Genomic DNA, 57671 nt, shown 5'->3' with positions numbered 1-57671 from the left:
GTCCGAGGACCGCACCGATGCGCAGGAGGAGGAGCGATGAGCACTGCACCTCACGTCGTCGCCGACGACTCGCCGGTGGAGAAGGCATTCACCGACGTCCGCCCCACGAGCTGGTGGCACCTTCCAGCCACCACCACCGTGATGGGCCTGCTCGCTCTGGTCGTCTTCGGCCTGCGCGGGATCCCGGGTGTGGATTCCGCGTACGTCGTGGTCCATGAGAGCGATCTGAACCCCTTCGGCCTCATCCCCGAGCGCATCGTCGTCTCGTCGATGGGCGGCGCTATCGCGCTGTCGGTGATCGCGCTGCTCGCCTCGGCCGCGCTCTGGGTGCTCCATGCCCGCAGCGCCCGGCCGTCGGCCCGCGCGCGCCTCACGCTGATCGCCGTGTTCGCGGTGGCCTGGATCCTGGCGTTCATGACCTGGGTGATCTCCCAGCGCACGCTGGATGTGACCACCCTGCTGCAAGGCACCATCGTGCTGGCCGTCCCGCTGGCCTTCGGCGCCCTGTCCGGGGTGCTCTCAGAGCGCTCGGGCGTCATCAACATCGCGATCGAGGGGCAGCTGCTGTTCGGCGCCTTCGGTGCCACCCTGGTCGGCTCGATCACCGGCAGCGTCTGGATCGGCCTGGTGGCCGCACCGATCGTCGCCATGTTCATGGGCGCGCTGCTGGCCATGTTCGCGGTCGGCTATCACGTCCAGCAGATCATCGTCGGTGTGGTGCTGAACGTGCTCGCGATCGGGCTCACCTCGTTCTTCTTCGGGTCCGTGATGAGCGACAACCCCGGGCTGTTCAACGCTCCGATGCGACTGCCCACGCTGCGGATCCCGGTGCTGGCAGACATCCCGCTGGTCGGCGCCGCGCTGTTCGAGCAGAACATCCTCGTCTACCTGATGTGGATCATCGTCGCGGGACTGACCGTCGCGCTGTTCCGCACCCGCTGGGGGCTGCGCGTGCGCGCCGTCGGCGAGCATCCGAAAGCCGCCGACACCGTCGGCATCGCCGTGAACCTCACCCGCTGGAAGAACGTGCTGCTGGGCTCCGCGGTCGCGGGCCTCGGCGGGGCGACCCTCACCATCGGCACCGGAGTCGCCTTCGGCGAGGAGATGTCCGCCGGCAAGGGCTACATCGCGCTCGCCGCGATGATCCTGGGCCGCTACCATCCGGTCGGCGCGCTCCTCGCGGCGCTCACCTTTGCCTTCGCGGACTCGCTCCAGCTGCGTCTGGGCACGATGTCCGCCGCCGAAGGCGGAGTCTCCATCCCCGGCGACTTCCTGCTGATGCTCCCGTACATCGTCGCGCTGTTCGCCGTGGCAGGTGTCGTGGGCAGAGTGCGGGTGCCAGCGGCCGACGGCCAGCCGTACATCAAGCAGTGAGAGCATCGGCAGCATGAGCAGCAGCGAGCCCGCCGAGCGCGGGATCCCCGGTGACGACAACGCCACTCCCCACGACACCGAGTTCGACGACCTGCTCGCCGTGGCTCGGGAGATCGCCGAGCGCGCCTACACCCCGTACTCCCACTTCCGAGTGGGGGCGGCCGGCCTCACCGAGGACGGCCGCCTGGTGCGTGGCTGCAACGTCGAGAACGCCGGCTACGGCGTCACCCTGTGCGCGGAGTGCGGGATGATCAGCGAGCTGATCGCCGGAGGCGGGGGACGGCTGCGCCGTTTCGTCTGCGTCGGCGGCGACGAGCAGCTCCGCCGCGAGGAGCGCGGCGTGGTCATGCCCTGCGGCCGGTGCCGGCAGCTGCTCTCGGAGCACGCGGCACCCGACCTCGTGATCCTCACGCCTGAGGGAACGCGCGGGATGGACGCCGTGCTGCCTCAGGCTTTCGGGCCCGCTGATCTCCAGCCCTGATCCGACCCAGGACGCCCGGCCCCGACCACAGCGCGGCGGGACAGAGGGCGCACCGACCCAACCCGAGGAGCACCGCATGAACGACGCCCCAGCATCTCTCGCCGTCGAACCCTTCGACGTCGTCGACGTGATCCACACCAAGCGCGACGGCGGTCGCCTCGAGGACGGCCAGATCGACTGGGTGGTCGACGCGTACACCCGCGGAGTGGTCGCCGAGGAGCAGATGGCGGCGCTCGCGATGGCGATCTTCCTGCGCGGCATGGAGCGTGCCGAGATCGCCCGCTGGACGCACGCGATGATCGCCAGCGGCGAGCGGATGGATTTTGCTGCGCTGTCGAAGCCCACCACCGATAAGCACTCCACCGGCGGGGTGGGGGACAAGATCACCCTGCCGCTGGCACCCCTGGTCGCCTCCTACGGGGTCGCGGTGCCGCAGCTGTCCGGGCGCGGGCTCGGCCACACCGGCGGCACCCTCGACAAGCTCGAGGCGATCCCGGGCTGGCGCGCGGACCTCAGCAACGAGCAGATGATGCGCCAGCTCGAGGAGGTGGGCGCCGTGATCTGCGCGGCCGGCTCCGGCCTCGCCCCGGCGGACAAGAAGCTCTACGCCCTGCGTGATGTCACCGGTACCGTCGAGGCGATCCCGCTGATCGCCTCCTCGATCATGTCCAAGAAGATCGCCGAGGGCACGGCGGCGCTCACCCTCGACGTGAAGACCGGCGCCGGTGCCTTCATGAAGGACGAGGCCGACGCCCGCGAGCTCGCCCGCACCATGGTCGAGCTCGGCACCGACGCGGGCGTGCGCACGGTCGCCCTGCTGACGGACATGTCCGCGCCGCTGGGTCGCACCGCCGGCAACGGTCTCGAGGTGCGCGAGTCCCTCGAGGTGCTCGCCGGCGGAGGACCCGCCGATGTGGTCGAGCTGACCTGCGCCCTCGCCCGCGAGATGCTCGAGGCCGCCGGGGTGCGCGATCCCGACGTCGAGGCCGCGCTCGCCGATGGCCGCGCCATGGACTCCTGGCGCGCGATGATCTCCGCCCAGGGCGGCGACGTCGATGCGCCGCTGCCTGTCGCGAAGCACGTCGAGGAGTTTCGCGCCACCGAGGACGGCGTGGTCACCGGGCTCGATGCGATGGGCGTGGGCGTCGCCGCGTGGCGGCTCGGCGCGGGTCGTTCCCGTCCGGGCGAGGCGGTGCAGGCCGCGGCCGGGGTCGAGATCGAGGCGCATATCGGTGATGCGGTGAGGGCAGGGGATGTCCTGGCCCGTCTGCACACCGATACCGCCGAGCGGATGCCGCGCGCGATCGAGTCGATCACCGGATCCTGGACCCTCGCCGCCCCCGGGACGGCTGTCCCGGCGCGGAAGATCGTGAAGGACCGCATCGCCTGAGCGATCGCCGCGATGTCTGACCGGCGCCGGTGCTTCCAGGGAGCATCGGCGCCGACACTCTTCCGGGGCCGGGGCCGGGGCCGGGGCCGCTGTGGCCAGCGTGATCAGCGTGATCAGCGTGATCAGCGTGATCAGCGTGGACGGCCGTGGCTGCTCCCGCTGCCGCTGTCGCGGGCTCAGCCGCGGCGCGCACCATAGAGCATGCGCAGAGCTGGCAGGATGTGCTGGACCATCAGCGGGGCCAGGCGTGCCCCGGTCCCCGGCTTCTCGATGTCCACCCAGCGGTGATCGGCGAGCTCGGCGCGCACCGCGAGCGGCTCCGGGAGGGGCGCACGGGTGGTCCAGACGGTGGAGTGCACCATCGTGTTCGGCTCGTTGGCTGCGGCTGCTTCGAAGTCGCCCAGGAGCGTCAGATCGGTCATTGCGAGCTGCACGCCCAGCTCTTCATCGACCTCCCGCACCGCAGCCTGGAGTGCGGACTCGCCTCCCTCGAGCTTGCCGCCGACCTGCATGTACGAGCCGGTGCCTCGTTTGCGCACCGCGAGCACCTCCAGGCCCTCCGTGCCCTCGCGCAGGAAGCAGACCGAGGTGATCCGCAGGATCTCGGTGCGCGGGTCGCTGGCGTGCAGATGCTGCTCCGCCTCGGCGCTGGCGGTGAGGCGGCGGAGCCAGCGGGTGCCGCGGTGGAGCCCTTCGGGGCGCATTCCCGCAGCTTTCCAGCGCGCGATATCGGTGCGCTGCTCACGGGCCAGCGACCAGCCGCGCCGCAGCAGCGTGTGCGGAGGCTTGCGCCGCTCCCGCAGGTCTCGTGCCAGGCGCAGCATGAACACCACCGGGGTGGGCCGCTGCAGCACCAGCGCATCGGCCAGCAGCCCTGCCGCCGACAGCGGCTCGATGAGCTGTGCGGCGAAGATGCCCTCCGCGATGAGCAGCGGTGCATCCCCGGCATCGAGCCGGCGGGTGTCCAGGCGGCGCGAGGCGGCGATCGAGTAGACGGGCACCTCGGTGCTGCCTTCGTGGGCGAGGGCAGTGAGCGCCTCGAGCGCAGCCCCGCCGTTCCACGACGCCGGATCGTCCCAGTCCACGATGCCGTAGCGGCGCGGCAGACCAGGCTCATCGAGGTCGTGGTAGAACTCGTCCAGCGCGAGCACCGGCAGCCCGGAGCGACGCGAGAGCTCACCCTTCCCGCTGCCCGAGGGGCCGGCGAGCAGGACGATGCGCCGGGGCGGGCGGGGACGAGATCCAGGAGCAGTCACAGCGCGCCAGTCTAGAGGCCGCGTGGAATGCACAGCTCATGGGACGTGCCTCATCGTGACCAGGTTCCACCGCGTCGGATCCCTGTTCGACCTCGCGAAGGATCTCCCCGAGCAAGGATCTCCTCGAGCAGGGCCCATCGTGACCGGATCGTCGCTGTCGCGGATGCGGTGGGCAGGGGTGTTCTGCCAAGATCAGCGCATGACCAACATCGACAGCTCGACCCTCGCCGGTCTCATCGACCACACCCTGCTCAAGCCCGAGGCCACTGCCGCTGACGTCGCCGCGCTGCTGCGCGAGGCGGAGGAGCTGGGCACCTACTCCCTCTGCGTCTCTCCCTCGATGCTCCCGCTCGAGACCACGGTCAAGGTCGCCACCGTGTGCGGATTCCCCTCGGGGCAGCACGCCCCCTCCATCAAGGCCGCCGAGGCCGCCGACTCCGCGGCGAAGGGCGCCGACGAGGTCGACATGGTGATCAACGTCGGACTCGCCCGGGCGGGCGACTTCGCTGCCGTCGAGCAGGAGATCCGCGCCGTGCGCGAGGCTGCTCCGGCACCGGTGGTGCTCAAGGTGATCATCGAGTCCGCCGCCCTCACCGACGAGCAGATCGTCGCGGTCTGCGAGGCCGCCGAGCGCGCCGGCGCCGACTTCGTGAAGACCTCCACCGGCTTCCATCCCGCCGGGGGTGCCACCGAGCACGCCGTGCAGCTCATGCGCAGCACCGTCGGCGATCGGCTGGGCGTCAAGGCCTCTGGCGGGATCCGCACCCGCGAGGCCGCCGAGGCGATGGTCGCCGCCGGCGCCAGCCGGCTGGGGCTGTCCTCCTCGAGGACGATCCTCGAGGGCGGCATCGGCTCGGGGTACTGAGAGATGGGCTCGGCGCTCGCGACCGACCGGACCTTCCGTCGCTGGTTCTGCGGTCTGCTCGCGGGCGCCCTGCTCATGGCGCAGCTGGTCCTCGGGGCTGCGTCGCCGGCCGCGGCGTGCGCCTGCGGCGGCTTTGTCGATCCGGCGGACCGGCCCGACGGCGCCAACGTCATGAAGGAGACCGCGGTGCTCTCCCTGCGCGATGGCGTGGAGACGATCGTGATGGGCCTCGCGCTCGATGCCGAACGCGTCGGCTCGACCTTGCTGATGCCCACCCCGGCGGTGCCGGAGGTCAGCGCCGCCCAGTCCGGGACCCTGCGGGAGATGACGGCTGCGACCGCACCCCGTGAGGTGATCGAGTACGACTTCTGGGGCGAGAGCCCGTTCGGCGCGGGGGCAGGCGGTGGTGCACCTGGCACCGGCGTGACCGAAGGTGCACAGCCCACCGTCCATTCCCAGGAGCGGATCGGCGACTACGAGGTGGCGGTGCTCGGCGGAGAGCCCGACGGGGTGCGCAACTGGCTCACGGACAACGGCTACGCCCTGTCCGAGGACCTCTCGGCCCTGATCGATCCCTACTCTGCGGACGGATGGACCTTCACCGCGGTCCGCTATGCGGCCGACGCCGTGCTCAGCGGGGACGTCGAGCCGCTGAGGTTCGACTTCGAGACCGACGAGCTGATCTACCCGATGCGCTTCTCCCAGGCGGCCGAGACCGCCCAGACGGTGCACCTCTTCGTGCTCGGCGAGACGGCCGTGCACCGCACCGACCCGTCCGCGGCGCAGCAGGAGGTGAACCGGCCCTGGATCGGCTCACCCACGAGCAATGACTGGACCTGGTCCGATGCGACTCTGCGGGAACTGGCGGGGGAGGACCTCGGCGACGCGGCGCAGAGCCAAGAGCGCCCGGCGGCATACCGCATGGTGACCGAGTTCGAGGTGCGCGGGGCACCGGACTCCTTCACCACCGACTTCACCTTCGTCCCCGATCCCGAGGCGGAGGACGTGATCCCCACCTACACCACCACGAAGGTCGTCGCCGTGATGGGCATCCCCGTCGGCTGGCTGCTGGTGCTCGCGGGGGTGATCACCGCCGGCTCGCTGCTGATCGCGGTGCTCGCCACCGTCGTCGCCGGCTCGCGTCGCAGAGCCCGGGCCTGAATGCGGAGCCCGCGCCTGAGTGCGGAGTCCCGGCGCGAGTTCCGAGCCCGCGCCGGCGCCGACTCAGGCGGCCCCGAGCACCAGGCGCAGCTCGTCCTTCAACAGCTCCAGCCGCTCCTCGGCCCGGCGTCGGATCCGTCCGATCTCCGCGCCGGAGGCGCCGGCGGGCAACGTCGTGACCAGCTCGAGATAGCACTTGAGCTTCGGTTCGGTCCCGGAGGGCCGCACCACCACTCGGGTGTCATCCTCGCTGAGCAGCAGCACGCCCTCCGTCGGCGGGAGCCCGGTGGTCTCCGAGGACCCTTCGGAGAGGTCCTGAGTCGTCAGCACCGGTGAATCCAGCAGCGCCGTGGGCGGAGCCGCCCGCAGGCGCTCCATCATCACGCCGATCAGCGACAGGTCCTCGACCCGGATCGACAGCTGCGCGGTCGAGTACAGGCCGTGCCCCGCGGCGAGCTGGTCGAGCCGCCCGACCAGCGTGGTGCCCTCCGCCTTCGCGAGCGCCGCGATCTCCGCGACCATCAGCGCCGCCGAGAGCCCGTCCTTGTCCCGCACCACCTCCGGCAGCACGCAGTACCCGATCGCCTCCTCATAGCCGAAGGCGATCCCCGGCGCGCGGGTGATCCACTTGAACCCGGTCAGCGTGGTCGCGGCCTCCAGGCCCGCGTCCTCAGCGACCCGGTTCAGCCACCGGCTGGAGACGATCGAGCGGGCCAGCACTCCGCGGTAGCCGTGCCGACGCACCAGGTGGTCTCCCAGCAGCACACCCAGCTCATCGCCGGTGAGCATCCGCCAGTTGGCCAGGTGGGGATCGAGCACCGCGGCGGCGCAGCGGTCGGCGTCGGGGTCATTGGCGATCACCACATCGGCCTCGAGAGTGCGGGCCAGCTCGAGCGCGAGATCGATCGCGCCGGGCTCCTCGGGGTTCGGGAAGGCGACGGTGGGGAAGTCGGGGTCGGGATCGGCCTGCTTCGCGACCGGATGCACGTCCGTGAACCCGGTGCGATGCAGGGCCGCCAGTGCGATCTCAGTGCCCACCCCATGCATCGCCGTGTGCACGATCCGCACCTCGCGGGGCCCGTCTTCCGCGGGCAGCGCGCAGATCGCTGCGAGATAGTCCTCGCGCAGCTGCTCGCCCAGCAGCTCCCAGCCGGAGTCGGCGACCGGGATCCCCTGCACAGGGCCGACCGCGGCGATGCGGGCGGCGATCTGCGCATCCGAGGGCGGCACGATCTGCACACCACGACCGTCGGGGTCGGCGGCGCGCCCACCGAGATAGACCTTGTAGCCGTTGTCCGCCGGGGGATTGTGGGAGGCGGTGACCACGATGCCGGCGTCGGCCTCCAGCTGCCGCACCCCGAAGGCGACCAGCGGGGTGGGGCCGAAGCGCTCCAGCAGCTGCACCCGGCAGCCGGCGGCGACCATGATCGCGGCGGAGCGCCGGGCGAAGGCCTCGGAGTTGTGGCGGGCATCGAAGCCGATGACCACCAGCGGCTCCGTCAGCTCGAGATCCTCGAGCAGGTGGTCGGCGAGCCCGCGCGCAGCCCGGGAGACCACGGCGAGATTCATCCGGTTCGGACCCGGTGCCATCCGTCCCCGCAGCCCGGCGGTGCCGAACTGCAGATCGGCGGAGAAGGCGTCGGCGAGCTCGACCTGCGCAACCTCGCTTCCGGCCTCCGCCTGCTCCAGCAGGCTCGCGAGCGCCGCACGCGTCGCGGGATCGGGATCATCCTGGAGCCACTCCTGGATGCGCAGGCCCGAGCCGCCCTCGAAGCTCATGCCACGCCGCCGGACCCGCTCGCGCCGGACCCGCTCGCGGCCCCGGAATCGCCCGCCACGCCGGTGATCCGGCGCACGGTCTCGGCCAGCAGCCGCGAGATGCGCGGGCCCGCGTCGCGGCCCGCCTCGAGCACCTCCTGGTGGCTCAGGGCTTCACCGCTGATCCCGGCGGCGAGATTGGTGACCAGAGAGATCCCCAGCAGATCCATCCCCGCCTCACGCACGGCGATCGCCTCGAGCGCGGTCGACATCCCGACCAGGTTCGCGCCCACGGCCTTGGCCATCTGCACCTCCGCCGGGGTCTCGTAGCTGGGGCCGGAGAACTGCATGTACACGCCCTCGGCGAGGCTCTCATCGACCTCGCGGGCGATTTTCCGCAGGGCAGGGGTGTACAGATCGGTGAGGTCCACGAAGTTGGCGCCCACCAGGGGAGTGGCCCCGGTGAAGTTGATCTGGTCACGGATCAGCACCGGGGTGCCAGGGATCCAGGACGGATCGATGCCGCCGCAGCCGTTGGTCAGCACCATGGTGCGGGCCCCGGTCGCGGCCGCGGTGCGGACCCCATGGACCACGGCATCCACCCCCGCGCCCTCGTAGAAATGTGTGCGCGCTCCGAGCACCAGCGCGCGGGCGCCGGTGCCCTCCACGCGGACCGAGCGCAGGGTGCCGATGTGGCCGGCGACCGCGGGCGGCCGGAATCCGGGGATGGTGGTGGCGTCGCCCTGCCAGACGGTCTCGCCGAGCAGATCGGCGGCCTCGGCCCAGCCGGAACCGAGCACCAGGGCGAGATCGTGGGCGGGGACCCCGCTGGCCTCGGCGATGGCGGCGGCGGCGTCGCGGGCGAGCTGATACGGATCGGATGCGGAAGCAGTCATGGACCGAAGGTAGCGCAGAGAAGCCCCTTGCGGGGCACCGCAGCCGGTCCCGGGGGCGAGACGCGGTTGCGCTCTGCCGTGATCCGGTGGTGAGATGCTCAGTTGCCCCCGAACCAGCCCCTGACCGGCCGGGGCTTTGCCACAATGGCGGGGTGAGTGATCCCAGCACAGCCCTGCCTTCCGACCCCCGACGTCTCCCGCACACCGGTGGGCGGCCCCGGGTGGTGATCATCGGCGGCGGCCCCGGCGGCTATGAGGCCGCCCTCACCGCCGCCCGGCACGGCGCCGAGACACTCCTGGTCGAGGAGCGCGGCATCGGTGGTGCCGCTGTCCTCACCGACGTGGTGCCGTCCAAGACGCTCATCGCCACCGCCGAGGTCCTGGACCAGGTCGCCGGCTCCCAGCAGCTGGGCATCCGCGATGCCGACACCGGCGCCGCCCCGACCGCCCACACCTTGAACGTCGACCTCGCGGCTGTCAACCAGCGAGTGCGCGAGCTCGCCGCGGCGCAGTCCGTCGACATCCGCACGAGCCTGCAGGAAGCCGGGGTGCAGATCCTCGAGGGGCGCGGCCGCTTGGACGGACCGGACCGGATCGAGGTGCTGGACCCCACCGGGATGCGGATCGCTCAGCACGAGGCCGAGGTGATCCTGCTGGCCGTCGGTGCCCGCCCGCGAGAGCTGGACAGTGCCCCGTGCGATGGGCAGCGGATTCTGAACTGGACCCAGCTGTATGCGCTGGACTGCCTGCCCGAGCACCTGATCGTGGTCGGCTCGGGGGTCACCGGCGCTGAGTTCGCCAGCGCCTACCGGGCGCTCGGCAGCGAGGTCACCCTGGTCTCCTCCCGCGAGAAGGTGCTGCCCGGCAGCGATGCGGACGCCGCGGACGTGCTCGAGGATGCCTTCGCACGGCGCGGCGTCACCGTGCGCCCCCGCTCGCGCGCCGCCACCGCCCGGCGCAGCGAGGAGGGCGTGGTGGTGACCCTCACGTCCTGCGAGGAGATCGCCGGCAGCCATGTGCTGATGGCCCTCGGCGGGATCCCGTGGACCGAGGACCTCGGGCTGTGGACCGCCGGCGTGCGGGTGAAGGACTCAGGCCACATCGAGACCGACCGCGTCTCACGCACCTCGGTGCGCGGGATCTACGCCGCCGGGGACTGCACCGGGGTGTACCCGCTCGCCTCCGTCGCCGCCATGCAGGGCCGGATCGCGATGCACCACGCCCTGGGCGACGCGGTCTCCCCCCTGATCTCCACGCAGGTCTCCTCCGCGATCTTCACCAGCCCCGAGATCGCGGTGGTCGGCGTCAGCGAGCAGGACGTCCTCGACGGCGTGGTCGGCGGCGACGTGATGGTGCTGGGCCTGGACACCAACCCCCGCGCGAAGATGCAGGGCATCACCGAGGGGTTCGTGAAGCTGATCGTGCGTCCCGGCTCCCACACCGTGATCGGTGCGGTCGTCGTCGCGCCCCGCGCGAGCGAGCTCATCCTGCCGTACACCCTCGCCGTCGCCCACCGGCTCACCGCCGAACAGGTGGCCGGCACCTTCACCGTCTATCCCTCGCTCACCGGCTCGCTGGCCGAGGTGGCCAGGCAACGGGTGCTCGACTCGGAGAGCTGAGCGGCACGGCCGGAGATGCTGTGCACCTCGACGTCGGGCCAGAGGGGTCGAGCCAGAGAGGTGCGAGATAGACGTTCAGACTGGTATGGGTTCCGCAGAATGGTCTGAACGTCGAAGTCGGCGCTGTCAGATGACGTCAGCGCTGCCAGATGACGTCAGCGCTGCCAGATGACGTCGGCCTGAGCAGCCGCGCCGAGGCGGCGTCGAGAGTCGGGGTTCAGTCCTCGATCTGGCAGAGCACGGCACCGGCCGAGACGGTCGCGCCGATCTCCGCGCTCAGGCCCTTGACGACACCGGAGCGGTGCGCGGTGATGGGCTGCTCCATCTTCATCGCCTCGAGCACCACGAGCAGGTCGCCGTCGGAGACGGACTGCCCTTCCTCGGCGACGACCTTCACGATCGTGCCCTGCATCGGAGCGGAGACGCTGTTCCCGCCGGCGGCGGTGCCGTCGCCGGAAGCACGGTGCTGACGCTTGCGACGCTGGCGCACCGCCGCCTGCGGCGCGCGCAACGAGGCGGGCAGGCTGATCTCGACCCGGCGGCCGTCGACCTCGACCACCACGGCCTCGCGATCCTCCGCCTCCTCGGGCTGAGTGGGCAGCGGTGCGGCCGGCAGGTCGTTGTCGAAAGCGGACTCGATCCAGGTGGTGTGCACGGAGAAGGCCTGCTCGGGATCCTCCGGTGCGAACGCCGGGTCCTCGACCACCTTGCGGTGGAAGGGGAGCACCGTCGGGATCCCCTCGATCGTGAACTCCGCGAGCGCCCTGCGGGAGCGCTCGAGCGCCTCCTGGCGGGTGGCGCCGGTGACGATGAGCTTGGCCAGCATCGAGTCGAAGGCCCCGGAGACCTCGTCCCCGGTGCGGACCCCGGTCTCGACCCGGACACCCGGGCCGGAGGGGGCATCGAAGCGCTGGATCCGGCCAGGGGCGGGCATGAAGCCGCGGCCCGGGTCCTCGCCGTTGATCCGGAACTCGAAAGAATGTCCCCGCACGACCGGGTCCTGGTCGCTGATGCGCTCGCCCGCGGCGATGCGCAGCTGCTCGCGCACCAGATCCACCCCTGCGACCTCCTCGGTCACCGGGTGCTCGACCTGGAGCCGGGTGTTGACCTCGAGGAAGGAGATGGTGCCGTCCTTGCCGACCAGGAACTCACAGGTGCCGGCGCCGACATAGCCCGCCTCCCGCATGATCGCCTTCGACGAGGAGATCAGCTGCGCGTTCTGCTGCGGGGTGAGGAACGGTGCAGGGGCTTCCTCGACCAGCTTCTGGTGGCGGCGCTGCAGCGAGCAGTCACGGGTGGAGACCACCTGGACGTTGCCGTGGATGTCCGCCAGGCACTGGGTCTCGACGTGGCGGGGGGAGTCGAGGAAGCGCTCGACGAAGCACTCGCCGCGGCCGAAGGCGGCGACGGCCTCACGCACCGCGGAGTCGAACAGCTCCCGCACCTCGGACTCCTCGCGAGCCACCTTCAGGCCGCGACCGCCGCCGCCGAAGGCGGCCTTGATCGCGATCGGCAGGCCGTGCTCGCGGGCGAAGTCGACGACCTCGTCGGAGTTCTGCACCGGGTCCTTGGTGCCGGCGACCAGGGGAGCGCCGGCCTTCTGCGCGATGTGCCGGGCGGAGACCTTGTCGCCGAGCTTCTCGATGGCGGAGGGGGGCGGGCCGATCCAGGTCAGTCCGGCGTCGATGACCGCCTGGGCGAAATCGGCGCGCTCGGAGAGGAAGCCGTAGCCGGGATGCACTGCGTCGGCGCCGGAGCGCTTGGCGATGTCCAGGATCTTGTCGACGACCAGGTAGGAGCTGGCGGCGGTGCTGCCGCCCAGCGCATAGGCCTCGTCGGCGATCTGTGTGTGCAGGGCGTCGCGGTCGGGGTCGGCGTAGACGGCGACGGAGCGGAGCCCGGCGTCCCGGCAGGCCCGTGCGACCCGCACCGCGATCTCTCCACGGTTGGCGATGAGCACCGTGGACAGGGGGCGGGGCTTGGAGGAGCGTGCGGGCATTGGCGGGGTTCCTTCCGGGAGTCAGCAGTGGCCGAGTCTAGTACCGCGGGCGTTCAGGCGGTGTCGGGGCCCGCAGGGCTGCTGGTGGGTATCTCGCCCCACAGCTGGTGGATGCCCAGACCGATCTCGGCGAGCATCGTGCGCAGCAGCGGCAGGGAGAGGCCGACGACGGCATGCGGGTCGCCGTCGACGCTCTCGATGAAGGGACCTCCCATGCTGTCGATGGTGAAACCGCCCGCCACACCGAGCGGTTCGCCGGTGGCGACATAGGCGTCGATCTCCTCGTCGCTGAGTGCGGCGAAGCTGATCTGGCAGCTCGCCGTCGCGCCGAAGGTCGCCCCGGTGCCGCCGTCCTCCTCGTCGCGGTCGTCCACCAACCAGTGCCCGGAGTGGAGCACCGCGGTGCGCCCGCGCATGGCCTGCCAGCGCTCCCGGGCGCGCTCGGCGGTCAGCGGCTTGCCGATCACCTCGCCGTCCAGCTCGAGCATCGAGTCGCAGCCGAGCACCACATAGCCGCCCTCGCTGCGGGCGGTCGCCGTGAGGGCCTTCTCCCGAGCCAGCAGCAGCACCTCCTCCTCTGCGGTGAGCAGGTCCTCGGGATCCCCGGATTCGGAGGCTCGTTCGCGGGCGGCGGCGAGGATCGCGTCCTCGTCGAGATCGACCGGCATCGCGGAATGCTCGATGCGGGCCGCACGGAGGGTGGCGCGACGTCCCGGCGAGGCGGAGGCGAGAAGCAGCAGCGGGTCATGGTCGGGATCAGTCACGAGATCGATCAAGGGATCGATCACGGCATCGGCATCGGCATCGGCAACGGCATCGGTCGTGTCGCGGGGGTGGGTCATCGCAGGGCCTCCTCGAGGACGGACAGGGGCAGGCTGCCCAGCTGCAGGGCGCGTCGGTGGAAGTCTCGGGCCGGCTCGGTGGACGCCGCTCGCAGCTGCTCCCAGACCCGCTGGCCCACCTTGTAGGAGGGCGCCTGGCCGGGCCATCCCAGGTAGCGGTTCAGCTCGAAGCGCTGCTCCGCCTCGGTCACGCCCCAATGGGCGCTCATGAAGTCCCAGGCGCTCTCGTAGCTCCAGGCACCACCCGCAGAGCCGGCGAGGCCTTCCGGCATCGGCAGGCCGCAGTGCAGGCCGATGTCCAGCACCACCCGGCCCGCGCGCAGGCGCTGCGCATCGAGCATCCCGAGCCGGTCGCCGTCGTCGGAGAGATGACCGAGCTGATCCATCAGCCGTTCGGCGTAGAGGGCCCAGCCCTCCCCGTGGCCGGAGACCCAGCACATCAGGGCGCGCCAGCGGTTCAGCGTGCTCGCCTGCAGGGTCTGGATGCCCACCTGGAGGTGATGGCCGGGCACTCCCTCGTGGTAGACGGTGGTGGTCTCCAGCCAGGTGTGGAACTCGGTGGTCCCGGTCGGGACGTCCCACCACATCCTGCCGGGACGGGTGAGGTCCTCGCTGGGGCCGGTGTAGTAGATGCCGCCGGAGCCGGTGCGGGCGATCCTGCACTCGAGCCTGCGCAGCGGTTCGGGGATGTCGAAGTGGGTTCCGGCGAGGTCCTCGATCGCACGGTCGCTGAGGTCCTGCATCCAGCGACGCAGCTCCTCGGTGCCGTGCAGGATCCGGGCCGGATCGGCGTTCAGCGCGTCCTTGGCCGCGGCCACTGAGCCGCCACCGCCGTTGCCGGCGCGGGCGTTGATGCGCTCGGCGACCTCCTCCTGCTCGGCGACCACGGAGCGCAGCTCCTCGATGCCCCAGGCGTAGGTCTCGTCGATGTCGATGTCGGTCCCCAGGAAGGTGCGGGAGGCCAGGGCGTAGGCGTCGCGCCCGACGGCGTCGTGCTCCGGGGCGCGGGGGGCGAGCGCCTCCAGCTGCTCGGCGAGGTCGAGATAGCCGCGCGCGGCGGCGCCCGCCGCCTCCGTGACCTGTGCGCGCTGGGTGTCGTCCCCCACGGCGTCCCGGGCGAAGCCGGCGAAGAAACCGTCCTCAGCGGCATAGCCGCGAGCCTGCTCCGCGCCGAGCAGGAGCTGGCGGCGGGAGGAGAGCACACCGTGCTCGGCGGCCTCCTGCAGCGACTGGACCCAGGAGCTGAGCGTGCGGGGCATCGCCTGCATGCGCTGGGCGATCACGTGCCAGTCGGCGGCGGTCTCGGTGGGCATCTGATCGAGCACATCGCGGGACTGCAGCGGGGACGCGAGATTGTTGACGGCCGCGATGTCCAACCGCTGCTCGGCGCGCTCGATCTCGAGGCCGAGACGCTCGGTGAGTGCGGCGCGGGTGACAGAGTCCACCGCGTCCTGGTCGGGGAGCTCGGCGACGTGGGACAGCAGGGTCCGGGCGGCGTCGGTGCGTTCGTCGACGGCGGCGGGGGAGTAGTCGGTGACCTCGGTGTCGTACCCGGGGATGCCGAGCGAGGTGGCGAGGAACGGATCCAGGCGGGCGCTCAGCTCGACGTACTCGTCGGCCAGGCGGTCAAGGGCGGAGGCGGTGCGCACAGGGGTGGTGGGAGCAGGCTCGGACATGCGCCGCAGTCTAGTGCGATGCGCTGCCGGTTCAGCGATCCGAGAACTGCCAGGCGGCGGGGGAGGGGAGCCCTCTCAGACCATGGGCACGGGGATGGCAGTGCACGGGATCGGCCCAGGCACCGGCGCCCGCGCTCTGGCCCTCGGCGAGGGTGCGTTCCTCGGCCTCCAGCCGGCTGGTGACGCTCATCGCGGAGATCACCACCGCGATCGCGGCGAGCTCGTCATCGCGAAGGTATCCCTGCACGAGTCGGACGTCGGAGAGGCGCACCGGCGGGCTGTCGGAGGGTTCTGTCGTGGTGTGCGGAGCGGTCACAGCGGGATGTTCCCGTGCTTCTTGGTGGGCAGTGTGTCCCGCTTGGTGCGCAGCGCACGCAGCGCCCGGGCCACCTCCAGCCGGGTGTCGGCCGGAGGGATCACGCCGTCGATCCAACCCCGCTCGGCAGCGGTGTAGGGATTGGCGAACTGCTCGTCGTACTCCGCTTCGAAGCGCTGGCGCTCGGACTCGACATCCCCGCCCTGCTCGGCGACCTGGCGCAGATCGCCCCGGTGGAGGATGTTCACCGCTCCCTGCGAACCCATGACGGCGATCTGGGCGGTGGGCCAGGCGAGGTTGATGTCCGCGCCGAGCTCCTTCGAGCCCATCACGATATAGGCGCCCCCGTAGGCCTTGCGGGTGATCACGGTGATCAGCGGGACGGTCGCCTCGGCGTAGGCGTAGAGCAGCTTCGCGCCGCGGCGGATGATCCCGCCGTACTCCTGATCGGTGCCGGGGAGGAAGCCGGGCACGTCCACGAAGGTGAGCACCGGGATGTTGTTCGCATCGCACAGCCGCACGAAGCGCGCCGCCTTCTCGGAGGCGTCGATGTCCAGGGTGCCCGCGAGGTGCGAGGGCTGGTTGGCGATGATGCCCACGCTGTGACCCTCGACGCGGCCGAAGCCCACCAGGATGTTGCGGGCGAACAGCGGCTGGACCTCGAGGAACTCCTCGTCGTCGAGCACCGCCCGCAGCACCGTGAGCATGTCGTAGGGCTGGTTCGGCGAATCCGGCACCAGAGCATCCAGGGCGGTGTCCGCCGGGGTGCGGTCCTGCTCGAAGCGCACGGGGAAGGAAGGGGCGGGGCTCAGCGTGTTGGCGGGGAGGTAGCTGAGCAGGTCCTTGACGTACTCGATCGCCTCCGCCTCGTCGGGCGCCATGTAATGGGCGACCCCGGAGCGGGAGGAGTGGGTGCGTGCGCCGCCGAGCTCCTCGAAGCCGACGTCCTCACCGGTGACCGTGCGGATCACATCGGGGCCGGTGATGAACATGTGGGAGGTCTTCTCGACCATCACGATGATGTCCGTCAGCGCCGGGGAGTACACCGCGCCGCCGGCGGCCGGGCCCATGATCAGGGAGATCTGCGGGATCACACCCGAGGCGCGGGTGTTGCGCTTGAAGATCCCGGCGAACATCGCGAGCGAGGCGACACCCTCCTGGATGCGGGCACCGCCGCCGTCGAGGATGCCGATGATCGGCACTCCGGTGCTCAGCGCGAGGTCCTGGATCTTCTGGATCTTGCGACCGTGCGCCTCGCCGAGGGAGCCTCCGAAGACGGTGAAGTCCTGTGAGTACACGCACACCTGGCGGCCGTCGATGGTGCCGAAGCCGGTGACGATGCCGTCTCCGTCGGGCCGCTTGGCATCGATGCCGAAGCTGCGGGCCTGATGCCGTACGAAGCGATCGGTCTCGACGAAGGAGCCATCGTCCAGCAGATCGGAGATCCGTTCCCGGGCGGTCTTCTTGCCGCGGGCATGCTGCTTCTGGACCGCGAGCTCATCGGCGGCGGAGACCGCAGCGGCGTTGCGCTCGCGCAGGTCCTCGAGTCGCTGGGCGGTGGTGAGCGGCCGCGGAGCGTCGGTCACGGAGCCTCCTGCTGCGGCCTGCGGGGCCGCGTAGTGATCCGGCGGATGGACATCGGGATACTACGCTACGGAGGTCCGACGGCGGTCGCCCACGCCCCGACGCCACCAGCGCCGCCGCGGCTCGGCGATCGGCGAGGTCCACCCCGGACAGCAGGGCGAGCGGCAGGACGAGGAGCGGCATGACGAGCACGACTGGCGCAGCAGAGTCCGACAGCTCAGGATCGCGCGATGGCGCAGCGGTGCAGCGCCCTGCCGGGGTGGAGCCGGTCATCCTGCGGCGCGGCACGGTCACCTCGACCCAGGACGAGGCGGCGCGCCGGCTGGCAGAGGGTCTGGCACCGCCCTTCGCACTCACCGCCCGCCGGCAGACGGCCGGCCGGGGGCGGCTCGGCCGGGCCTTCGCGAGCCCCGAGGGATCCAGCCTCTCCCTCACGTACGTCCACCGCAGCGGACTGGCGCCGGCCCACCGCGGCTGGTTCCCGCTGGCGGCCGGGCTGGCCGCGGTCACCGCCCTCGGCGAGGTGCTCGGCCTGCGGGCGACGCAGGAGATCGGCCTCAAGTGGCCCAACGACCTGCACACGGCGGACGGGCAGAAGCTCGGAGGGATCCTGGTGGAGGGGCGGGGTGCGCAGGCGGTGCTGGTGGGCATCGGACTGAATCTGCGTGGGCCGGTGCGTCAGCAGGACGGCGCCGTCGTGCCCGGCGCCGCCTGGCTGCGGGGAGAGGGCGGCCAGCGCCCGACGAGCGACGCAGGACAGCCGGATGTCCTGCCGGATGAGGAGCTGCAGGAGCGGCTCGAGAGATCGCTGGTGACGGCACTCGCCCAGGAGCTCGCCCGCCTCGAGTCCACTGGGGGAGACGGCGTCCGCTCCGGAATCCACGACCGCTACACTATGACGTGCCTCACACTGGGGCGTCACGTGCGAGTCGATCCTCTGGGGGATCCCGACACGGGGGGAGAGCGATCGAGCTCCTGGTACGGCCTCGCCCGGACCGTGGACGTCCACGGCAGGCTGGTCGTCGACCGTGAAGGAGTCGGGCAGGTGGCCGTGGATGTCGGAGATGTGAGACATCTGCGGACCAGGCAGTCCTCGTGACCGCATGAAGCACTTGAAGGACATCGAGCAGGAGGAGCACGTCACGTGACCGGAGGCATGGAAGACCTGGAGCGCGCCGCAGGCCAGGAGGGGAGCACCTCTCCTGGCGAGCCGTCCGCGGTGCCGCAGGAGCCCGTCCCGGTGGAGTCCGTCCCCGTGGAGACCGTGAAGCTGCCTGACCTCTCGGAGACGGGTGCCGGGCAGGCCTCGCTGGATGACCGGGAGATCCTCGACCTCAACAAGCGGTTCGCCGCTGTGCGCCGCAGCGTCGGAGCCCTGGAGAAGGTGCTGCTGCAGGGCCCGCGCAAGTACTCGCGCCGAGATCTCGCCGATCAGCAGGACATCCCCGAACGCCTCACCTCCGTGTACTGGCGCTCGCAGGGCTTCACCCCGGTCGACGAGGACACGGTCGTGTTCACCGAGGAGGATGCCTATGCGATCGGTGACCTCTCAGCCATCGTCGAGGAGGGGGTGATCACCGAGCGCGCCTTCGCGAGCATCTCCCGCGGGCTGGGCTTCCATATGGGGCGGCTGGCGATGTGGATCACCGAGGCGCTCGTGGACGAGGCGAAGTACGCCGATGGCCTCGACGACGCCCAGGCCCGTCAGCAGATGCTCGATTCGATCCCGGAGCTGCTGGAGATCTTCGAGTCGCAGGTGATGTTCACCTTCCGTCGGCAGCTCGCCGCCTACGCGGCCCGCGCCGGCAGCGAAGTCCTGCACCGTGACACCGATGAGCTGTTCCCGCTCCACCGAGCCATCGGCTTCGCGGACCTGGTCCAGTTCACCCGCCTCGCCCAGGACCTGCCCGGCGCCGAGCTGGCCGACATGGTCGGCCGCTTCGAATCGGTGAGCCGGGACCTGATCTCCGTGGGCGGCGGCAGGGTGGTCAAGACGGTGGGCGACGAGATCATGTTCCTCGCAGACACGCCCGAGGACGGTGCCCAGATCGCGGTCAGCCTCGCCGAGACGATCACCGCCTCGCCCGACCTCCCGCCGGTGCGGGTGGGGCTGGCCTGGGGATCGATGTTCTCCCGCTACGGGGACGTGTTCGGCCCCACGGTCAACCTCGCGGCCCGGATGGAATCCGTGGCGCGACCGGGATCCGTGCTGGTCGATGCGGAGACCGCCGAGGCGGTGTCCCAGGCGCTGCCCGGCGGATTCTCACTCACCGACGGCGAGGAGGTCGAGCTCCACGGGATCGGCAGCGTGCACGTCCAGGAGATGCGGCGCGACCGCTCGGCGCCGTTGGACATGGGCCTGTGAGCAGCCGTCGGGGAGCGCTGCGAGTGCCCGGGTTCGCCGTGATCGCGGCGGAGCTGTGATGATGGGCAGATGCCTGGCCCCACCCCGGACCGGGCAGTCCCTGCCGGCCTCGTCGTAGGATGGAACCCGTGACACGACTGCTACTCGTCGAGGACGACTCGGCCATCGCCGAACCACTCTCCCGCGCACTGGACCGGGAGGGCTACACCGTGACGCGTGCGTCCCGGGGAATGGACGCGCTCGCGATCGCGGCGGGACCCGAGGCGATCGACCTGGTGATCCTGGATCTCGGTCTGCCCGATCTCGATGGCCTCGAGGTCGCTCGGCGGCTGCGCAAGGGCGGGCTCGAGTCCCCGATCCTGATCCTCACCGCCCGCGCCGATGAGGTCGACGCCGTGGTGGGACTCGACGCCGGCGCCGACGATTATGTCACCAAGCCGTTCCGCCTCGGGGAGCTCCAGGCCCGTATCCGGGCTCTGATGCGTCGCTCCCAGGCGATGGACGAATCCGGGGACAGCTACGACGTCAACGGCGTGATGCTCGACGTCTCCGCCCGCCGCGCCTACGCGGACGGCGAGGAGCTGAGCCTCTCCGCCAAGGAGTACGACCTGCTCACCGTGCTGGTGAGGGAGTCCGGCAGCGTCGTCACCCGCGACGACCTGATGCGCGAGGTGTGGGGCGCCGAATGGTGGGGCTCCACCAAGACCCTGGACATGCACGTCTCCTGGCTCCGTCGCAAGCTCGGCGACGATGCCGCCGATCCCCGCCGGATCACCACGGTGAGGGGAGTGGGCTTCCGCTTCGAGACCGGCTCGGAGAGCTGACCGGTGCGGCAGCGCGTGCTGCAGGCCACCATCATCACCGTGCTGCTGGCCGTGCTCATGCTCGGGATCCCGCTGGGCGTCTCCTGGCTGACACTGGCCAGGCAGAGCCTCACCAATCAGGCGAACAAGATCGTCGACACCGTGCGCATCGACACGGAGGCGCGGCTCCAGGAGGGCGGCGAGATCGATGAGGCGCTGCTCCAGCGCCATGTCGATGCGCAGACCGACCTGAACATCGCGATCTCGGTGATCCACGACGGCGTCACCTACTCCGCGGGCGACCCTCCGGGGCAGGACCCTGAGAGGGTCACCACCAACGGCGCCTCCGGGCAGTCGATCGCCGTCTACATCCCGCAGTCGGACGTGCGCGCCCACACCGCCAGTGCCTGGGTGCTGATCACCGTCGCCGGACTGGCGGCGCTGTCCATCGGCGTCTCCGTCGCGCTCTGGCAGGCGCAACGCATCTCGATGCCGCTGGCCCGGCTCAGCCGACGGGCCGAGGAGATGGGCTCCGGACGCTCCCGGGGCCCCTGGCATGCCTCCGGCATCGCCGAGATCGACGACGTCGCCGAGGAGCTCGCCCGCTCCGGCGCGATGCTCAACGAACGCCTCGAAGCGGAGAGCCGGCTGGCCTCCGACGCCTCCCATCAGCTGCGCACCCCGCTGACCGCGCTGTCGATGCGTCTGGACGAGATCCTCGCGACCAGCTCCGAGGAGTGGGTGCGCGAGGAGGCCCGCATCTCGCTCGAGCAGATCGATCGGCTCACCGAAGTGGTCCACGACCTCATCAACGCCCCGCGCGCCTCCCAGCGCCGCACCCCCGGCGTGGTCGAACTGCGCAACGTGCTGACCCAGCAGAGCGAGGAGTGGTCGCCGGCGTACCGGCGTGCCCACCGCGAGCTGCGCGTGCAGGTTCCTCGCAGCGCTGCGGTCTGGGGCTCGACGGGACCGCTCACCCAGGTGATCGCCACGCTGGTGGAGAACGCGCTCGCCCATGGCGGCGGGCGCACCACGGTCAAGGTGCGCCGCAACGACCACTCGACCGTGGTCGAGGTCTCCGACGAGGGCGGAGGCATCGACCCGGAGCTCGGCGCGCGGATCTTCGAGCGATCCGTCTCCGGGCGGAGCTCGAGCGGCACCGGTGTGGGCCTGGCGCTCGCCCGCACCCTGGTCGAGGACGACGGCGGGCGGCTCGAGCTGCTCACCGAGAATCCCACCACCTTCGGAGTGTTCCTGATCTCCGCGCCCGGTGACGACGGCGGTGAGGACGACTACGAGGAGAAGCGCAGCGGTCGCAGCGCACGAGTAGCTCGGGATGGCCGCGGCGGACGATTCGCGAAGTCCGCCCGCGGGGTCCGCGCCGATATGGCGCCGAGTGCCGCGCAGCGGTCGCGCCCCGGCGCGGATGACCTCGATTCCCTGCCTCAGGGGTCCGTGGTCCGGCGCCGCCCGCGCTCACGCAGCTGACCTCGTACACTGGCCGCCGTGTCGATGACCCCGCCCCGCCCTGAGCAGACCACCCTTCCTACGCCGGCAGTCGCCCCTGCTGCCGCTCCCGAGAGCCCGGTGGGTGCCCGCAGCGTCGGCCTCATCGGCGCCGGGCAGCTGGCCCGGATGATGATCGGCCCCGCGATCGAGCTGGACCTCACCACGCCGGTGCTGGCCACCGACCCCGCGGAGAGCGCCGCCGCAGTCGCCGCCGAGGTGCGGATCGGTCGACACGACGACGAGCAGGCGGTGAGCGCCCTGGCCGCCGAGGTCGACGTGATCACCTTCGACCACGAGCACGTTCCCGCATGGATCCTCGAAGACATCGAGCGCGCCGGGATCGCCGCGGTGCGACCCGGCCCCGCGGCTCTCGTCCACGCCCAGGACAAGCTGGTGATGCGCGAGCGCCTCACGGCCCTCGGCCACCCCTGCCCGCGCTGGTGGCGGATCGGATCCGTGACGGACCTGGAGGACGCACTCACCGAGAGCGGCGGCCGCATCGTGATCAAGACCCCTCGCGGCGGCTACGACGCCCACGGGGTGCGGATCATCGAGCGCGCCGAGCAGGCCCAGGACTGGCTCGCCGAGCACGGCGAGCTGCTCGCCGAGGAGCTGGTGCCCTTCACCCGCGAGCTCTCCGCCCAGGTCGCGCGCCGGCCCGGGGGAGAGGCCGTGGCCTACCCGGTGGTGCAGTCGGTGCAGAAGGACGGGGTCTGCTACGAGGTGGTCGCACCCGCGCCCGGCCTCGATGCGGAGGGCCAGCAGCAGATCCAGGCCCTCGCCCTTGCCATCGCGGAGGACCTCGGCGTCACCGGGATGCTCGCCGTGGAGCTGTTCGAGACGGCGGGCGGCGAGGTGCTGGTCAACGAGCTCGCCATGCGTCCCCACAACACCGGCCACTGGTCCATGGACGGTGCCGTCACCGGCCAGTTCGAGCAGCACCTGCGAGCGGTCGCCGATCTGCCCCTCGGCGCGACCACCGCCCTCGCCTCGGTCTCCGTGATGGTCAACCTGCTCGGCGGCACCGCCGAGGACCTCGCCCCCGGCACCCATGCCGCGCTCGCCGCCGATCCGGAGCTGAAGATCCACCTCTACGGCAAGTCCGTGCGCCCCGGTCGCAAGATCGGCCACGTCACCCTCGTCGGCGCGGACGCCGACGCGCTGCTCGAGCGCGCCCACCGTGCCGAGCTGCTGATCATCGACGGGCCCGCGCCCGTCGCTGCCGCGCCTGTCGCCGACGCGCCTGTCACCGACGCACCCGTCGCTGCAACGATCACCGCAGCGGAGACCTCAGGAGAGACCCGATGACCGAGAACACCCCGCGCCCGCTGGTGGGCATCGTGATGGGCTCCGACTCCGACTACCCGGTGATGAAGGCCGCGGAGGAGGCGCTCGCCGAGTTCGAGATCGGCGCGTCTGTCGAGGTGATCTCCGCCCACCGGATGCCCGAGGACATGGTCACCTGGGGCCGCAGCGCCGCCGAACGCGGGCTGCGGGTGGTGATCGCCGGGGCCGGCGGTGCCGCCCACCTGCCCGGCATGCTCGCCGCCCTCACGCCCCTGCCCGTGATCGGGGTGCCGGTGCCGCTGAAGCACCTCGACGGCATGGATTCCCTGCTGTCGATCGTGCAGATGCCCGCCGGGGTGCCGGTCGCCACCGTCTCCATCGGCGGAGCCCGGAACGCCGGCCTGCTCGCCGCCCGGATCCTCGCCGCCGGCTCCGGCGCGGAGGCGGAGCGCCTCCGCGAGCGGATGGTCGCCTTTCAGGCGGAGCTGCGCGAGATCGCACTCGCCAAGGGGGAGAAGCTGCGGGCCTCGCGGTGACGCAGGCGCTCAGGTGAGAATGCGGTGAGGATCGTGTGCACGTTCTCCCATCGGCATGGGTCTCGGGGCGTTCCTCCCGATCATCGGCCGGTGCTCGCGGTATCGTCGGCCCCATGAGCGAAACCCCTGCCTACCGGGTCGCCCCGGGGGCCGACATCTCGGACGACGCGACCATCGGGGACGGCAGCTCCGTCTGGCATCTCGCGCAGGTGCGCGAAGGTGCCCGGCTCGGCACCGACTGCGTGATCGGCCGCGGCGCCTACATCGGCTCCGGCGTGCAGATGGGCAAGGGCTGCAAGGTCCAGAACTACGCGCTGGTGTACGAACCCGCGAAGCTCGCCGACGGCGTCTTCGTCGGCCCCGCCGCAGTGTTCACCAACGACCACTTCCCGCGAGCGGTCAACCCTGATCTCACCCCGAAGTCCGCCTCCGACTGGGAGCCCGTCGGCGTGACCTGCGAGACCGGCGCCTCGATCGGAGCCCGCGCCGTCTGCGTGGCTCCGGTGACCATCGGTGCCTGGGCGATGGTCGCCGCGGGCGCCACCGTGGTCAAGGACGTCCCCCCGCACGCGCTGGTGGCGGGCGTCCCGGCCCGGCGCCTCGGCTGGGTGGGCCGCTCCGGCGAGAAGCTGATCCCCTCCTCTGACGGGACCGATGCCTGGATATGCCCCACCACGGGCGAGTGGTACATCCACGACGACTCCACCGGCGGGCTGCTGCTCGCCTCCTCACCCTTGGCCGACGCGCCGCGCCCGGCCACCCTCACCGACCCCGATGGACAGGATGGACTCCCCGCATGAACAGCGAACTCACGATGATCCCGCCGGCGAAGCCGATCATCGGCCAGGAGGAGCGGGACGCGGTGGATCGCGTGCTGGCCTCGGGCATGGTGGCGCAGGGACCGGAGGTCGCGGCGTTCGAGCAGGAGTTCTCCGCCGCGCTGGCGGGTGGCCGTGAGGTGGTGGCGGTGAACTCGGGGACCTCGGGGCAGCATCTGGGAATGCTGGCGCTGGGTCTGAAGCCCGGTGATGAGGTGATCGTGCCGTCGTTCACCTTCGCGGCGACAGCGAACACGGTGGCTGTGTCGGGCGGTGTCCCGGTGTTCGTGGATGTGGATCCGGAGACGTTCACGGTGGATCCTGCGGCGATCGAGGCTGCGGTCACGGAGCGGACGGTCGGGATCCAGCCGGTGCACCTGTATGGGCATCCCGCGCCGATGGACCAGATCCTCGCGATCGCGAAGAAGCACGGTCTGTGGGTGTTCGAGGACGCGGCGCAGGCCCATGGCGCGACCTGGCAAGGCTCCCAGGTGGGGACCTTCGGCCAGGGTGGGATGTTCTCGCTGTATCCGACGAAGAACATGACCTCGGGTGAGGGTGGGATGGTCTCCTGCGCGACGCCGGAGATCGCGCGTCAGGTGCGGTTGCTGCGGAACCAGGGGATGGAGAAGCAGTACGCGAACGAGGTCGCCGGGTTCAACAACCGGATGACGGATATCCATGCGGCGATCGGTCGGGTGCAGCTGGGCAAGCTCCCGGCGTGGACGGCGACGCGGCAGGAGAACGCGGCGTTCTTCGACGCGAACCTGCAGGGCGTGGTGACGCCGGTGGTGCGTGAGGGTGCGACGCATGTGTATCACCAGTACACGATCCGGATCGAGGGCGCGACGGCGGCGGAGCGGGATGCCTTCGCGACTGCGCTGCGGGAGGAGCACCTGGTGGGCTGCGGGGTGTATTACCCGACCCCGGTGCATCGGCTGGCGACGTTCCTCACGGAGGTGGATCTTCCGGTGACGGAGATGCTGGCGCGTGAGGTGCTGTCGCTGCCGGTGCATCCGAGCATCTCGGAGCAGGATCGCGAGCGGATCGTGACGGCTGTGAACACAGTGGCGAAGGCGGGGGCATGAGCATGACGAACAAGAAGGTGTTGCGGGCCGGGCTGATCGGTCTGGGCATGATGGGTCGTCATCATGCCCGGAACCTGCAGGCGCTGGAGGGGGTGGAGCTGGTCGCGGCGGCGGATGCCCATGGTGATCCGCATGGTGCGGTGCCGGGGCTGGAGGTGCTCCCGGATGTGGAGGCGCTGATCGCGGCCGGGATCGACTATGCGGTGGTCGCGGTGCCGACCCAGTTCCACCGCGATGTGGCGATCAAGCTGGCGGAGGCGGGGGTGCATACCCTGGTGGAGAAGCCGCTGGCCTTCGACATCGGGGAAGCGGAGGAGATCACCGCCGCGTTCGAGAGGGCCGGCCTGGTCGGGGCGGTGGGGTATATCGAGCGGTACAACCCGGCCCTGCAGGAGATGCGTAAGCGCATCGCCGACGGTCAGCTGGGGGAGATCTACCAGATCGTCACCCGCCGCCAGGGCGGGTTCCCGGCCCGGATCGCGGATGTGGGGGTCGTGAAGGACCTCGCGACCCATGACCTGGATCTGACGGCGTGGGTCGCGCAGTCGCCGTACGCCTCGGTCGCAGCGACCTCGACCCGCCGCTCCGGCCGGGAGGACGAGGACATGGTCTCCGTCGCCGGCCGCCTCGAAGACGGCACGATCACCAACCATCTGGTGAACTGGCTGACGCCGTTCAAGGAGCGGGTGACCGTGGTGACGGGGGAGAAGGGCGCTCTGGTGGGTGACACCCTGAACGCGGATCTGACCTTCCACGCGAATGCTGATGCGGCGACCAACGTGTGGGAGTCGATGGCCTCGTTCAGAGGCGTCAGCGAGGGTGACTCGATCACTTACGCGCTGCAGCGTCACGAGCCGCTCGCCACCGAGCACCAGGCCTTCCGCGACGCGATCAACGGGGACGCCTCGAACATCGTGTCCATGCGTGAGGGGCTGCACACGGTCCGCACCGTTGAAGCCGTGCTCGAATCGGCTCGCGACGGCCACGTGGTCGCGCTCGACGCGTCGTGATGCGAGACGTCCTCGTCCGGGCTCTGGGACTCTTCCCCAGCGACGCCGGCCGACGGGCGGCCTACGTCGACACCCGGGCACGTCTCGAGGCCGGTCGGGACGCACCGCGGACGGACCGTTTGGTCCGGGCCCTGCTCCGACAGGCCGAGTCCGACCTGGCGCGCAGAAAGGATTCCGGAGCCGCTGAAGCGCTCACCAAGGCGCTGACGTTGATCTTCCATCCCGCGCGCGCCGCCGGGGCGGAGCTGCCCGCTCTGCTGGAGGACCCGGCAGGTGTTCTCCGGGTCCTCGACGAGGGCGCGATCGGAGAAGTGCTCGGGCGACGACGTGGCACGTCGGATCCCCGGCCCGCTTCCGTTCCGGATCCGGCCGCCGGGCCCACGCCCGTGCACGACACGGACGCCGCACACCATCCCGGTGAGCGGGTGCCGGACCACACGCCCCGGGTCCTTGTCGTCACGGGAGGCGGACTCAGCTTTCTGCAGCCGGTGCTCGATGTGTGGCAGGCCGCGGGCTACGAGGTGCGGACGCTGGCGATGAGCGATCTGCCGTCGGCCCAGAGACCCACGCTGCGTACCGTCGTCGGCGCCGCGGTCACCACCTGGCGCACCGGGAAGCGCGCCCAGGTTCCCCCGGAGCTCGCTGCGCGACTGTCCGGGTTCGACCACCTCCACGTGGAGTGGGGGGATGAGACCGCGGCCTGGTTCAGCCACCTCGAGCTGCCCGGTCATTCTCTGTCGGTGCGCATCCACAAGTACGAGATCCTCACGCCGTACCCCCAGTTGCTAGCGGCGTCCCAGGTGGACACCCTCTGCTTCGTGGCTCCGCACGTGCGGGACGCCGCGCTCCGGATCGCCCCCCGGCTCACTCGAGCGCACCGGATCGACGTCACCCAGAATGCCCTGGATCTGAATCGCTTCACCGGCGCAGTTGCAGCAGTGGATCTGCCCGCAGACCTGCCCGCCCCCGAGCACGTGCTCGGCGTGGTCGGCTGGGCGGGCCCTGCCAAGGACGCAGAGTGGGCAATCGACGTGCTCGACGAGCTCACCCGTGCTGATGACGGACCCTGGACCTTGGTGCTGGTGGGCCCCGAGCCCCCGGTTCGCGGATCCGACGCGCAGCGGGCGACCCGCCTGCTGGAGCGCGTCGCCGCGGCCGGTTCGCGAGTTCGCGTGCTCGGACGGAGGGAGGACGTCCCGGCGGTGCTGCCACATCTGGGATGGGTGATCTCCGCCTCAGTCATCGAGGGCACGCACGAGGCGATCGCCGAAGGTGCAGCGGCAGGGTGCGTACCCATTGTGCGCGACTGGCCGCAGGTACGCGGATACGGTGGTGCGAGCACGGTCTATCCGGCCTCGTGGCTGGTCCAGGAACCCGAGCAGGCTGCCCGACGGATCCTCGCGGCGCGATCCGAACGGCAGGACCTCGCCCGTGAGGCCACAGCGTGGATCCGCAGGGATCGCGACCCCGGAACGCTGGCCAAGTCGCAGCGTGCCTGGATACCGGGCCCGTATGATCACGAACTTCGTGGGGCCGTCCCGCGTCCTGAAGGAGGAACCGCGTGAAGAGACTTCTTCGCACTGTCAGCGAGCTGATGCCCCTGCTGCCACAGGGCGCTCGGAGGTTCCTCGGCATCTATGCAGTGGCGCTGAGCTCGCTCGCGCTCCTCGATGTCATGGCGCTCGGCTTGCTGGCCTCCGTGCTGTCACCGCTGGTCGGGGGCCAGACGACGGTCTCCCTTCCGGTGATCGGCACGTTATCGGGCGGTGCGACAGTCGCCGTTCTCGGCGTGGCCACCGGGCTTATGGTCCTCAAGAGCATCATTGCGGTCGCGTGGAACTGGGTCGCTACCCGTCGCATGGGGAACTACGAGCTCGCGATCGGCGGCCGCCTCTTCGGGGCGTACATCCGTGCGTCCTGGACCGCTCGCCTCTCCCGCTCCACCGCGGAGCTGGTGCGACTGGCAGACGTCGGCATCGCCAACACCATGACCGGCGTGCTGCTACCTGCCGCCTCGATCCCCGGCGAGATCTTCACGACCCTCGCCGTGATCCTGGTACTTTTCATCGCCCAGCCCACCACGGCCGCGATCACGGTCCTCTATCTCGGTGTGGTCGCCCTCTTCCTCTACCTCGTGATCACCCGGCGTTCTTTGCAGGCCGGTCGCGTCTCCCGGGACTACTCCTTCCGCGTCGCGCGCCTGATGACCGAGATGGTCGGAACTCTCAAGGAGATCGTCCTGCGGGACAAGCTCGACGACGTCGGCGACGTGATCCAGCACAACCGATCCTTCTCCACACGGGCACGTGCGAACCTCCAGTTCCTCGCCGCAGTGCCGAAGTTCATCGTGGAGTCCGCCCTCGTGATCGGCTTCGTGCTGGTCGGGGTCACCGCGTACCTCGGGGACGGGTTGTCGGGTGCCCTCAGCGCCGTCGCCCTCTTCGGCATCGCCGGGTTGCGCATCGTGCCGGCAATCGTCCGGTTCCAGACCCTCATGTCGACCACGGCAGCTGCGATCCCGCACGCCGAGGCCGTCATCCGTGACATCCACACGACGGAGGAGTTCAGGGAGAACCAGGAGGTTCTGGGTACCGATCCGCTCGAGGTGCGTCCGCGCGAGCTGATCTTCTCAGATGTCAGCTTCACCTACCCGGGCAGCGACAACGCCGCACTGCGCGACGTGAACCTCACCATCCCGCTGGGCACCTCGCTCGGTCTGGTGGGCCGGTCCGGCGCCGGCAAGTCGACCCTCGTCGACCTCCTGCTCGGCTTGCTGACCACGACCGACGGTTCCATCCAGGTTGACGGGAAGGATCTCCAGGACGTCCTGAAGGCATGGCGCTCCCGGGTCGGATACGTCCCCCAGGACGTCGCCCTCTTCGATGCGACCATCGCTCAGAACGTCGCCCTCACCTGGGGCGACGACGCTGATGAGGATCGCGTGATGCAGTGCCTCGAACAGGCGCAGCTGGCGGAGACCGTCGCCCAGCGTCCTGGTGGCATCAACGCTCGGATCGGGGAACGCGGACTTGCCCTCTCCGGTGGTCAGCGCCAGCGCCTGGGCATCGCCCGAGCGCTGTACAGCGACCCGCTCGTGCTCGTGATGGACGAGGCCACCAGCGCACTGGACACCACCACGGAGGAAGCGATCACCCAGGCGATCGGTGCACTCCATGGGGAGGTCACCGTGGTGGCGGTCGCGCATCGCCTCTCGACGATCCGCCATTTCGATCAGATCTGCTTCATGGAGAACGCCCGTGTGGAGAAGGTGGGGAGCTTCGACGAACTTGTCGCCGAGGTCCCGGCCTTCGCTCTGCAGGCACAGCTGGCCGGCCTCGTCGGCCCTGACGGAAGGCCGCTGCGATGACCGACGCCCAGGATCCCTCGCTGCTGATCATCTCCTTCTCCCCGGTCGCCCGGGATGCGCGCATCCTGAAGCAGATCGCACTGCTGCGGGAGGACTACCGGATCACGACCTGCGGCTACGGGCCGGCCCCCGAAGGCGTCCATGAGCACGTCGAGGTTCCCGAGAGGACGATCAATCGGGTCAACGGCAAGCTCGCCGCCCTGCGTCAGTTCCGCCGTGTGTACTGGTCGCAGCAGGGCCCCGCGTGGGCCAGGGATCATCTGCGCGGCACCTGGGACGTCGTGATCGCCAATGACGCCGACACCGTGCTGCTCGCCTTCGAGATCGCGCCCCCGGAGCGAGTCCACGTCGACCTCCACGAGTTCTTCCCCGCCCTGCATGCGCAGAACCCCACCTGGCGACGTTTCGTGTCGCCGTACTTCCGGTGGCTCGTCAGGCGCCACGTGAGCCGTGCGGCCTCGGTCAGCACCGTCTCCGCGGCGATCGCCCGGGAGTATCGTCGCCTGGTCGGGCACGACGTGCTGGTGGTCACCAACGCCGCCCCCCATCGGGCGGATCTCGAGCCGATGCCCGTGAGCAGCCCGATCCGTCTTGTGCACTCCGGGGCGGCGCTGCGCAACCGTGACCTCGCCCTGATCGTGGAGGCGACCGCCCTGGCACGCACCGACGTCACTCTGGACCTGTACCTCGCCCCCAACGATCCGGCCTATATCGATGAGCTGCGAGAGCAGGGCCGGAAGAGCGGTCGCGTGGTCGTGCACGACCCGGTGCCGTACCGCGACCTCGCGGACACCCTGAACGCGTACGACGTCGGCGTCCATGTGCTCCCGCCGGTGAACATGAACCATGAACTGGCGCTCCCCAACAAGATCTTCGACTACACCCAGGCGCGGCTCGGCCTCGTCGTGGGGCCCAGCGTCGAGATGGCCGATCACGTGCGCACCTACGGCCTTGGTCTGGTCGCCGGGGGATTCTCCGCGCAGGACGTGGCCGCCGCCTTCGACGAGCTCACCGTGGACGGCGTGCAGGAGTTCAAGGCCGCCTCGCACCGGATCGCTCGCGAGGTGGGCGCCGAAACAGTGGTCGAGCCTTGGAAGAGCGCGGTCGACGCGATCGCCCGGCGCGGCTGATCGTGCGCCGCGGTCATCGACCGCGGTCCGATCGACCGCCGATCATCTTCCGGGGCCGATCGACTCCCGTGCGGTGCAGGCGTGCTGAGAGCACTTCGTGCGCGGCAGGTCAGCAGGTGACGTCGAGCCGGTACAGCGCGTAGGGCCCATGCTGGGCGATCAGCTCGAGCTCGGAGGTGTCCAGGGCATTGAGGCCGGCGAACTCCTCGTTCTGCTCGGCGGTGGCGCCGCTCCGACCGGAATCCGCACTGGTGTCGCGGTAGAGATAATTCGCTCCGGTCGAGGCCAGCGCGGCGCACACCCGCGGGACGTCCTCGTACTGGTCCGCGTACCGGGCCACGCGTTTGCGGGGGATGTCGAGAGGGGGCTGGAGGTAGGCGAAGACGACCTCGTGCCCGCCGAGGGCAGAGAACATCGAGGTACCGTCGCGGGGATCGCCGAGGACCACAGCGTCCGCGGTCAGCTCCTGCGAGGTGGCCCGGATGAAGTCCTCCTCGGCCTCGGCCACGTAGACCTTGTAGGGGCTGCGTTCCGGGTGATACGTCGCCTCGGCGAGGATCGAGGTACGCCCGCTCGTCAACGTGCCGGTCGCGCCGAGGGCGACGAGCACCAGGGCGATCACGGGGGTGGCCCGTCTCCGCCCGGAGCCGGGCTCCGAGGACCGTCGCCTCAGCCGTTCGGCGACGATCACGACCTCCTGCAGGCCGACGCCGGCCAGGGCGATGACCCCGATCACCATCACCGGACCAAGGCGCTCCCGGTCCCCGTACCAGGGCCAGGTCAGCAGCGGGCCGAGCGGACCGGGGATGAGGGCAGAGGTCATCACCAGGACCACAGCGCCCAGACCGATCGTCATCCCGATCACGGGAACGGAACGGCGCCGGATCCCCACCAGCACCCCGATGCCCGCGAAGATCCAGGGCAGGATCACGTGCAGAGGAGCGAAGGGCAGAGCCTGATATGCGGGCCGGTCGGTCAGGACGATCCCGAGCGCCATCAGCGGACTGTTCGAGGACATGCGACCGAAGAACGTCGACATCGAATCGAACCTGCTCAAGGAGACGCCCAGCAGGGCGACAGCGGCGACGCCGTAGACCACCAGCAAGGTCACCCCGCGTCGCCGGGTCTCCGGGTCTCGGACCAGTACGATGGCGTCGATCACGAGCACCGGAACGATCAGCAGCAGAGCGAAGGCCAATGCGGGATGCGTCGCCGCGGTCCCACCGATCACTGCGAGCAGCACGATCACGGAGCGGCTCGTCCGATCGTCGGCCCGGCGACCGTGGCGCATGTGCAGGAGCGCTGCGATGAGCGCGGGCAGCAGGGCAGCAGCCAGGCTGTACGGCCACAGCCCGGCGCGCAGCGTCACCGACGGGAAGGTCAGGAACGCGGGCATGAACATCAGGGCGGTGAGCGAGACGCGGCGAGCCCGACCCGGGGGAAGCACCTGATCCATCATCGTCAGCATCGTCAGAGGCAGCAGCATCAGGGTGGCGACCACGAGGCTGTTCGCCGCGACCGTGGTGTCCCCGGGCAGGAGCGCTGCGACAGAATGCCAGCCGACCGGGTACATGACGGTCTCGGCGTGGTAGAGCGGCGCCAGCGCCGTCAGCGGGAAGGCATCGCCGCCCTCCCGCAGCTGCTGGATCGCCGAATGGTGGAAGAAGGCGTCGAAGGACTGGGCGAGCTCGTCGACGGAGCCGATCGCCCGTACCGACGGCACGGCCCAGCCGAGCCCGACGAGCAGCGCGAGCAGCGCGGGTGCCATGGAGGCGGCGATGCGGAGGTACCTCGGGCGGGATGCCGACTCCGCCGGTTCCGTAGGGGTCAGCTCGGGCGCTGAGGTCTCACGCCATACGGTCCGGCCGAGTATCGCGGCCAGGGCGAACATCAGCAGGAACCCTGCCATGACCACCGGTCGTCCGAACGGGATGCCGACCAGATGTGCGAGGGCGCCGATGACGGTGAGCATCGCGAGCGTCACCGGGGGTGCGACGCCGTACAGACGGCGCATGGGCACGCGAGCAAGGGCGAGGACGCCCCACCCGGGAAGAATCAGCAGTGCTAGGGTGCAGCCGATCGCAGACGCCCAGGGGAGAGCGGACGAGATCAGCTCGAGCACTGCAACCCCCTCGACGATCACCCTTTTCCATGGCGCGGCACAATCGAAGAAACTACCACGCAGGTAGTGCTCCACCCGGAGCAGTGACCTCACTGTGACAGCCGGTGTGGCCCTTATGACGATGGGACAGGGATGACGATCACCTCGCACGCGCATGCACGGGATGTCAGCGTCGCCATCCCGGTCCACACACCGGTCCGACCCATCGAACGCGCGGTCGGTTCCGTCGTGGCCGACGGTGCGCGAGCGATAGTGGTCTGCCACAACACCGAGCCCGGCCCGATCAGGGAGCGGCTCGCCGGACTGACCGGGGACATCGAGCTGGTCGAGCTGCGCGACGGGATCCCCTCGCCCGCCGGACCCCTCAACCGCGGCCTCGACGCCGTGGACACCGAGTTCGCCTGCGTGCTCGGCTCCGATGACTTCTTCGAAGCGGGCGCGCTCACCGCCTGGGCGGGCGCCCTCCGTGAGGAGCGCGGCGACGTGATGATGATGCGCACCCGCACCGTCGACCATGAACGGCCCGAGGAGTCCTCCGAGGCGACGATCCCGCATGTGCGCCCCGGGCGTCGGCGTCGCCTGGACCCGGTCGCGGATCGTCTCGGCTACCGCACCGGCCCGATGCTCCTGCTGCGCACGCAGCTGTTGCGCGACCACGGGATCCGGATGCGCGACGGCCTGCGGCACGGTGAGGACCTCGAGTTCACCGCGAAGGCTTTCCTGCGCGCCCGCAGGATAGATCTCGCCCCCGCATCGATGCCGCGTCATGTCGTGGTCGCAGGAGCCGAGGACCGGATCCAGGCCGTCCGCTTCCCTGCCGAGGAGATGCTGCTGCCTGCGCAAGGACTGCGAGGATGCGAGTGGTTCACGAAGGCCCCGAAGGAGTTCCGCCGTGCGTATGCGATCCGCACCGTGCGGCGTGACGTGCTGGGCACGCTGGTGCGCCATGCGCAGACCCTCACCCCGGACGGGGCGCTCGCGATCCAGGAGGAGCTGTCCGCCTGGCTCGCGGTGGCATCGATCCAGAACGCGCTCTCTCGCGGTGAGGAGCGCCTGATCCGCGAGCTCGTCGCCACCTCGGACGTCGAGGCGCAGAGCCGCATCGCCGGTGACTGGTCCCGCCTGGGCATCGTCGATCGACTCCTGCCCGCGCGACCCGGTGGAGCGCTGGACCGGGAGCAGCGGGCCCGTCACGCGGCCAGCGGCATCCTCAATCGCCAGTGGGATCGGATACGACCCTGACCGAAGGGGTGGACCAGGTGCTGGGAACGCGCCAGTCCATCCACCGGTTCCACCGCCCGGCGAGGAACGCCCGGGTGAAGACTCCCAGCGGGCTCGAGCCCTGGGCGATCCGGCGCGCGTAGTCGGCGCGGTTCGGGGCGAAGGCCTCGAAGGCCATCGGATGGCGCAGATTGGTCCGGCTGGAGGCCACATGCTCGGCGAGCCGGAGCAGCCCCACCCGACGCAGTGCGTCCTTCATCCGTTCGCGCTTGTGCACGGGAATCTCCGTCGGTGCCCAGAAGCTCAGCTCCTCGGCCTGCTCACCCACGACCGAGGCGAAGACGTCGTCGGTCATCGCCCGGTACCAGTCACGATCCCGGGTGAGCTCCCAGTGCAGTGAGCTCGTGACGCGGTGCAGCGGCGCATCGAGCATCGGCATGGCCCAGCGAAAGCCGAAGCTCTCGTACCCGCGCACCGAGTTGAGGATGTAGGTGCTCTGGCGTCCGTCGATGTTGACCGCCTGCAGCGCGCGAGCCCTGCTCAGCGGGGACCCGTCGTACTCGACCCGATCCAGTGAGGCGGAGATCTGTTCCCGGGTGCCCGAATCGTCGAGCAAGGGGCCGGGAGCACCCGCCTGGGAGAAGTGCCGCAGGATGATCGCGTCGATCAGCTCGTCGCGGCTGACGGACGCGGCCTCCAGGAGATCCGCGTCCTTCAGCGTCCGGACCGCGGTGTGCCCGGGCACGACCACCGCGTCACCGGGTACCTCGGGATCGGCGGCGAGCAGACGCATCGCGTACCAGTCCTGGATGTGCGGGAGTGCTGCGCCGGTGTAGGCGTCCGCGAGGAAACGCGCGGTGGATCGTTCCTGCCAGGCGGAGCGCACCTGGTCCGGAGGGGTCGCGAGGAAGGTCCACGGGAGTCCGAGCATCCCCGCCACCCGACGGGAGACCGCGACCTCGGCCTTTTGAGCCACTCCATAGGTGAAGCACCGCACGTCCCGGGCACCGGCGATCACGAACGCGCTCGCGAGCATGCGGGAATCGGCACCGCCGCTCAGCGGGAGCAAATAGGTGGCGCCGGGGTCCCGGGCGACCATGGTGCCCACCGACTCCAGCAGGGCGTCTCGGAAGGCGGCGCCGGCTTCCGCGCCCGTGCGCACCGGCCCCTCCTCAGGCAGGGCGATGTCACCGTGCCGGCTGAGCACCGGCCCCGCCGCTCCGGAGCACGCGCCGGCGGCAGGCAGCTGCACCGTGGCATCCGGTGGAGTGCGGTGCACGCCCAGATAGAGCGTGGCATCCCCCAGGACCAGGCCCCCGGCGGTGAACTGCCGTACGGACCGTTCGTCGTCCTCGTACGCGCCGCTCGCGTCACCGGCGAGGACGCGGACGTCGTCAGAGGCGACCCAGCCAGCGCCGCGTGCCTGCCAGAAGAGGGGGAACGAGCGGTTCACATCGGTCAGCAGCGAGATCGTGCCCTCGGCCCCGATCGCGATGACGGCGGCCTCGCCGAGCTCCGCAAGGGCGCGGAGGGCGTGCAGCGGGGACGGCGCCGCAGCGAGGATCCTGGACACGTCGGCCCGTGGCAGCCGGGGCGCGAGCGCGAGCAGCACGGCAGCACCCGAGTCCCGGCGCACCCAGCCCTCGCGCGTCAGCAGCAGAGCGTCGTCGAGCGCGAGCGGCGGATCAGTGGGCATCGTGCTCCTCTCAGAGGACGGGGTGGGGCGGTGAAGTACGATCCACGATACGACGGGGCAGGCCGTCCTCGAAGCCGACGCAGTAGGGAGCCGCAGGTGCATGCACTCCTGATCCCTTCGTGGTACCCCCGCGACGCTGACGATCCCAGCGGTACCTTTTTCCGCGAGCAGGCCGAGATCCTCGCTTCCGCGGGTCATCGGATCACAGTCCTCGCCGCCGAGATCACGGCCCCTGATCCTCGCAAGCCGGCGAGCATCCGCCCAGCACTGGCTCGGGCCCTGCGATTGGACGAAGCCCAGGAGCGCGGCGTGCGCGTGCTGCGCCTCCGCCTGCCCGTGCCGCTGCCGGGGATCCCCGGACCGGCTGCCCGAGCTCTGGCCGCGCTCGCCCTGCGAGTGGTTCGCTCCCGCGTCGAGGACGTCGACGTGGTCCACGCTCATTCGGTGCATCCAGGTGCCATCGTGGCCCGTGCCGTCGCGCGGGACCTCGGCGTGCCCTGGCTGCTCACCGAGCACCGGCCGTCCTCCGTCACGGCGACGCGCAGGCCGCGCTTCGAGGCGCAGATCCGGTCCGCCATCGCCGATGCCGACCTCCTCAGCGCGGTGAGCGACGGTCTCTCCCGGGTGATGGAGCAGCGCTACTCCTTGCCTGAGGGAAGCGTGCAGATTCTGTCGAACCCTGTGTCCGCGGATCTCGTCGCGGCGACCTCGGCCCAGAGCTCGGGCGTGCAGTCCCGGTCGAGCGGCGATGTCACGCGTTTCGTCCACCTCTCCCATCTCGCCGGGATCAAACGGGTCGACGATCTGATCCTCGCCTTCCGTGCCCGCGGCGGTGCACATCCCAGCGAGCTGGTCATCGCGGGTGGGCGCCCGGAGCAGGTTCGGGAGATCGCCGCCCGCCACGGCACCGCCGTGGCGTCCCGGATCCCGGATCGCGGCCGGGTGCTCGCACAGACCGGGTCGGATGTCGTTCTGGTCGGACGCACCCGGCGCGAGGACGTCCCGCTGCTCCTGGCCACTGCGGATCGGTTCGTGCTCGCGAGCGCCCAGGAGTCCTTCGGGATCGTCCTGGCGGAGTCGCTGTGCATGGGCGTACCGGTGATCGCCACCGATACCTGGGGAGCCCGTGATGTGATCGCCGATGACCCGGACCGCGGTGTCATCGTCCCGGTCGGCGACGTGCGCGCGCTGACTGCGGCGATGGACGCCGCAGTGCTCGCCCACGTCGAGGGCGAGCGGATCCCCGTCCCCGGTCTGCGGGAGGACACCTTGGCCCGCTACAGCCCGGCCTCCTACGCCGCGCGTGCCGAGGAACTGTGGCTCATGGCCCTCGCAGACGGTCGGTCCCAGAACCCCCGGGCAGTTCGACTCGATCACAGCACGCCCCCTCTCTCTCCCCACCCCGTGTCCCGGAAGGACAACTGAATGTCGACGATGGTCTTCCACGCCCCGTACCCGGTCGTCACCGGGGGAACGGGGTCGTCGGCGCGTCCGCCGCGCATGCTGCAGGCGTTCCGCGATCTTGGCTACGAGGTGCTCGATGTCGTCGGCACCGGAGCCGAGCGCTCGCAGCGTCTGCGTGCGCTGCGCCGGAGGATCGAGGACGGGGCCCGGATCGACTTCGCCTACGGTGAGAGCTCCACGATGCCCACGCTGCTCACCGAATCCCACCATCTGCCCACGCACCCGCTCGTGGATCTGGAGCTGCTGCGCCTCATGGACAGGCAGGGGATCCCCACGGGGTTCTTCTACCGCGATGTGTACTGGCGCTTCCCGGCCTATGACGCGAGCGTCCCGAAGCTGGTCGGCTACGGCACCAAGACCCTCTACCACGCGGAGCTCCTGCTCATGGCTCGCCTCGTGGACCGGTTCTACCTGCCGTCGGACGCGATGGCCGCGTACGTGCCGCACATCGACCCCCGGACGGCGCGGCCGCTCCCGCCCGGCGGCACGATCGTCGACATCCCGCGCGCTCCGCGGACGGACGGCACCGTCACGCTGCTGTACGTCGGAAACATCAGCGAGTACTACCGGATGCACGCGCTGATCGAGGCCGTCGGCCGGGTCGACGGCGTCGAGCTGATCCTGTGCACGCCGGAGGGCTCGTGGGAGTCAGTGCGCCGCGAATATGAGCCCCTGCTCAGCGAGTCAGTGGAGATCGTCCACCGTCGGGGCCCGGAGCTCGAGCCGCTGTTCGCACGGGCGGACGTCTGCACCCTCGTGGTGGAGCCGGCCGAGTACCGGGACTTCGCGGCACCGATCAAGCTCTATGAGTACCTGGGGCATGGCAAGCCGGTCCTGATCAGTGCAGGGACCCTCGCGGCGAGCACGGTCACGCAGGCCGGCTTCGGCTGGGAGACCCCGTACGGCACGGACGACGTCGCTGCTGCGCTCACGCGGCTGCGCGAGGACCCGGCCGGGCTCGAGTCCGCCCGGCGGGCGGTGGTCGAGGGCCGCGGCGATCACACGTGGACCGCTCGCGCCCGACAGGTCGCGGACGACCTCACCTCCCTGCGCTGACCTCCAGGCGGCGGTACACGGAGTCGTAACCGGCACCGACCGTCTCGGTGGAGAACGCGTCGCCGATCGTCCCGGCGATCGTCTCCGCCGACAGATGACGGGTGCGCTCATCCAGATCGATCAGCGCCTCCGCGTACAGCGTCGGGTCCTGGTCGGCCACGAGCACGCCGACCTCGTCCCGGACGTACTCGCCCTGGCCTCCCGTGGCCCCCAGGACCACGGGGCGACCGGCGACGATCGCCTCGGCGGCGGAGACGAAGAAGTTGTCAGCGCGGGTGGGACCGAAGAAGACGTCGGCCGCACCGAGGGCATCGATCACCCCCTGGCCGTCCACGGACCCGGGCAGGGATACGCGCTCCTGGACGCCCAGGGAACGGGCTTTCGCCAACGTGTCCTCCCGCAGTGGGCCCTCACCCAACCAGACCAGATGCGCATCGACGCCCCGGGAGACGAGCTCCGCCACGGTCTCCACGGCGACCAGGGGGTCCTTGCGGGGGATCAGGCCACCGGTGGAGACCAGGCGCAGGGCCCCGTCGGAGCGGTCCCGTCGGGCGGACACCGGATGCGGATTCACGATGCAGGGCACGATATCGACGGGGCGCTCGCCGCGGACCTGTCGGATGGGAGCTGCCAGGAACTCGCACACCGAGGTCACCCGGTCGGGCCCACGAAGCAGCCGGGTCAGCAGAGGCAGCGCGGGGCGGACGGTCGCTGTGAGGCTGCTCGGCGTCGAGAGGGCGGACCAGTGCTCCGTGTGCACCCAGGAGGCGCCGGCGGGAACAGCGGAGAGGCCCGGCACGCTGAAGGGGAGGAGTGTGGGAAAAGCCATCGTGTGGACTAGGTCCGTACCCTCGAGGGCGGCGCGCACGGCACGGGCGGCGCGCAGAACGGACAGGGGCTTGGACGGGGTCATCGGTATGCGCAGCACCTCGATGCCCTCCTTCACGAGCCGACGAGTGCCGTCGTCATCCTGTTCCGGGACGAGGTGCACGACGCGGACGTCGTGGTGACGGGCGATGGAGAGCACATCCCTCACCACGAACGAGCCCCTGCTCGGCGCGTCGGTGGTCGGGAACCAAGCACTGACGGCAGTGATTCTCACGGACGGTCCTTCCCTCGCTGCGATGCCCCGCGACCTGCGGCTCATCCGCGACCGAGCCTAGCGCGTCGAGACCGGTCTCACGGAGCGGGCGGTTACAGTGGAACGCGCATTGGCCGTCGTCGCGCCCGTGGCCGGAACTCCGGTCCCGACCTCGAATTTCCGTGGAGACCTCATGAAGATCCTGTCCGTCGTGGGCGCGCGCCCACAGTTCGTCAAGCTCGCCGCCATCGCGGATGCCGCCGCGAAGCGTGACGATGTCGAACACGTCATCGTCCACACCGGTCAGCATTACGACGCCGCCATGAGCGACGTCTTCTTCGCCGATCTGAGGATCCCCGCCCCGGACGTCAACCTCGCCGTCGGCTCCGGCTCCCATGGCCGTCAGACCGGTGCGATGCTCGCCGGCATGGACGAGGTGCTCGAGGAGCACCGGCCGGACTGGACGCTCGTCTACGGCGACACCAACTCCACCCTGGCCGGAACCCTCTCCGCGGTGAAGATGCACCTGAAGGTCGCGCACCTCGAGGCCGGACTGCGCTCCTTCAACCGGCGCATGCCCGAGGAGCACAATCGCGTGCTCACCGACCATGCCGCGGACCTGCTGCTGGCCCCCACCGAGGTTGCCCGACTGCACCTCGCATCGGAGGGCCTCGCCGAGCGCACCCTGGTCACCGGTGACGTGATGACCGATGTCTGCCTGCGCGTCGCCGCCTCCGTCGAGGGCACGCCGCTCGCGCTGCCGGAGGGTATCGACCCCTCCGGTGAGTTCGCCGTCGCCACCATCCACCGGGCCGATAACACTGACGACCCCGCGCGCCTGCGGGCGATCGTCGCCGCGCTCCAAGCCCTCGACATCCCGCTCGCGCTGTTCGCGCACCCGCGGCTCGTCGCCAAGGCGAAGGAGGCGGGCATCAACCTGGCAGCAGGTGCTGTCCACGTCGGTGCCCCCCTCGCCTACCCGGATCTCATCAACGCCGTGAACTCCGCGAGCGCGGTGGTCACCGACTCCGGCGGTCTGCAGAAGGAGGCGTACCTCCTGGGCACCCCCTGCTCCACCGTGCGCACGGAGACGGAATGGGTCGAGACCCTCGAGAACGACTGGAACCGACTGGTGTCCGATCCCTCCGAACTCCCCGCGGCCGTGACCCGCGTCCGACCCACGGCTGATCAGCCCCCCTACTACGGGGACGGGAAGGCTGCCGAGCGGAGCGTCGACGCACTGCTCGAGCGCGCCTGATGTCACCCCGGTCCCGCACCCCACGACGCCGTGGCGCAGATCGCCCTCTGCATGTCGTCGTCGCAACCCGTCTCTTCTCACCTGAGCCTGTCGCGGCAGCGTTCCGCCAGGAAGCACTGGTCCTCGCCCTCGAGCGAGCCGGGGCGGAGGTCACGGTGCTCACCAGCACTGCCCCGGGTACCGGGAAAGTCCGTTCACGGGAGCGGCACGTCTCACGCTGGCCGGTCAAACGGGACCAGCAGGGTCAGGTCCGCGGGTACCTCTCGTACCTCAGCTTTGACATCCCGCTCGCGCTGCGGCTGATGCTGCAGCGCCGGATGGACGCGCTCGTGCTTGAGCCGCCGCCCACCACCGGGGCCGTGGGATTGGTCGCCGCGGCGATCCGGCGGGTGCCGTACACCTACTATGCGGCGGACGTCTGGTCCGATGCGGTGGACAGCGTCGAGGGAGTGCCCTCGATCGTGAGCCGGCTGCTGCGCGTGTCGGAAACCACGGTGTGGAAGCGCGCCGCAAGGGTGCTGACCATCTCACCGGGCGTGCAGCACCGCGTCGAGGAGCTAATCGGGAGCAGGCCGAACCTGGTCATGGTCGGCAACGGAATCGACACCGGAATGTTCACCCCGGAAGGGCCCGACGGGGGAGAGCAGGGGCAGTACTTCGTGTACGCGGGCACTGTGTCGGAATGGCAGGGTGCGGGCGTGTTCGTCGATGCCTTCGCCCGGGTGCGCGCCACGCACCCCGATGCGCGGCTGCTGTTCTTCTCCGAAGGCAGCGGGCGCGACATGCTCGAGCAGAGGGTGCGGGAGGAGGGCATCGCCGGTATCGAGTTCCGCGACAAGATCCCTGCCGCCCAGGTGGCCGCTCATCTTCGCGGGGCGGTCGCCGGTCTGTCCTCCATCACTCCTGAGCAGGGTTACGAATTTGCGCTGCCCACCAAGATCTATGCCGCCACCGCCACCGGCACCCCCGTCATCCACGCGGGGGAGGGCGCCGCATTCGATCGGATCCGGGCCAACTCCCTCGGTTGGGCCTGTGACCATGACGCGGAGTCCGTCGCCGAGGCGATGGAGTCGGCACTGCGCGGCGAAGGGAACCTCTCCCCGGAGCATCTGCGGCAGTGGACCGTGGAGAACGCGTCCCTCGCGGGCTGTGCCGCGAAAGGCGCCCGCGCCGTGCTCGAGAGCGTGCGGCGCCCGTGACCCGTTCATGACCCGATCGATCCCATAGGGCTCCGGCACCGGACCCTCGGGGACGTCAGAAGATCAGTCGGAGCAGTGGGATGCGCTGACCCACGAGAGCGAGGAGAGTTGACACGGCGACCGTCAGCGCCCAGGCCCCGACCATCGCGCCGGGGGTGTACGGCGAGAGCGCAGGGAACAGCTCCCGCAGCACCACGAGCGCGGCGAAGTGGACGAGGAAGATCCCGAAGGTGGCGTTGCCGACGGTCCGCAGAAGGCGTTCCATCCGTTCCGAGACCCTCCAGCCGCGGCACAGGCTCGAGATCGAGGCCATCAGGACGATCGCGTAGACCACCACCGGCAGGGAGACGTAGCTCGGAGCGAGTACGGAGAACCACAGATCCGGGGTGCCATCTTCCGCGGCGCGCTTCGAGGCGACGTACAGCCAGGTCACCAGCGCGATGAATCCCGGCACCGTGGCCAGTCCCACGACGGCGGCCCAGCGCGGGATCGGCCGTACCAGGAAGGCGCGGCCGAGCACGAAGTACCCGGTGTACAGGAGGAAGAAGGTCGCCGTCCCCGCCTGGAGTGGTACAGAGTGGCCGACGCCCATCTGCCCGGCCTGTCCGATGGCCATCACACCAACGGTCCACAAGCAGGCGACGAGTCCGAGCACCCAGGCGCGGACCTCCTCGTTCCCGGCGAGGAACGCCTGCAGGACGGGCGCGACGAGGTAGAGCCCGGCGATGGCGAACAGGAAGTAGAGGTGGGTGTAGGTCTGCCCGCTCACCACCAGGTCGAGCACGTCGAGAACGGAGACCGGATGTCTGGAGACCATGGTGCGGATCACGACGATGTAGAAGGCCGACCAGACCACCATGGCCGGGACGATCCGGATCGCCCGCTTGCGGAGGAAGACGAGGGGTCCCTGGTGATGCGCGCGGGGATCGAGGCTGAGGGCACCGGCCATCATGAAGAACACCGGGACGGCGATCACGAGAGCCATGTCGAGGGTGATCACGGAGAGGCCGACCTGGCCGCTGCTCACTCCGCCTCCGACGACGTGGATCGCCACGACCCCCAGCACCGCGAGGACTCGGGTCACATCGAGGAAGGGGAGATACGTGCGCTGCGGGCGGGGATCAGACATCTGCATCACAGTCGACCGCGAGCAGCCGTGAATGGGAGGTCTCGAACACGACGTCTCCGATCTCCGATCCCACCTCGTTCAGTACGGCGAACTCGGGGGAATTGTTGTACGGGGTCAGTTCGGTGTAGATGTACCCGATGCCCGCGCCCTGAAGCAGCTGGCAGTGCTCGGGCGAGGTCGCAGCGAGCGTCGCGGCAGTCAGGAGCTGGGTGTCGAGATCTCGTCCCGACATCCCGGCGACGGTGAAGTGCACATCCTGCCCGTAGAGGGCGTAGAGGTGTGCGGCGCCCGAGAACGGACTGGCAAGCACCGTCGCGTCAGGGTCGAGCAGGGGGACGTGCTGCTCGAACATCGCGCGCTCATCGGCCTGGAGGAACCGGCCTCGACCCGGGTACTCCGCGGCGAGATTCTTCGCCGCGTTATCACTGCGCGCGGGGACCGAGGCCAGGGTCACGACGGCGGCCACGACGACGAGCGCACTGACCAGAGGACGGGCCAGGGCGGGGCGTGGAGCGCCGATGGTCCTGGTCCGCAGCTTCCGGGACCACCACTGCAGACCAGGAACGATCAGCACGGCCGAGAGCATCGCCAGGGGCATCGAGAGCCGGTCCTGTCCGCGGTAGTAGAGGATCGAGAGGTTCAATGGGGAGTCGAGAGCGGCGTCGAGGTAGATCGCGGCGATCACCACCCAGGCGACGCCCACCCAGCGACTCGAGCTGCGGAACGACGTGACCAGACCCGGCCACCACAGCACAGCGATCACCACTCCGAGCGCCATGGGCCACACGGTGAGAAGGCCCAGCAGGATCTCCCCGAGCGCCGTCCACCAGGGGATCTGGAGCCCTCCGGAGAAGCCGGTCACCTTGGCACCCATCGGCGTGTACGTCAGAAGCGCGACAGGCAGCAGCGCGGCCACGGGAAGGACGAGCAGACCCGGGTGGTTGCGCCAGCACCGGGCACCGGTCACCGCAGTGAGCACCGCGAGCAGGAGCAGCGCGGTCACGGCGACATTGGGGTGCAGCAGGCCCAGCCCGAGTCCGGCGAGACCCACCGCCGCTGTCGCCGCCATTGCCGCCTTCCACAGCGGCGGGGTGCGCGGGCCCTCGGGCTCGGTGAGCCGAGGCAGCAGGGCACCCCAGAGCGCAGCGGCGGCGGCCAGCGCCCCGGGAAGGGCGGCGAACCCGCTGAGGTTCGGAATGGGAGAGAGGTGGATCGCGAGGTCCACCGGGGTCGCGGGGATGAGCGCCGCGACCATCGCAGAGGCGAAGGGAGCCCAGGCCACCTGGGGGAACAGAGCACGGGACAAGAGCGCGGTCCCCAGCACCCAGGGCAGGACCGCCAGCGCCAGCACGGCGCCGTTGAGCATGTTCGGGATCTCGACGCCGGGCACCAGGGAGGCCAATGCATGGAACCCGGCGGGGTACGCCGTGGGGTCCCCGGTCGAGTTCGAGACCGAGCCGACCGCCAGGCTCGAAGCCGTGCCGGTCTCGCGGATTCGCTGGAGGGCCGAGAGATGGTAGAGCGTGTCCCAGCGTTCGAGCACCGCATCCGGCCGGCCGGCCTGGACAGCGATCGGCACGATCGCCACGGCCAGGGCGCCCGTGAGCCAGGCCGCGCCGCCGGGGATGATCCGGCGCGAGGACAGTGGCCCGTCGAGCACCGTGCCGGGAAGACGCACCCCGAGTCGCCTCAGCCCGTAGGCCAACGCGATCGCGATGGCGCTTCCGAGCAGGAACGGCAGCAGCGACCAGCGCAGACCGACCAAGGGGGCGATCACGGCGCTCATACCGGCGATCGCGGCTCCGAGGGCGGGGGCCAGGCCGAGCGCCAGCAGCCGTGACCCGCCAAGAGCTCTGGCCGCGGCGTACCCGGGCAGGTACGCCGCGGCCAGCACGATGATGATCGTGACGAGCAGCTGAATCAGTTCGGTCATTCCTTGTGGCGCGGGAGCATGCGCTCGCGATACTTCAGGGGCTGTTCGGCCTCATCGAGCGCCAGGCGCCGCGCCAGATAGGTCGTGCGCTTCTCCGCGGCCTTCGTCCGAGCCTCCTGCAGGGCGAGGAACCCCAGCAGCACCAGCACGGTCGCGTACAGCAGCAGGTCGGCGCCGCGGCCCACCCCCACCAGATGGGCGACGCTGGTGAGCACCCCGGGGAAGAGCACGGCGGCCACGGCGAAGACGGCGAAGGCGAGGATCAGCAGGCGGCGCACGGCGAGCTGCTTCGCGCCTCGCTTCATGAACAGCCAGCCGACGATCACCACGATCCCCACCACCAGCAGCAGCTGGATGATGAAGGTGCGATTGGAGACCAGGGTCGGGCCCAGGCTGAGGATCAGCTCCTGCTCACCCATCGGTTCAGGCCTGGTCGGTCTGCTGGTGGGTGGAGGCGGAGCCGTCGCCGAGGACGAGGCGGGGGGTGCCCTTCCAGTTCTCGGCGGTGGTGATGTTGCGGCCGTCCACGATGAGCTTGATCCCGGGCACGTCCGCGGCGGTGAGGTCCTTGTACTCGGGATGGTTGGTCTGGACGATCACGAGGTCCGCCGCCTCGCCGAGGTGGTACGGCGCCCAGCCGAAGTCCTCGATCTCGGTGTCGTCGTAGTAGGTGTCGTGGACCGCGACCTCGGCGCCGTGCGTGCGCAGCGCCTCGACCACGGGGAACACGCCGGAGAACGCGGTCTCCTTCACCCCGGTGCGATACGAGGCACCGAGCACCACGGCCTTCAGCCCCGTGAGCGAGCCGAGGAGGTTCGCGGCACGGTCCACGAGCTTGCCCGGGACCGACGCGTTCAGGGTGCGGGCGGTGCGGACTGTCTCCGCGTGCTGATCGGTGGAGAGGTACAGCCGCGGGTAGACGGGGATGCAGTGCCCGCCCACGGCGATGCCGGGCTGGTGGATGTGGGAGTAGGGCTGCGAGTTCGACGCCTCGATGACCTTGTAGACGTCGATGCCGTTGTCCTGGGCGAACAGCGCGAACTCGTTGGCGAGGCCGATGTTCACGTCGCGGTAGGTGGTCTCCGCGAGCTTCGCCAGCTCGGACGCCTCGGGAGAGCCGAGGTCCCACACGCCGTTGGGCTTGTTCAGGTCGGGACGCTCATCGAACTGGAGCGCGGACTCGTAGAACTCGCGGGCCCGGGTGGTGCCGGCCTCGCTGAGCGCACCGATCAGCTTGGGGTACTTGCGCAGGTCCTCGAACACGCGCCCGGTCAGGACCCGCTCGGGGGAGAACACCGCGAAGAAGTCGACAGATTCCTTCAAGCCGGAGATCTCCTCGATCATCGGCACGAAGCGGGTGCGCAGCGTCCCCACCGGCAGGGTCGTCTCGTAGGAGACGAGGGTCCCGGGGGTGAGATGCTCGGCCAGGGAGCGGGTCGCGGCGTCCATCCACGCGAAGTCCGGCTCCCAGGTGGCGTCGTTCACGAACAGCGGCACCACGATCACGATCGCGTCCGCGCTCGGGATCGCCTCGGCGTAGTCGGTGGTGGCCTTCAGCTTCCCTGCAGGGACCAGCTCGGAGAGCTTCTCCTGCAGGTGCGCCTCACCCGGGAACGGCTCGGTCGCGGCATTGATCAGTTCGACCTGGCGGGGGTTCACATCGACCCCGATCACCTCATGACCGGAATCCGCGAACTGCACCGCAAGCGGCAGGCCGATCTTCCCCAGGGCGACAACAGCAGTCTTCAACTCGGTTCCTCCTCGTGGGGCACCTCTCGGTGCCGCGTGCGCGTCGATGACCACCAGGGGCGGCCCACCGTGACAGGGTATCCTCATCGGCCGTTCTGGAACCTGCATCCCGCGCCATCGCGCCGTCGGTGTTCTCACGTCCGCCCGGCACCCCAGAAGGAGAGCCCTTGAGCACGTCCGATCCTGCGCACGAGGAGCCCGTCGCACCTGCCTCCCCGGGAGCTGACACGACCTGGTTCGTGGTCCCGCTGTTCAACGAGGGGCAGGTCGTGGGCGATGTCATCCGCGCCCTGCGCACCCGGTACCCGTTGGTCGTCTGCGTGGACGACGGCAGCCTGGACGACTCGGCGAGGATCGCCGAGCAGGCAGGCGCGGTGGTCGTCCGCCACCCCTACAACATGGGACAGGGCGCGGCGCTCAAGACGGGCATCGACTACGCGCTGCGGGATCCGCATATGCGGCAGGTTGTGACCTTCGACTCGGACGGGCAGCATCAGGTGGACGACGCCGCCGCGATGATCGCCCAGCGCGATGCCGAGGACGTGGACATCGTGCTCGGCTCCCGCTTCCTGGACTCCCGCACCAAGCCCGGGCTGCTCAAGCGCGTCGTGCTGCGCGGTGCCATCTGGTACACGAATCTGACCACCGGTGTGAAGCTCACCGATGCGCACAACGGGCTGCGGGTGCTGGGCCGCGAGGCCTGCGAGAAGCTCGCGATCGAGCAGAACCGGATGGCGCACGCCTCCGAGATCGTCGAGGAGATCGGGCGCCACAAGCTCACCGTGGCAGAGCATCCGGTGCACATCCTCTACACGGACTACTCCCGCTCGAAGGGTCAGTCGGTCCTGAACTCGGTGAACATCGTCATCGACATGCTCTTCCGCTGACGCCGCAGCCCTTGCAGCCTGCGGCGCTGCTCATGGCGCGGGGGCAGGTTCCGCGGAGCCGTCCGCCACGGAGGCGAAGAAGGCGGCGACGTCGTCCTCATCGGTGAGCAGTGCGACCCCTGAATGCTTCGTCTGGTACTCGGGGTTCTCGATCGGGATGCTGAGCGTCCCCCCGGAGTTCATGGCGCTGCGAGCGGTCAGAGCCATCCGGCCCACATCGACGATCCCGGTGCCCTCGCTCGTGGTCAACGCTCCCGAACCGGCCCCGGCCAGGCGCAGCTGGCTGATCGGGTTCAGCAGCACCGCCGGTGAGGTGACGCGATCCATCAGCGCCCCCACGAACTGCTGCTGGCGCTGCTGGCGCCCGATGTCGGCGGTGGGATCGAAGTAGCGGGCGCGCACGAAGGCCAGCGCCTGCTCCCCGCCCACGTCGTGGCAGCCCTCGGTCATGACCAGCCCGGAGCGCTCGTCGTCGACGTCCTGGTCGATGCACAGGTTCACGTGGCCCACCGCATCGACCACCTGTGCCACGCCGTCGAAGCCGACCTCGACATAGTGGTCCACCGTGAGCCCCGTGAACTCCTCCACGGTCTCGACCAGCAGCGGAGCCCCGCCGAAGGCGTAAGCCGCGTTGAGCTTGTACCCGCCCCTGCCGGGGATCTCGACCAGCGTGTCCCGCGGCAGCGAGATCAGGTAGCTGTTCCCGCCCGGAGCCTTGTGCAGGAGCATGATCGTGTCGGTCCGGGCCCCTTCGGTGCCGTCGGATTCGACGGTGTCGCCGCCGCGGGAGTCGGAACCCGCGATGAGATAGGTGGTCCCCGGGGTGTTGGCGGCCTCGGACAGCGCATCGACGTGCTCGATCCGGCTCTGCGTCCACAGCAGCAGCCCGGCGCCCCAGCCCAGCACCACGACGAGCACCAGGACCAGCAGCGTGGCCCCCAGGCGCAGGTGGCGCGGAGTGCGCAGACGGTTCCGAGAGGTGCGGGGGAGCGGAGCACCGCCGGGTGCCGGGCCCGCAGGTCCCGCAGCCTCCGTGTCGTGACGCCCGTGGCCGCTGGGACGCTGGGGTCCCTGGTCGTGCCATCCGTCTCCGGAGGCGTCGCTCCGCGAGTGCTGCGGGGGAACGCCGCCGCGTGCCTCGGAGGCGCTCTGTCGGGGACCCGGGTGCACCGCGCCGGCGCGAGGCAGCGGACGGGTGGGCGTCGGGCCTTCAGCAGCGGGGGTGGCCGGACGCCGTCCCTGTCTCGGGACCGGACGGGCACTGCCGCCGGCGCGCGCCCGGTGGCCGCCGGGACGTCGAGGCCCTCCCGGTCGTGGGGAGCGTGGCGGTGGCTGGTCGCTCACAGCGGTCTCCTTCCGGCCGGAGCCGTGCATTCGGGGCATCGGGGGCATGCGGGGACCGGTGGGCGGGCCCCTCGGCGCATGCGGCGTCCGCCAGGGTAGTCGCATCGGTGCTTCCCGCGCCGCTGCGGCTCGTCGGTGCGGCGAAGTTCCCGGGAACCTCCCGAGAACCTTCACACCGCGGTCATCATCGAGGTGGGGCCGCCGGCCCGGTGCTCCGTACACTGGGGAGGCGCTGCCGAGACGGCACGAAACAGCAGCAGGAGGCGCAGTGACCCAATCCTCACCCGCAGGCGACCGGACGCCGCAGCAGAGCACCGCACACCCCGACGCGCTCTCTGCGCGCGTGGTCGCCGTCGTGGTGACCTACAACCGCGAGACGCTGCTGCAGGAGTGCCTGGATGCACTCGCGGCCCAGGACCGCCGTCCCGATGCGGTGATCATCATCGACAACGCCTCGACCGATGCGAGCGGCACCGTCGCGGACGAACATCCGTTGGCTGCGGACGTCGTCCACCTGCGTCGGAACGTCGGCGGGGCGGGAGGCTTCGCAGCCGGCATCGCCCGTGCACTGGTGCGTCACGACGCGGACTGGGTGTGGGTGATGGATGACGACACCGTTCCGCGGCCGGGCGCACTGCGCGAGCTGCTGCGGTCCCTCGAGGCCTCCCCGGTGCGGCTGAGCGTGCTCAGCTCGCGGGCCGTATGGACCGACGGGCGCGACCACCCCATGAACACCCAGCGCAGCAGGCTGGGGGCCAGTGCGCAGGAGAAGCGTGATGCCGCCCGCGCCGGCGGGCACCCGATCCGCACTGCGAGCTACGTCTCCGCGCTGCTGAACGGCCAGGACGTGCGCCGGTTGGGACTTCCTTATGCGGACTACTTCATCTGGTCCGACGACTTCGAGCACACCGGGCGTCTGCTGCGGGACGGCCGGGGGATCAGGGTTCCAGGCTCCGTGGTCGAGCACCGTACCGCCCGGTTCAGCAATGCCCAGAACAGCCCCGGTTCTCGTTTCTACTATGACGTGCGCAACCGGCTCTGGGCCCTGCTGCGCACCAGCTCCTTCACCCCGTGGGAGAAGGTCGTCCACGGCGGCGCCACCTCGCTGGGGTGGCTCCGGCTCCTGCTGCGTCACCGCGGTGACCTGTTCGGCGTGGGACTGCGGGGCCTGCTCTCCGCGCTGCGTCGCGGCCCGCGACCGTCCACGACGGTGCTCCAGGCCGACGGTGACGCCGCGGCGGACATCCGCGCGATCGAGAGAGCGGCCGGTCGGTGAACGAGCCGGATCCTCCTGTCTCAGCGGGACAGTCCGACCCGGGGCGGCACAGCCCATTCGCGGTGCTGATGCCGCTGTGGGGACGTGACCTCCCGGATCGCGTCCAGCTCGCCCTCACCTCGGCGACCACTGCCCAGCAGCGCCGCCCCGAGCTGCTGATCCTCACCGTGGACGGGCCGCTCCCGGCCGTGCTCGAGGCATTGGTGCGGCGGGTCGTCGCGGGGGAGTTCGGTCCCGCCCAGGTGCTGCGCCATGACACGCACCGCGGCGTCGCCGCAGCGCTCCAGGACGGCCTCGAGGCCAGCCCCTATGAACTGATCGCGCGCGCGGATGCGGATGACATCTGCCGGCCCGAGCGGTTCGCGCTCCAGATCCCGACCATGCAGGAGCGGAACCTCGACCTGCTGGGCAGTGCGATGCGGGAGTTCAGCGACCGGGTCGAACCCGGCCAGGGCCCGCTGCGCACGAGACCGCTCGAGCACGACGAGATCGTGGGCTATCTGCCGCACCACAGCCCCTTCCATCACCCCACGGTGGTGATGCGGCGCTCGGTGGCGCGTGCCGTCGGCGGCTACCGGGACCTCCCGCTGCTCGAGGACTACTGGCTATGGGAACGGATGATGCTCGGCGGAGCCCGGATGGCGAACCGCCCCGAGGTGCTCGTCGACTATCGCGTCGACGAGGAGCTGTTCGCCCGCCGGGGCGGCTGGAGGCTGTTCTCGAGCGACCTGCAGCTGCAGCGCCGGATGCTGATGGACCGGGTGATCGGCCCGGGACGGTTCGCCCGCAACCTCGTGCTGCGGGGTGCCTATCGCTTCGCTCCGGGCTGGGTCCGTCGCATCAGCTATCGCCGTCTCATCGAGCAGAACGTCGAGGCCCCGCACCCCTCGACAGCCGTCGCATCATGAGGCGAGCCACACCCCTCGGCGCGCCGAGGGCGGCGCTCCTCCCATCGGCCCGGCTCCGATACTGTGAGCGGGTCTCCGGCGGACTCCACCGCACGCATCGAGCGGACCACTCCGCACGCATCGAAAGGACCTCCTGTGTCGACTCCTGATCTCCTGATCGTCGGCTCCGGCCTGTTCGGCCTGACCGTCGCAGAGCGCGCGGTCGCCGAGCACGGCGCGAAGGTGACCATCATCGACCGGCGTCCCCACGTCGGCGGCAACGCCTATTCCGAGGCCGACGAGCAGACCGGCATCGAGGTGCACAAGTACGGCGCCCACCTCTTCCACACCTCGAACCAGCGGGTCTGGGAGTACGTGAACCGCTTCACCGAGTTCACCGGCTACCAGCACAAGGTGTACACGACCCACCAGGGCGTGGTGTACCCGATGCCGATCAACCTCGGCACCGTCAACCAGTTCTTCCAGTCGGCGTACACCCCGGACGAGGCGCGCGCGCTGATCGCGGAGCAGGCCGGGGAGTTCGCCGGCCAGGATCCCGAGAACCTCAACGACAAGGGCATCTCGCTGATCGGGCGACCGCTGTACGAGGCGTTCATCAAGAATTACACCGGCAAGCAGTGGCAGACCGATCCCAAGGACCTGCCCGCCTCGATCATCTCGCGCCTGCCGGTGCGCTACACGTACAACAACCGCTACTTCAACGACACCTACGAGGGCCTGCCCCGGCAGGGCTACACCGCGTGGCTCGAGCGGATGGCGGACCACCCGAACATCGAGGTGAAGCTCGACACCGACTTCTTCGACACCTCGCAGCCGCTGAACAAGGACGCCGTGCGCGGGAACATCCCGGTGGTCTACACCGGACCCATGGACCGCTACTTCGACTTCGAGCTCGGAGAGCTGGGCTGGCGCACCATCGACCTGGAGACCGAGCACCTCGACGTCGGTGACTTCCAGGGCACCTCGGTGATGAACTATGCCGACGCCGAGACCCCGTACACCCGCATCATCGAGCCGCGCCATTTCCACCCCGAGCGCGACCACTACCCCACGGATCGCACCGTGATCCAGCGCGAGTACTCCCGCTTCGCCGAGTCCGGGGACGAGCCGTACTACCCGATCAACTCCGGCAGCGACCGCGAGCGGGTGCTGGCCTACCGTGAGCTCGCCGACGCCGAGCCGCGCACCCTGTTCGGTGGCCGGCTGGGCACCTACCAGTACCTGGACATGCATATGGCCATCGGCTCGGCCCTGTCCATGGCCGACAACAAGCTGTCCGACCTGCTGCGGGCGTGACCCGAGCGCCCCGCCACCCACCACGGGGCATCCGCCGAACGCCGACGAGGAGCACCATGAACGCCACCACCGCCACAGCGGCACCCCATGAGACCGACCAGCCCGCGCAGGGCGCCCCGCAGCGTCTGCTGCAGCGCATGATCCTGCCCTTCGAAGCCTCCCCGGACATCGTGCCGCTGTACATCGAAGCGTCGGACGCCCGCTCCGGCGCGACCGGCGGAGCCTTCGGCCTCGGCGGCAGCTCGGGCGGGGCCGCGAAGGACGAAGCGGACGGCCCCAACACGCATCGCACCGCTCAGACGGCAGTGGACATCAGCGAGCTCAGCGAACGGCATTCCGCCCGCATCCCAGCGCACACCATGCGCTCCTTCGGGACCTACTTCAACGCCTTCCCGGCCAGCTACTGGCGGCGCTGGACGCCCGTGCGGGCGATCCGGCTGACCATCCGCACCGCCGGTTCCGGCCACCTCGTCGTGATGCGCTCCACCGCCCGCGGCACCCTGCAACGGCAGGAGTCCCGCACGGTCGACGGCGCCGGCGAGCAGATCTTCGACCTGCCGCTGACGGCCTTCGGTGACGGCGGCTGGTACTGGTTCGACGCCTACGCCGGCGCGGAGGATCTGACGGTCCTGGGGGCGGAGTGGACCGCCGACGCGGATCTCGCCCGCACCGAGGGCAGCTTCTCGATCTCGATGACCACGATGAACAAGGTCGAGTACTGCCTGGAGAACATCCGCACCCTCGCCGAGGACGACGACCTGCGCGGACTGCTGGACGTCATGTACGTCATCGACCAGGGCTCCGACCGGCTGAACGATCATGCCGAGGAGCTCGCACCCCTGCAGGAGTCGCTGGGCTCGAAGCTGCAGATCATCGAGCAGGGCAATATCGGCGGCTCGGGAGGGTTCTCCCGAGGGATGTACGAGGCGTCCACCGCCGGTGCCTCCACCTATGTCATCAACTGCGACGACGACATCGTGCTCGAGCCGGAGTCCCTGATCCGGATGGTGACCTTCGCGGACTTCGCCACCCGCCCCACCCTGGTCGGCGCCCACATGTTCGACCTGAACAACCGTTCTGTGCTGCACACCTTCGGCGAGGTCGTCGATCCCTGGCGCATCCAGCCGGCGCTCGCGAACGACGGCGGCGAGATGGGCCACGACTTCGCGCTGGATCCGCTGCGCTCGACCCCCTGGCTGCATCGCCGCGCGGATGTCGACTACAACGGCTGGTGGAGCTGCCTGATCCCCACCGAGACGGTGCGCGCCATCGGTCTCAGCCTGCCTGTGTTCATCAAGTGGGACGACGCCGAGTACGGGCTGCGGGCGAAGAAGGCCGGCTATCCCACGGTCTCCCTGCCCGGTGCCGGCGTGTGGCACATGAGCTGGGTGGACAAGGACGACCTGGTGGGCTGGCAGGCCTACTTCCATGAGCGCAACCGCATCATCACCGCGCTGCTGCACTCCCCGTACGCCCGCGGCGGGCGGGTGGTCAAGGAATCGCAGTTCATGGATGTCAAGCACCTGATCTCCATGCAGTACTACACGGAGGCGGGCCGGCTGATGGCCCAGCAGGACGTGCTCGAGGGGCCCGACGCCCTGCACTCCTCGATCGGGACCAAGCTTCCCCAGATCCGGGCGATGGCCGCGGACTTCGATGATGCGGTCGCCAAGAAGGACCAGGACCTGTACCCGCCGATCCACATCGACAAGCCGCCCCGGAAGGGACGTCCCTTCTCTCAGCCGCACCGGCTGATGCTCCCGGTCTGGACGGCGAAGACCCTCGCCAAGCAGCTGCTCAAGCCCACGCAGCCCCGCTCCGCGGAGAACCCGCAGACGGTGATCCCGCACCTCGACGCCAAGTGGTGGCGGCTGTCCGCCTATGACAGCGCGCTGGTCTCCAACGCCGAGGGCACCCAGGTCGCCTGGTACAAGCGGGATCCGCAGCAGGTGCGGGAGATGCTCACCGAGGCGATCACCGCCCATCTCGAGCTGCACCGTCGCTGGAACGACCTGCGTGACAGCTACCGCGAGGCCTCCTCGCGGATCACCTCCTTCGACGCCTGGGAACAGACCTTCGCGGACAACCCGGCGCCGGTGCGTGAGCGTGACCGGGCAGAGGGCTCTGTCCGCAGCGGTGACACCGGAGGCTCTGCGGCGTGACCGCGAACGGCACCGGCGGAGCCGCGCGGCTCCCGTCCCGCGCAGAGCAGGTCGAGGGCTGGCGGGCTCCGGGACAGGACGCGGGCTGGCTGAATCCGATCCGCGAACGCTTCCTGCTGCGCCTGCTGGTGCGCAAGGAGCTGCGGGTGCGCTACCGCGGAAGTGCCCTGGGCATGCTGTGGAGCTACGTCAAGCCCGCGGTGCAGTTCATCGTCTTCTACATCGCGCTCGGCGTGTTCCTGCAGCTCTCGCGGGACACCCCCGCCTACGCCGTCTACCTCTTCAGCGGGATCGTGGTGGTGAACCTCTTCGGTGAGGTGTTCGGCAATGCCACCCGGTCGATCACCGGGAACCAGGCGCTGGTCTCGAAGATTTACCTGCCCAGCGAGCTGTTCCCCTGGGCGAGCATGATCGTGGCGCTCGTGCATTTCCTGCCCCAGCTGGCGGTGCTGGTGGTGGGCGCCCTGCTGTTCGGGTGGCTGCCCTCGGTCACCGCGGCGATCGCGTTCCTGCTCGGGATCGTGATCCTGGTGGTGTTCACGATGGGGCTCGGCATGATCACCGCGGCGCTCAACGCCGCCTTCCGCGATGTCGAGAACTTCGTGGACCTGATCGTCATGGTCGCGACCTGGCTCTCCCCGGTCCTCTACCGGATCTCGATGGTCGAGGAGGCGATCGGGGGGACCGTGTGGTGGTGGCTGTATCAGCTCAACCCGCTGACCATCGTGGTCGAGCTGTTCCACGTCGCCTTCTGGCGCTACGGCCCGGACGTGGTCGACGCCGTCGCCGCGGATCCTTCGCTGGCCGGACCCGGCGAGCCGTTCGGGCTGTGGTGGGCCGGACTGCTGATCGCCGTGGTCACGTTCGTGGTCGGCACCGTCGTCTTCGAGCGCTCGAAGCGGCGCTTCGCCCAGGAACTGTGACAGGAGCACCCGGATGAGCCCGAACATCGACTCCGTACCCGACTCCGCCGCAGTCCCCACGGACCGCGAGATGGTGCGCATCGAGCACGTCACCAAGCAGTTCTCCCTGCGTCACGACCACTCGCTCAAGGAGCTCGTGTTCTCGGCGCTGAAGCGCAAGAAGCTGGCCGACACGTTCCTGGCCCTGAACGACGTGGACCTCACGGTGCACGCCGGGGAGACGGTCGGGCTGATCGGCTTCAACGGCTCCGGGAAGTCCACACTGCTCAAGACCATCTCCGGGGTGCTCTACCCGGACCACGGCCGCGTGCTCCTCCGGGGCCGGGTGGCGGGCCTGATCGAGGTGGGCGCCGGCTTCCACCCCGACCTCTCCGGGCGTGAGAACGTCTACCTCAACGGCGCCATCCTGGGGATGAGCCGTGAGCAGATCGACGAGAAGTTCGAGGAGATCGTCGCCTTCAGCGAGATCGAGGAGTTCATCGACACCGACGTGAAGTACTACAGCTCAGGGATGTTCCTGCGCCTGGCATTCTCCGTCGCCGTGCACACCGAGCCGGACATCTTCCTGGTCGACGAGATCCTCTCCGTCGGCGATGAGCCGTTCCAGCGCAAGTGCCTCGAACGGATCCGCGAGCTGCAGGAGGCCGGCCGCACCATGGTGGTCGTCTCCCATGAGCTCGAGATGCTCGAGAAGCTGTGCACCCGCATCGTCGTGCTCCGCAAGGGCCGGGCCATCTTCGACGGCGACCCCACCGAGGCCGTCGCGACGCTGCGCGCGGGCTGACCCGGCCCGCGGAGCCGCCAGCGCTGCGCGTGAGCCGTCGGCGTCGCCCTGAACCGCCGGCGCTGCCTCCGGGCCGGTGTCGCTGCGCCTGAGTCGGCGGCGCAGCGCCTGGTGATCAGCGGGGGCGGAGCTGCTCGGTCACGCCCTCCTCTCGCGCCTGATGCTCGCCCACCGCGCTCGCGGGACCCACGATCCCGCCACCGGTCAGGAGCGCCCCGAGCAGCTGCGCGGCAGCGGGCAGTCCGTCCTCGTCCGTCAGCAGCCGGGGGAGAGGCGTGCCGTGCGCCGAGTCCGATCGCTGCGGAGCGGCAGGCTCCAGCGGTGCGGGGCCGCTCCAGCGGGGCAGCTCCACACCGAGTCGGTCGGAGCTGCCGCGCACCTCGCTCAGCCAGTCGTGGACCAGCGCGGGCAGCTCCCCGTCGTAGCGCGGCGCGAGCGAGACGGCCTGGAGGGCGAGCACCTCCTCGGCGCTCTCGGCCAGGGTCGAGTCCGGTCGGTCCGTGGCGACCACCTGCGGTGACGGGACCGGAACCGCTGCCTCCCCGGGAGCGCCCCCACGGTCATGCCAGCTCACCTCGGCACCCAGGGACCAGGCCGCCAGGGCCAGCACGAGGCGCTTCCAGTGGGGTGGGAGATCCAGGACCATCCGGTCACCCGGGGCCAGTGCGATCTCGTCGTGGAGGTGCCCGATCGCCTTGATCACCCAGTTGGCCAGCACATGGCCGGACAGCTCGATCCGAGATTCCTCGCCGTACCAGGCGAGCACCGGGTTCGGACCGGTCTGCTCGAGGGCGCGCAGCAGCTGGGCGCCGGTGTCCATGCTCGTCCTGTGCTGCTCGCTCATGTCAGGTCCTCCAGAGAATCGGGGATGGAGAGCTCGAGGGAGATCTCCGGCAGTGCGGCGGCGAGGGATTCGGCTTCCAGCGCGGTACGGATCCGTTCGGCGAGCGTCGCGGCGTGGATCAGCGCGGAGTCGGAGTGGCCCGCCGCCTCCACCACGATATGCGGACGCCCCTCCGGACCCGTGCTCAGGCGGGCCGCCGCGGTGCCGGA

General features: G+C 70.2%; 49 protein-coding genes (2 of these 49 running past the window's edge). 31 read left to right on the top strand and 18 right to left on the bottom strand.

Features of this window, described 5'->3' with window-relative positions; translation table 11 throughout:
- From Q0937_RS13845 to Q0937_RS13830, 4 genes are all read left to right on the top strand, one after another.
- A protein-coding gene (locus Q0937_RS13845) for an ABC transporter permease (protein ID WP_299304667.1) crosses the window boundary here: on the top strand, positions 1–40 show its 3' end. 1484 nt of this gene lie to the left of the window's left edge; 40 of the gene's 1524 nt are visible here — the last part of the coding sequence; its start codon lies beyond the left edge, outside the window; the stop codon is at positions 38–40.
- A complete protein-coding gene (locus tag Q0937_RS13840) occupies positions 37–1374 on the top strand; it encodes an ABC transporter permease (protein ID WP_299304666.1) in 1338 nt (445 codons plus the stop codon). The genes Q0937_RS13845 and Q0937_RS13840 overlap by 4 nt, the downstream gene beginning before the upstream one ends.
- A 13-nt stretch (positions 1375–1387) precedes the next feature.
- Complete coding sequence (locus Q0937_RS13835) at positions 1388–1855, top strand: cytidine deaminase (protein ID WP_299304664.1); 468 nt, start codon at positions 1388–1390, stop codon at positions 1853–1855.
- A gap of 76 nt (positions 1856–1931) precedes the next feature.
- Positions 1932–3245, top strand: a complete 1314-nt coding sequence (locus Q0937_RS13830) for a thymidine phosphorylase (protein ID WP_299304662.1) — start codon at positions 1932–1934, stop codon at positions 3243–3245.
- 176 nt (positions 3246–3421) lie between these two features.
- Here the strand turns inward: Q0937_RS13830 and Q0937_RS13825 are convergent, their stop codons facing one another.
- Positions 3422–4501 carry an NUDIX domain-containing protein gene (locus tag Q0937_RS13825; RefSeq protein WP_299304660.1) on the bottom strand — a complete coding sequence of 360 codons (1080 nt, stop codon included), beginning with the start codon at positions 4499–4501 and terminating at the stop codon, positions 3422–3424.
- A 199-nt stretch (positions 4502–4700) separates the two neighbouring features.
- Between Q0937_RS13825 and deoC the strand changes: the two genes are divergently transcribed.
- Both deoC and Q0937_RS13815 read left to right on the top strand, forming a co-directional pair.
- Positions 4701–5366 carry a deoxyribose-phosphate aldolase gene (gene deoC / locus Q0937_RS13820; protein WP_299304659.1) on the top strand — a complete coding sequence of 222 codons (666 nt, stop codon included), beginning with the start codon at positions 4701–4703 and terminating at the stop codon, positions 5364–5366.
- A gap of 3 nt (positions 5367–5369) precedes the next feature.
- On the top strand, positions 5370–6527 hold the full coding sequence (locus tag Q0937_RS13815) for a DUF2330 domain-containing protein (protein WP_299304657.1): 1158 nt from the start codon (positions 5370–5372) through the stop codon (positions 6525–6527).
- Positions 6528–6590: 63 nt separating this feature from the next.
- Here the strand turns inward: Q0937_RS13815 and Q0937_RS13810 are convergent, their stop codons facing one another.
- Positions 6591–8306: a phospho-sugar mutase gene (locus tag Q0937_RS13810; protein ID WP_299304655.1), complete on the bottom strand. Its 1716-nt coding sequence runs from the start codon at positions 8304–8306 to the stop codon at positions 6591–6593.
- Positions 8303–9181, bottom strand: a complete 879-nt coding sequence (locus Q0937_RS13805) for a purine-nucleoside phosphorylase (RefSeq protein ID WP_299304653.1) — start codon at positions 9179–9181, stop codon at positions 8303–8305. The genes Q0937_RS13810 and Q0937_RS13805 overlap by 4 nt, the downstream gene beginning before the upstream one ends.
- Positions 9182–9333: 152 nt before the next feature.
- On the opposite strand from Q0937_RS13805, the gene Q0937_RS13800 reads away from it, so the two are divergent.
- Entirely contained in the window at positions 9334–10800 is a 1467-nt protein-coding gene (locus Q0937_RS13800; RefSeq protein WP_299304652.1) for an NAD(P)H-quinone dehydrogenase, read from the top strand.
- 217 nt (positions 10801–11017) lie between these two features.
- Here the strand turns inward: Q0937_RS13800 and Q0937_RS13795 are convergent, their stop codons facing one another.
- The 5 genes from Q0937_RS13795 to Q0937_RS13775 are packed head-to-tail and all read right to left on the bottom strand — an operon-like array spanning position 11018 to position 17219.
- Positions 11018–12799, bottom strand: a complete 1782-nt coding sequence (locus Q0937_RS13795) for a biotin carboxylase N-terminal domain-containing protein (RefSeq protein WP_299304650.1) — start codon at positions 12797–12799, stop codon at positions 11018–11020.
- Between the two features lie 53 nt (positions 12800–12852).
- Positions 12853–13641 (bottom strand): nucleoside triphosphate pyrophosphatase, encoded by a 789-nt coding sequence (locus Q0937_RS13790; protein ID WP_299304649.1) that lies wholly within the window; start codon positions 13639–13641, stop codon positions 12853–12855.
- Entirely contained in the window at positions 13638–15317 is a 1680-nt protein-coding gene (locus Q0937_RS13785; RefSeq protein ID WP_299304647.1) for a DUF885 domain-containing protein, read from the bottom strand. The genes Q0937_RS13790 and Q0937_RS13785 overlap by 4 nt, the downstream gene beginning before the upstream one ends.
- 31 nt (positions 15318–15348) lie before the next feature.
- A complete protein-coding gene (locus Q0937_RS13780; RefSeq protein WP_299304644.1) occupies positions 15349–15633 on the bottom strand; it encodes an acyl-CoA carboxylase epsilon subunit in 285 nt (94 codons plus the stop codon).
- Entirely contained in the window at positions 15630–17219 is a 1590-nt protein-coding gene (locus tag Q0937_RS13775; protein WP_299304642.1) for an acyl-CoA carboxylase subunit beta, read from the bottom strand. Before Q0937_RS13775 ends, Q0937_RS13780 begins: the two co-directional genes overlap by 4 nt.
- Positions 17220–17398: 179 nt before the next feature.
- Between Q0937_RS13775 and Q0937_RS13770 the strand changes: the two genes are divergently transcribed.
- The 12 genes from Q0937_RS13770 to Q0937_RS13715 all read left to right on the top strand — a co-directional run bounded on the left by Q0937_RS13770 (position 17399) and on the right by Q0937_RS13715 (position 31130).
- Positions 17399–18316, top strand: a complete 918-nt coding sequence (locus Q0937_RS13770; RefSeq protein ID WP_299304640.1) for a biotin--[acetyl-CoA-carboxylase] ligase — start codon at positions 17399–17401, stop codon at positions 18314–18316.
- Positions 18317–18361: 45 nt separating this feature from the next.
- The gene (locus tag Q0937_RS13765) at positions 18362–19582 is read left to right on the top strand and encodes an adenylate/guanylate cyclase domain-containing protein (protein WP_299304638.1); all 1221 of its coding nucleotides are present in this window, start codon (positions 18362–18364) and stop codon (positions 19580–19582) included.
- A 128-nt stretch (positions 19583–19710) separates the two neighbouring features.
- The gene (locus Q0937_RS13760; protein WP_299304636.1) at positions 19711–20406 is read left to right on the top strand and encodes a response regulator transcription factor; all 696 of its coding nucleotides are present in this window, start codon (positions 19711–19713) and stop codon (positions 20404–20406) included.
- 3 nt (positions 20407–20409) lie between these two features.
- Positions 20410–21873, top strand: a complete 1464-nt coding sequence (locus Q0937_RS13755; RefSeq protein ID WP_299304634.1) for an ATP-binding protein — start codon at positions 20410–20412, stop codon at positions 21871–21873.
- Between the two features lie 24 nt (positions 21874–21897).
- On the top strand, positions 21898–23202 hold the full coding sequence (locus Q0937_RS13750; RefSeq protein WP_363323239.1) for a 5-(carboxyamino)imidazole ribonucleotide synthase: 1305 nt from the start codon (positions 21898–21900) through the stop codon (positions 23200–23202).
- Positions 23199–23717 (top strand): 5-(carboxyamino)imidazole ribonucleotide mutase, encoded by a 519-nt coding sequence (purE, locus tag Q0937_RS13745; RefSeq protein ID WP_299304629.1) that lies wholly within the window; start codon positions 23199–23201, stop codon positions 23715–23717. Before Q0937_RS13750 ends, purE begins: the two co-directional genes overlap by 4 nt.
- A 113-nt stretch (positions 23718–23830) precedes the next feature.
- Positions 23831–24517 (top strand): acyltransferase, encoded by a 687-nt coding sequence (locus Q0937_RS13740; protein ID WP_299304626.1) that lies wholly within the window; start codon positions 23831–23833, stop codon positions 24515–24517.
- A complete protein-coding gene (locus Q0937_RS13735; protein ID WP_299304624.1) occupies positions 24514–25623 on the top strand; it encodes a DegT/DnrJ/EryC1/StrS aminotransferase family protein in 1110 nt (369 codons plus the stop codon). The genes Q0937_RS13740 and Q0937_RS13735 overlap by 4 nt, the downstream gene beginning before the upstream one ends.
- Before the next feature lie 2 nt (positions 25624–25625).
- The gene (locus tag Q0937_RS13730; RefSeq protein WP_299304768.1) at positions 25626–26633 is read left to right on the top strand and encodes a Gfo/Idh/MocA family protein; all 1008 of its coding nucleotides are present in this window, start codon (positions 25626–25628) and stop codon (positions 26631–26633) included.
- Entirely contained in the window at positions 26633–28198 is a 1566-nt protein-coding gene (locus tag Q0937_RS13725; RefSeq protein WP_299304621.1) for a glycosyltransferase, read from the top strand. The genes Q0937_RS13730 and Q0937_RS13725 overlap by 1 nt, the downstream gene beginning before the upstream one ends.
- The gene (locus Q0937_RS13720; RefSeq protein ID WP_299304618.1) at positions 28195–30000 is read left to right on the top strand and encodes an ABC transporter ATP-binding protein; all 1806 of its coding nucleotides are present in this window, start codon (positions 28195–28197) and stop codon (positions 29998–30000) included. Before Q0937_RS13725 ends, Q0937_RS13720 begins: the two co-directional genes overlap by 4 nt.
- Positions 29997–31130, top strand: a complete 1134-nt coding sequence (locus Q0937_RS13715) for a glycosyltransferase family 1 protein (protein WP_299304615.1) — start codon at positions 29997–29999, stop codon at positions 31128–31130. Before Q0937_RS13720 ends, Q0937_RS13715 begins: the two co-directional genes overlap by 4 nt.
- Before the next feature lie 109 nt (positions 31131–31239).
- Here Q0937_RS13715 and Q0937_RS13710 read toward each other — a convergent pair whose 3' ends face one another.
- Positions 31240–33408, bottom strand: a complete 2169-nt coding sequence (locus Q0937_RS13710) for a DUF6541 family protein (protein WP_363323238.1) — start codon at positions 33406–33408, stop codon at positions 31240–31242.
- Here Q0937_RS13710 and Q0937_RS13705 point away from each other — a divergent pair.
- Complete coding sequence (locus Q0937_RS13705) at positions 33385–34494, top strand: glycosyltransferase family 2 protein (protein WP_299304609.1); 1110 nt, start codon at positions 33385–33387, stop codon at positions 34492–34494. The two genes, Q0937_RS13710 and Q0937_RS13705, sit on opposite strands and share 24 nt — an antisense overlap.
- Here the strand turns inward: Q0937_RS13705 and Q0937_RS13700 are convergent.
- Positions 34463–36169: an asparagine synthase-related protein gene (locus tag Q0937_RS13700; RefSeq protein WP_299304606.1), complete on the bottom strand. Its 1707-nt coding sequence runs from the start codon at positions 36167–36169 to the stop codon at positions 34463–34465. The genes Q0937_RS13705 and Q0937_RS13700 overlap by 32 nt on opposite strands.
- A gap of 96 nt (positions 36170–36265) precedes the next feature.
- Between Q0937_RS13700 and Q0937_RS13695 the strand changes: the two genes are divergently transcribed.
- Positions 36266–37594, top strand: a complete 1329-nt coding sequence (locus tag Q0937_RS13695; RefSeq protein WP_299304603.1) for a glycosyltransferase — start codon at positions 36266–36268, stop codon at positions 37592–37594.
- Complete coding sequence (locus Q0937_RS13690) at positions 37595–38689, top strand: glycosyltransferase (protein WP_299304601.1); 1095 nt, start codon at positions 37595–37597, stop codon at positions 38687–38689.
- On the opposite strand, the gene Q0937_RS13685 is transcribed toward Q0937_RS13690, so the two are convergent.
- Entirely contained in the window at positions 38673–39791 is a 1119-nt protein-coding gene (locus Q0937_RS13685; RefSeq protein ID WP_299304598.1) for a glycosyltransferase family 4 protein, read from the bottom strand. The genes Q0937_RS13690 and Q0937_RS13685 overlap by 17 nt on opposite strands.
- Before the next feature lie 172 nt (positions 39792–39963).
- Between Q0937_RS13685 and wecB the strand changes: the two genes are divergently transcribed.
- A complete protein-coding gene (gene wecB, locus Q0937_RS13680) occupies positions 39964–41028 on the top strand; it encodes a non-hydrolyzing UDP-N-acetylglucosamine 2-epimerase (protein WP_299304595.1) in 1065 nt (354 codons plus the stop codon).
- The gene (locus Q0937_RS13675) at positions 41028–42227 is read left to right on the top strand and encodes a glycosyltransferase (RefSeq protein ID WP_299304593.1); all 1200 of its coding nucleotides are present in this window, start codon (positions 41028–41030) and stop codon (positions 42225–42227) included. Before wecB ends, Q0937_RS13675 begins: the two co-directional genes overlap by 1 nt.
- Positions 42228–42282: 55 nt before the next feature.
- On the opposite strand, the gene Q0937_RS13670 is transcribed toward Q0937_RS13675, so the two are convergent.
- Genes Q0937_RS13670 through Q0937_RS13655 form a run of 4 tightly spaced genes read right to left on the bottom strand, consistent with a single transcriptional unit; the run spans position 42283 to position 47038 of the window.
- Positions 42283–43356: an acyltransferase gene (locus Q0937_RS13670; RefSeq protein WP_299304592.1), complete on the bottom strand. Its 1074-nt coding sequence runs from the start codon at positions 43354–43356 to the stop codon at positions 42283–42285.
- Positions 43349–45289, bottom strand: a complete 1941-nt coding sequence (locus Q0937_RS13665; RefSeq protein WP_299304590.1) for a DUF6541 family protein — start codon at positions 45287–45289, stop codon at positions 43349–43351. Before Q0937_RS13665 ends, Q0937_RS13670 begins: the two co-directional genes overlap by 8 nt.
- A complete protein-coding gene (locus Q0937_RS13660; protein WP_299304588.1) occupies positions 45286–45708 on the bottom strand; it encodes a DUF2304 domain-containing protein in 423 nt (140 codons plus the stop codon). Before Q0937_RS13660 ends, Q0937_RS13665 begins: the two co-directional genes overlap by 4 nt.
- A 4-nt stretch (positions 45709–45712) precedes the next feature.
- On the bottom strand, positions 45713–47038 hold the full coding sequence (locus tag Q0937_RS13655) for a nucleotide sugar dehydrogenase (protein WP_299304586.1): 1326 nt from the start codon (positions 47036–47038) through the stop codon (positions 45713–45715).
- 167 nt (positions 47039–47205) lie between these two features.
- Between Q0937_RS13655 and Q0937_RS13650 the strand changes: the two genes are divergently transcribed.
- Positions 47206–47925 (top strand): glycosyltransferase family 2 protein, encoded by a 720-nt coding sequence (locus Q0937_RS13650; protein ID WP_299304583.1) that lies wholly within the window; start codon positions 47206–47208, stop codon positions 47923–47925.
- 30 nt (positions 47926–47955) lie between these two features.
- On the opposite strand, the gene Q0937_RS13645 is transcribed toward Q0937_RS13650, so the two are convergent.
- A complete protein-coding gene (locus Q0937_RS13645) occupies positions 47956–49095 on the bottom strand; it encodes an LCP family protein (protein ID WP_299304581.1) in 1140 nt (379 codons plus the stop codon).
- A 442-nt stretch (positions 49096–49537) separates the two neighbouring features.
- Here Q0937_RS13645 and Q0937_RS13640 point away from each other — a divergent pair, with 442 nt between their 5' ends.
- The 6 genes from Q0937_RS13640 to Q0937_RS13615 all read left to right on the top strand — a co-directional run bounded on the left by Q0937_RS13640 (position 49538) and on the right by Q0937_RS13615 (position 56618).
- The gene (locus Q0937_RS13640) at positions 49538–50545 is read left to right on the top strand and encodes a glycosyltransferase (RefSeq protein WP_299304578.1); all 1008 of its coding nucleotides are present in this window, start codon (positions 49538–49540) and stop codon (positions 50543–50545) included.
- Positions 50546–50613: 68 nt separating this feature from the next.
- A complete protein-coding gene (locus Q0937_RS13635; protein ID WP_299304766.1) occupies positions 50614–51453 on the top strand; it encodes a glycosyltransferase in 840 nt (279 codons plus the stop codon).
- 135 nt (positions 51454–51588) lie between these two features.
- The gene (gene glf / locus Q0937_RS13630) at positions 51589–52749 is read left to right on the top strand and encodes a UDP-galactopyranose mutase (protein WP_299304576.1); all 1161 of its coding nucleotides are present in this window, start codon (positions 51589–51591) and stop codon (positions 52747–52749) included.
- Positions 52750–52805: 56 nt separating this feature from the next.
- A complete protein-coding gene (locus Q0937_RS13625) occupies positions 52806–54911 on the top strand; it encodes a glycosyltransferase (RefSeq protein ID WP_299304574.1) in 2106 nt (701 codons plus the stop codon).
- Positions 54908–55834 (top strand): ABC transporter permease, encoded by a 927-nt coding sequence (locus tag Q0937_RS13620; protein WP_299304571.1) that lies wholly within the window; start codon positions 54908–54910, stop codon positions 55832–55834. Before Q0937_RS13625 ends, Q0937_RS13620 begins: the two co-directional genes overlap by 4 nt.
- Before the next feature lie 13 nt (positions 55835–55847).
- A complete protein-coding gene (locus Q0937_RS13615; protein WP_299304569.1) occupies positions 55848–56618 on the top strand; it encodes an ABC transporter ATP-binding protein in 771 nt (256 codons plus the stop codon).
- Between the two features lie 115 nt (positions 56619–56733).
- On the opposite strand, the gene Q0937_RS13610 is transcribed toward Q0937_RS13615, so the two are convergent.
- Positions 56734–57462 carry a TIGR03089 family protein gene (locus tag Q0937_RS13610; protein WP_299304566.1) on the bottom strand — a complete coding sequence of 243 codons (729 nt, stop codon included), beginning with the start codon at positions 57460–57462 and terminating at the stop codon, positions 56734–56736.
- Positions 57459–57671 carry the final stretch of a coenzyme F420-0:L-glutamate ligase gene (gene cofE, locus Q0937_RS13605; RefSeq protein ID WP_299304563.1) on the bottom strand. The gene runs 891 nt beyond the window's last position, so 213 of the gene's 1104 nt are visible here — the last part of the coding sequence; the start codon falls outside the window, past its right edge — the gene reads right to left on this strand; the stop codon is at positions 57459–57461. The genes Q0937_RS13610 and cofE overlap by 4 nt, the downstream gene beginning before the upstream one ends.

Origin of the sequence: uncultured Brachybacterium sp. (genome assembly GCF_947500705.1) — a bacterium.
Classification (GTDB): domain Bacteria; phylum Actinomycetota; class Actinomycetes; order Actinomycetales; family Dermabacteraceae; genus Brachybacterium.
This window is presented reverse-complemented; position numbering and strand designations above follow the sequence as displayed.

What these genes read in the sequence shown, in the direction of transcription:
- Q0937_RS13830 (WP_299304662.1), top strand. Translation starts at nt 1,932, where the DNA reads ATGAACGACGCCCCAGCATCTCTCGCCGTCGAACCCTTCGACGTCGTC.
- Q0937_RS13810 (WP_299304655.1), bottom strand. Translation starts at nt 8,306, where the DNA reads ATGAGCTTCGAGGGCGGCTCGGGCCTGCGCATCCAGGAGTGGCTCCAG.
- Q0937_RS13660 (WP_299304588.1), bottom strand. Translation starts at nt 45,708, where the DNA reads ATGGGTGAGCAGGAGCTGATCCTCAGCCTGGGCCCGACCCTGGTCTCC.
- Q0937_RS13815 (WP_299304657.1), top strand. Translation starts at nt 5,370, where the DNA reads ATGGGCTCGGCGCTCGCGACCGACCGGACCTTCCGTCGCTGGTTCTGC.
- purE (WP_299304629.1), top strand. Translation starts at nt 23,199, where the DNA reads ATGACCGAGAACACCCCGCGCCCGCTGGTGGGCATCGTGATGGGCTCC.
- Q0937_RS13750 (WP_363323239.1), top strand. Translation starts at nt 21,898, where the DNA reads ATGACCCCGCCCCGCCCTGAGCAGACCACCCTTCCTACGCCGGCAGTC.
- Q0937_RS13770 (WP_299304640.1), top strand. Translation starts at nt 17,399, where the DNA reads ATGACGAGCACGACTGGCGCAGCAGAGTCCGACAGCTCAGGATCGCGC.
- Q0937_RS13805 (WP_299304653.1), bottom strand. Translation starts at nt 9,181, where the DNA reads ATGACTGCTTCCGCATCCGATCCGTATCAGCTCGCCCGCGACGCCGCC.
- Q0937_RS13690 (WP_299304601.1), top strand. Translation starts at nt 37,595, where the DNA reads ATGTCGACGATGGTCTTCCACGCCCCGTACCCGGTCGTCACCGGGGGA.
- Q0937_RS13795 (WP_299304650.1), bottom strand. Translation starts at nt 12,799, where the DNA reads ATGCCCGCACGCTCCTCCAAGCCCCGCCCCCTGTCCACGGTGCTCATC.
- wecB (WP_299304595.1), top strand. Translation starts at nt 39,964, where the DNA reads ATGAAGATCCTGTCCGTCGTGGGCGCGCGCCCACAGTTCGTCAAGCTC.
- Q0937_RS13710 (WP_363323238.1), bottom strand. Translation starts at nt 33,408, where the DNA reads ATGCGCGTGCGAGGTGATCGTCATCCCTGTCCCATCGTCATAAGGGCC.
- Q0937_RS13675 (WP_299304593.1), top strand. Translation starts at nt 41,028, where the DNA reads ATGTCACCCCGGTCCCGCACCCCACGACGCCGTGGCGCAGATCGCCCT.
- Q0937_RS13715 (WP_299304615.1), top strand. Translation starts at nt 29,997, where the DNA reads ATGACCGACGCCCAGGATCCCTCGCTGCTGATCATCTCCTTCTCCCCG.
- Q0937_RS13665 (WP_299304590.1), bottom strand. Translation starts at nt 45,289, where the DNA reads ATGACCGAACTGATTCAGCTGCTCGTCACGATCATCATCGTGCTGGCC.
- Q0937_RS13670 (WP_299304592.1), bottom strand. Translation starts at nt 43,356, where the DNA reads ATGTCTGATCCCCGCCCGCAGCGCACGTATCTCCCCTTCCTCGATGTG.
- deoC (WP_299304659.1), top strand. Translation starts at nt 4,701, where the DNA reads ATGACCAACATCGACAGCTCGACCCTCGCCGGTCTCATCGACCACACC.
- Q0937_RS13610 (WP_299304566.1), bottom strand. Translation starts at nt 57,462, where the DNA reads ATGAGCGAGCAGCACAGGACGAGCATGGACACCGGCGCCCAGCTGCTG.
- Q0937_RS13790 (WP_299304649.1), bottom strand. Translation starts at nt 13,641, where the DNA reads ATGACCCACCCCCGCGACACGACCGATGCCGTTGCCGATGCCGATGCC.
- Q0937_RS13730 (WP_299304768.1), top strand. Translation starts at nt 25,626, where the DNA reads ATGACGAACAAGAAGGTGTTGCGGGCCGGGCTGATCGGTCTGGGCATG.
- Q0937_RS13740 (WP_299304626.1), top strand. Translation starts at nt 23,831, where the DNA reads ATGAGCGAAACCCCTGCCTACCGGGTCGCCCCGGGGGCCGACATCTCG.
- Q0937_RS13725 (WP_299304621.1), top strand. Translation starts at nt 26,633, where the DNA reads ATGCGAGACGTCCTCGTCCGGGCTCTGGGACTCTTCCCCAGCGACGCC.
- Q0937_RS13705 (WP_299304609.1), top strand. Translation starts at nt 33,385, where the DNA reads ATGACGATCACCTCGCACGCGCATGCACGGGATGTCAGCGTCGCCATC.
- Q0937_RS13840 (WP_299304666.1), top strand. Translation starts at nt 37, where the DNA reads ATGAGCACTGCACCTCACGTCGTCGCCGACGACTCGCCGGTGGAGAAG.
- Q0937_RS13785 (WP_299304647.1), bottom strand. Translation starts at nt 15,317, where the DNA reads ATGTCCGAGCCTGCTCCCACCACCCCTGTGCGCACCGCCTCCGCCCTT.
- Q0937_RS13625 (WP_299304574.1), top strand. Translation starts at nt 52,806, where the DNA reads ATGAACGCCACCACCGCCACAGCGGCACCCCATGAGACCGACCAGCCC.
- Q0937_RS13735 (WP_299304624.1), top strand. Translation starts at nt 24,514, where the DNA reads ATGAACAGCGAACTCACGATGATCCCGCCGGCGAAGCCGATCATCGGC.
- Q0937_RS13635 (WP_299304766.1), top strand. Translation starts at nt 50,614, where the DNA reads ATGCCGCTGTGGGGACGTGACCTCCCGGATCGCGTCCAGCTCGCCCTC.
- Q0937_RS13835 (WP_299304664.1), top strand. Translation starts at nt 1,388, where the DNA reads ATGAGCAGCAGCGAGCCCGCCGAGCGCGGGATCCCCGGTGACGACAAC.
- Q0937_RS13700 (WP_299304606.1), bottom strand. Translation starts at nt 36,169, where the DNA reads ATGCCCACTGATCCGCCGCTCGCGCTCGACGACGCTCTGCTGCTGACG.
- Q0937_RS13615 (WP_299304569.1), top strand. Translation starts at nt 55,848, where the DNA reads ATGAGCCCGAACATCGACTCCGTACCCGACTCCGCCGCAGTCCCCACG.